The 56536-nt window shown below is 70.3% G+C and carries 48 protein-coding genes and 3 pseudogenes (1 of these 51 cut by a window edge); 28 read left to right on the forward strand and 23 right to left on the reverse strand.

Going from position 1 to position 56536, the window contains the following annotated elements; all coding sequences use genetic code 11:
* Nucleotides 1-1431, reverse strand: a 1431-nt coding sequence (miaB, locus tag GUY59_RS02060; RefSeq protein ID WP_161714344.1) for a tRNA (N6-isopentenyl adenosine(37)-C2)-methylthiotransferase MiaB, incomplete at its 3' end; no start/stop codon positions are given.
* 138 nt (nt 1432-1569) lie between these two features.
* Between miaB and GUY59_RS02065 the strand changes: the two genes are divergently transcribed.
* From GUY59_RS02065 to GUY59_RS02090, 6 genes are all read left to right on the forward strand, one after another.
* Entirely contained in the window at nt 1570-2325 is a 756-nt protein-coding gene (locus GUY59_RS02065) for an amino acid ABC transporter ATP-binding protein (protein WP_138206492.1), read from the forward strand.
* Between the two features lie 17 nt (nt 2326-2342).
* Nucleotides 2343-3203: a glutamate ABC transporter substrate-binding protein gene (locus GUY59_RS02070; protein ID WP_138206490.1), complete on the forward strand. Its 861-nt coding sequence runs from the start codon at nt 2343-2345 to the stop codon at nt 3201-3203.
* Nucleotides 3204-3261: 58 nt separating this feature from the next.
* A complete protein-coding gene (locus GUY59_RS02075; RefSeq protein ID WP_138206488.1) occupies nt 3262-3930 on the forward strand; it encodes an amino acid ABC transporter permease in 669 nt (222 codons plus the stop codon).
* On the forward strand, nt 3927-4796 hold the full coding sequence (locus GUY59_RS02080) for an amino acid ABC transporter permease (protein WP_132332947.1): 870 nt from the start codon (nt 3927-3929) through the stop codon (nt 4794-4796). The genes GUY59_RS02075 and GUY59_RS02080 overlap by 4 nt, the downstream gene beginning before the upstream one ends.
* 144 nt (nt 4797-4940) lie before the next feature.
* On the forward strand, nt 4941-5786 hold the full coding sequence (locus GUY59_RS02085) for a glutamate ABC transporter substrate-binding protein (protein WP_138206502.1): 846 nt from the start codon (nt 4941-4943) through the stop codon (nt 5784-5786).
* A gap of 49 nt (nt 5787-5835) precedes the next feature.
* Nucleotides 5836-7641 carry a S9 family peptidase gene (locus GUY59_RS02090; RefSeq protein ID WP_236666754.1) on the forward strand — a complete coding sequence of 602 codons (1806 nt, stop codon included), beginning with the start codon at nt 5836-5838 and terminating at the stop codon, nt 7639-7641.
* Here GUY59_RS02090 and rny read toward each other — a convergent pair.
* From rny to GUY59_RS02110, 6 genes and pseudogenes are all read right to left on the reverse strand, one after another.
* Nucleotides 7638-9254, reverse strand: coding sequence for a ribonuclease Y (rny, locus tag GUY59_RS02095; protein ID WP_132332946.1), 1617 nt, complete (start codon nt 9252-9254; stop codon nt 7638-7640). The genes GUY59_RS02090 and rny overlap by 4 nt on opposite strands.
* A gap of 536 nt (nt 9255-9790) precedes the next feature.
* Nucleotides 9791-10843, reverse strand: a complete 1053-nt coding sequence (gene recX, locus GUY59_RS02100) for a recombination regulator RecX (protein WP_236666755.1) — start codon at nt 10841-10843, stop codon at nt 9791-9793.
* An 11-nt stretch (nt 10844-10854) separates the two neighbouring features.
* Nucleotides 10855-11433 (reverse strand): annotated as a pseudogene (locus tag GUY59_RS50480) (intein-containing recombinase RecA); the annotation flags it as partial.
* Nucleotides 11434-11625: 192 nt separating this feature from the next.
* Nucleotides 11626-12438 (reverse strand): annotated as a pseudogene (locus tag GUY59_RS51205) (intein-containing recombinase RecA); the annotation flags it as partial.
* A pseudogene (recA, locus tag GUY59_RS50490) lies at nt 12430-13041 on the reverse strand (recombinase RecA); the annotation flags it as partial. The pseudogenes recA and GUY59_RS51205, both read right to left, overlap by 9 nt.
* Nucleotides 13042-13400: 359 nt before the next feature.
* Nucleotides 13401-13610 (reverse strand): hypothetical protein, encoded by a 210-nt coding sequence (locus GUY59_RS02110; RefSeq protein WP_138206484.1) that lies wholly within the window; start codon nt 13608-13610, stop codon nt 13401-13403.
* A 31-nt stretch (nt 13611-13641) separates the two neighbouring features.
* Here GUY59_RS02110 and GUY59_RS02115 point away from each other — a divergent pair, with 31 nt between their 5' ends.
* Together GUY59_RS02115 and GUY59_RS48210 are read left to right on the forward strand one after the other, a co-directional pair.
* Nucleotides 13642-14301 (forward strand): hypothetical protein, encoded by a 660-nt coding sequence (locus GUY59_RS02115; protein ID WP_138206482.1) that lies wholly within the window; start codon nt 13642-13644, stop codon nt 14299-14301.
* Nucleotides 14302-14405: 104 nt separating this feature from the next.
* On the forward strand, nt 14406-14678 hold the full coding sequence (locus GUY59_RS48210) for a hypothetical protein (protein WP_138206480.1): 273 nt from the start codon (nt 14406-14408) through the stop codon (nt 14676-14678).
* Nucleotides 14679-14683: 5 nt separating this feature from the next.
* Here the strand turns inward: GUY59_RS48210 and GUY59_RS02125 are convergent, their stop codons facing one another.
* Complete coding sequence (locus GUY59_RS02125; protein WP_132341319.1) at nt 14684-14878, reverse strand: DUF3046 domain-containing protein; 195 nt, start codon at nt 14876-14878, stop codon at nt 14684-14686.
* A 44-nt stretch (nt 14879-14922) separates the two neighbouring features.
* Here GUY59_RS02125 and GUY59_RS02130 point away from each other — a divergent pair, with 44 nt between their 5' ends.
* Nucleotides 14923-15117 carry a hypothetical protein gene (locus GUY59_RS02130; RefSeq protein ID WP_138206478.1) on the forward strand — a complete coding sequence of 65 codons (195 nt, stop codon included), beginning with the start codon at nt 14923-14925 and terminating at the stop codon, nt 15115-15117.
* 1 nt (nt 15118) lies between these two features.
* Here GUY59_RS02130 and GUY59_RS02135 read toward each other — a convergent pair whose 3' ends face one another.
* Complete coding sequence (locus GUY59_RS02135) at nt 15119-15607, reverse strand: VOC family protein (RefSeq protein ID WP_138206476.1); 489 nt, start codon at nt 15605-15607, stop codon at nt 15119-15121.
* An 83-nt stretch (nt 15608-15690) separates the two neighbouring features.
* Here GUY59_RS02135 and GUY59_RS02140 point away from each other — a divergent pair, with 83 nt between their 5' ends.
* The 8 genes from GUY59_RS02140 (at nt 15691) to GUY59_RS02175 (ending at nt 28480) form a co-directional block, all read left to right on the forward strand.
* Complete coding sequence (locus tag GUY59_RS02140; RefSeq protein WP_442938946.1) at nt 15691-20349, forward strand: ATP-dependent helicase; 4659 nt, start codon at nt 15691-15693, stop codon at nt 20347-20349.
* A 166-nt stretch (nt 20350-20515) separates the two neighbouring features.
* Nucleotides 20516-21193: a GntR family transcriptional regulator gene (locus GUY59_RS02145; protein WP_161714345.1), complete on the forward strand. Its 678-nt coding sequence runs from the start codon at nt 20516-20518 to the stop codon at nt 21191-21193.
* 90 nt (nt 21194-21283) lie between these two features.
* Nucleotides 21284-22900, forward strand: coding sequence for an ABC transporter substrate-binding protein (locus tag GUY59_RS02150; protein ID WP_138198980.1), 1617 nt, complete (start codon nt 21284-21286; stop codon nt 22898-22900).
* Nucleotides 22900-23859, forward strand: coding sequence for an ABC transporter permease (locus GUY59_RS02155; protein ID WP_138198979.1), 960 nt, complete (start codon nt 22900-22902; stop codon nt 23857-23859). The genes GUY59_RS02150 and GUY59_RS02155 overlap by 1 nt, the downstream gene beginning before the upstream one ends.
* Entirely contained in the window at nt 23852-24718 is an 867-nt protein-coding gene (locus GUY59_RS02160) for an ABC transporter permease (protein ID WP_138198978.1), read from the forward strand. The genes GUY59_RS02155 and GUY59_RS02160 overlap by 8 nt, the downstream gene beginning before the upstream one ends.
* Nucleotides 24715-25680: an ABC transporter ATP-binding protein gene (locus GUY59_RS02165; RefSeq protein WP_138198977.1), complete on the forward strand. Its 966-nt coding sequence runs from the start codon at nt 24715-24717 to the stop codon at nt 25678-25680. Before GUY59_RS02160 ends, GUY59_RS02165 begins: the two co-directional genes overlap by 4 nt.
* The gene (locus tag GUY59_RS02170) at nt 25677-26645 is read left to right on the forward strand and encodes an ABC transporter ATP-binding protein (RefSeq protein WP_201760409.1); all 969 of its coding nucleotides are present in this window, start codon (nt 25677-25679) and stop codon (nt 26643-26645) included. Before GUY59_RS02165 ends, GUY59_RS02170 begins: the two co-directional genes overlap by 4 nt.
* A 50-nt stretch (nt 26646-26695) precedes the next feature.
* On the forward strand, nt 26696-28480 hold the full coding sequence (locus GUY59_RS02175) for a gamma-glutamyltransferase family protein (protein ID WP_201760418.1): 1785 nt from the start codon (nt 26696-26698) through the stop codon (nt 28478-28480).
* Between the two features lie 290 nt (nt 28481-28770).
* On the opposite strand, the gene GUY59_RS02180 is transcribed toward GUY59_RS02175, so the two are convergent.
* The 3 genes from GUY59_RS02180 to GUY59_RS02190 all read right to left on the reverse strand — a co-directional run bounded on the left by GUY59_RS02180 (nt 28771) and on the right by GUY59_RS02190 (nt 31756).
* Nucleotides 28771-29856 carry a carboxylate-amine ligase gene (locus tag GUY59_RS02180; protein WP_138198975.1) on the reverse strand — a complete coding sequence of 362 codons (1086 nt, stop codon included), beginning with the start codon at nt 29854-29856 and terminating at the stop codon, nt 28771-28773.
* Nucleotides 29857-29944: 88 nt separating this feature from the next.
* The gene (locus GUY59_RS02185; RefSeq protein ID WP_138198974.1) at nt 29945-30595 is read right to left on the reverse strand and encodes a M15 family metallopeptidase; all 651 of its coding nucleotides are present in this window, start codon (nt 30593-30595) and stop codon (nt 29945-29947) included.
* A 12-nt stretch (nt 30596-30607) separates the two neighbouring features.
* A complete protein-coding gene (locus tag GUY59_RS02190; RefSeq protein WP_138198973.1) occupies nt 30608-31756 on the reverse strand; it encodes an ROK family transcriptional regulator in 1149 nt (382 codons plus the stop codon).
* A gap of 137 nt (nt 31757-31893) precedes the next feature.
* Here GUY59_RS02190 and GUY59_RS02195 point away from each other — a divergent pair, with 137 nt between their 5' ends.
* The 4 genes from GUY59_RS02195 (at nt 31894) to GUY59_RS02210 (ending at nt 36583) form a co-directional block, all read left to right on the forward strand.
* Nucleotides 31894-33216: an extracellular solute-binding protein gene (locus tag GUY59_RS02195; protein ID WP_138198972.1), complete on the forward strand. Its 1323-nt coding sequence runs from the start codon at nt 31894-31896 to the stop codon at nt 33214-33216.
* Between the two features lie 4 nt (nt 33217-33220).
* Entirely contained in the window at nt 33221-34225 is a 1005-nt protein-coding gene (locus GUY59_RS02200; RefSeq protein ID WP_138198971.1) for a carbohydrate ABC transporter permease, read from the forward strand.
* Nucleotides 34225-35076: a carbohydrate ABC transporter permease gene (locus GUY59_RS02205; protein ID WP_138198995.1), complete on the forward strand. Its 852-nt coding sequence runs from the start codon at nt 34225-34227 to the stop codon at nt 35074-35076. Before GUY59_RS02200 ends, GUY59_RS02205 begins: the two co-directional genes overlap by 1 nt.
* Before the next feature lie 64 nt (nt 35077-35140).
* Nucleotides 35141-36583, forward strand: coding sequence for a glycoside hydrolase family 3 protein (locus GUY59_RS02210; RefSeq protein WP_138198970.1), 1443 nt, complete (start codon nt 35141-35143; stop codon nt 36581-36583).
* A 24-nt stretch (nt 36584-36607) separates the two neighbouring features.
* On the opposite strand, the gene GUY59_RS02215 is transcribed toward GUY59_RS02210, so the two are convergent.
* The gene (locus GUY59_RS02215) at nt 36608-37786 is read right to left on the reverse strand and encodes an ROK family transcriptional regulator (RefSeq protein WP_138198969.1); all 1179 of its coding nucleotides are present in this window, start codon (nt 37784-37786) and stop codon (nt 36608-36610) included.
* Between the two features lie 109 nt (nt 37787-37895).
* Here GUY59_RS02215 and GUY59_RS02220 point away from each other — a divergent pair, with 109 nt between their 5' ends.
* A complete protein-coding gene (locus GUY59_RS02220) occupies nt 37896-38345 on the forward strand; it encodes an RrF2 family transcriptional regulator (RefSeq protein ID WP_132333592.1) in 450 nt (149 codons plus the stop codon).
* A 26-nt stretch (nt 38346-38371) separates the two neighbouring features.
* Here the strand turns inward: GUY59_RS02220 and GUY59_RS02225 are convergent, their stop codons facing one another.
* Nucleotides 38372-39553, reverse strand: a complete 1182-nt coding sequence (locus GUY59_RS02225) for an MFS transporter (RefSeq protein WP_138198968.1) — start codon at nt 39551-39553, stop codon at nt 38372-38374.
* Between the two features lie 80 nt (nt 39554-39633).
* Between GUY59_RS02225 and GUY59_RS02230 the strand changes: the two genes are divergently transcribed.
* The gene (locus GUY59_RS02230; RefSeq protein ID WP_138198967.1) at nt 39634-40215 is read left to right on the forward strand and encodes a TetR/AcrR family transcriptional regulator; all 582 of its coding nucleotides are present in this window, start codon (nt 39634-39636) and stop codon (nt 40213-40215) included.
* Nucleotides 40216-40630: 415 nt separating this feature from the next.
* Nucleotides 40631-41419 carry a DNA-formamidopyrimidine glycosylase family protein gene (locus GUY59_RS02235; protein ID WP_138198966.1) on the forward strand — a complete coding sequence of 263 codons (789 nt, stop codon included), beginning with the start codon at nt 40631-40633 and terminating at the stop codon, nt 41417-41419.
* Here GUY59_RS02235 and GUY59_RS02240 read toward each other — a convergent pair.
* The 6 genes from GUY59_RS02240 to GUY59_RS02265 form a co-directional block, all read right to left on the reverse strand.
* Complete coding sequence (locus GUY59_RS02240) at nt 41416-41772, reverse strand: helix-turn-helix domain-containing protein (RefSeq protein ID WP_132333609.1); 357 nt, start codon at nt 41770-41772, stop codon at nt 41416-41418. The genes GUY59_RS02235 and GUY59_RS02240 overlap by 4 nt on opposite strands.
* A gap of 286 nt (nt 41773-42058) precedes the next feature.
* The gene (locus tag GUY59_RS02245) at nt 42059-42550 is read right to left on the reverse strand and encodes a CinA family protein (RefSeq protein ID WP_138198965.1); all 492 of its coding nucleotides are present in this window, start codon (nt 42548-42550) and stop codon (nt 42059-42061) included.
* Between the two features lie 7 nt (nt 42551-42557).
* The gene (pgsA, locus tag GUY59_RS02250; protein ID WP_132333587.1) at nt 42558-43130 is read right to left on the reverse strand and encodes a CDP-diacylglycerol--glycerol-3-phosphate 3-phosphatidyltransferase; all 573 of its coding nucleotides are present in this window, start codon (nt 43128-43130) and stop codon (nt 42558-42560) included.
* Complete coding sequence (gene rimO / locus GUY59_RS02255) at nt 43127-44536, reverse strand: 30S ribosomal protein S12 methylthiotransferase RimO (RefSeq protein ID WP_138198964.1); 1410 nt, start codon at nt 44534-44536, stop codon at nt 43127-43129. The genes pgsA and rimO overlap by 4 nt, the downstream gene beginning before the upstream one ends.
* Nucleotides 44537-44605: 69 nt before the next feature.
* Nucleotides 44606-45358, reverse strand: a complete 753-nt coding sequence (locus GUY59_RS02260) for a helix-turn-helix domain-containing protein (protein WP_132333585.1) — start codon at nt 45356-45358, stop codon at nt 44606-44608.
* A 95-nt stretch (nt 45359-45453) separates the two neighbouring features.
* On the reverse strand, nt 45454-47976 hold the full coding sequence (locus GUY59_RS02265) for a DNA translocase FtsK (RefSeq protein WP_138198963.1): 2523 nt from the start codon (nt 47974-47976) through the stop codon (nt 45454-45456).
* A gap of 192 nt (nt 47977-48168) precedes the next feature.
* On the opposite strand from GUY59_RS02265, the gene GUY59_RS02270 reads away from it, so the two are divergent.
* A complete protein-coding gene (locus tag GUY59_RS02270; RefSeq protein ID WP_161714346.1) occupies nt 48169-50622 on the forward strand; it encodes a SpoIIE family protein phosphatase in 2454 nt (817 codons plus the stop codon).
* Here the strand turns inward: GUY59_RS02270 and GUY59_RS02275 are convergent.
* From GUY59_RS02275 to GUY59_RS02285, 3 genes are all read right to left on the reverse strand, one after another.
* Nucleotides 50615-51547 (reverse strand): aldose epimerase family protein, encoded by a 933-nt coding sequence (locus GUY59_RS02275; protein ID WP_138198961.1) that lies wholly within the window; start codon nt 51545-51547, stop codon nt 50615-50617. The two genes, GUY59_RS02270 and GUY59_RS02275, sit on opposite strands and share 8 nt — an antisense overlap.
* Complete coding sequence (locus GUY59_RS02280; protein ID WP_138198960.1) at nt 51544-52506, reverse strand: LacI family DNA-binding transcriptional regulator; 963 nt, start codon at nt 52504-52506, stop codon at nt 51544-51546. Before GUY59_RS02280 ends, GUY59_RS02275 begins: the two co-directional genes overlap by 4 nt.
* A 98-nt stretch (nt 52507-52604) precedes the next feature.
* Nucleotides 52605-53399 (reverse strand): NAD-dependent epimerase/dehydratase family protein, encoded by a 795-nt coding sequence (locus tag GUY59_RS02285; RefSeq protein WP_236666756.1) that lies wholly within the window; start codon nt 53397-53399, stop codon nt 52605-52607.
* Between the two features lie 234 nt (nt 53400-53633).
* On the opposite strand from GUY59_RS02285, the gene GUY59_RS02290 reads away from it, so the two are divergent.
* The 3 genes in view from GUY59_RS02290 to GUY59_RS02300 are tightly spaced (each overlapping or abutting the next) and all read left to right on the forward strand, a layout consistent with a single transcriptional unit that may run on beyond the window.
* Nucleotides 53634-54848 carry a sugar ABC transporter substrate-binding protein gene (locus GUY59_RS02290; RefSeq protein WP_236666757.1) on the forward strand — a complete coding sequence of 405 codons (1215 nt, stop codon included), beginning with the start codon at nt 53634-53636 and terminating at the stop codon, nt 54846-54848.
* Nucleotides 54845-55774, forward strand: a complete 930-nt coding sequence (locus GUY59_RS02295) for a carbohydrate ABC transporter permease (RefSeq protein WP_132333579.1) — start codon at nt 54845-54847, stop codon at nt 55772-55774. The genes GUY59_RS02290 and GUY59_RS02295 overlap by 4 nt, the downstream gene beginning before the upstream one ends.
* Nucleotides 55771-56536: the 5' portion of a carbohydrate ABC transporter permease gene (locus GUY59_RS02300; RefSeq protein ID WP_138198958.1), read on the forward strand. 95 nt of this gene lie beyond the right edge of the window; 766 of the gene's 861 nt are visible here — the first part of the coding sequence; it begins with the start codon at nt 55771-55773; its stop codon lies off the right edge, out of view. Before GUY59_RS02295 ends, GUY59_RS02300 begins: the two co-directional genes overlap by 4 nt.

Here is a 56536-nt window from a genome sequence, read left to right on the forward strand (position 1 = left end):
GCCGAGCAGCACCCCCGGGCCCGTCGAAGGACCGGCCTGGCGGGACTCCCAGGCGTCGCCCGCCCGGGTGCGCCTGACCTCGCGCACGGGCCCGTCGGCCACCAGGTGGTGCGGCGCGGCGTACGTCACCTCGACCGTCACCATGTCACCCGGCCGCGGAGTCTCCGAACCCGCGGCGAAGTGCACGAGCCGGTTGTCGGGCGCGCGGCCGGACAGCCGGCGGGTGGCGTCGTCCTTGCGGCCCTCACCCTCGGCGACCAGCACTTCGAGTGTCCGCCCCACCTGCTTCTTGTTCTCCTCCCACGAGACCTCCTCCTGGAGGGCCACCAGCCGCTCGTAGCGCTCCTGGACGACCTCCTTGGGGATCTGGTCGTCCATGGTCGCCGCGGGCGTGCCGGGGCGGATGGAGTATTGGAAGGTGAAGGCGTTGGCGAAGCGGCTCTGCCTGACCACGTCGAGCGTGCCCTGGAAGTCCTCCTCGGTCTCGCCGGGGAAGCCGACGATGATGTCGGTCGAGATGGCCGCGTCGGGCATGGCGGCGCGCACGCGTTCGATGATGCCGAGGTAGCGCTCGGCGCGGTAGGAGCGGCGCATCGCGCGCAGCACGCGGTCGGAGCCCGACTGCAGCGGCATGTGCAGCTGGTGCATGACGTTGGGCGTCTCGGCCATGGCGGCGATCACGTCGTCGGTGAACGCGGCGGGGTGGGGCGAGGTGAAGCGGACCCGTTCGAGGCCCTCGATCGAGCCGCACGAGCGCAGCAGCTTGCCGAAGGCCAGCCGGTCGCCGAACTCCACGCCGTAGGTGTTGACGTTCTGGCCCAGCAGGGTGACCTCGAGCACGCCCTGGCCGACGAGGGTCTCGACCTCGGCCAGGACCTCGCCGGGCCGGCGGTCCTTCTCCTTGCCGCGCAGGGAGGGGACGATGCAGAACGTGCACGTGTTGTTGCAGCCGACCGAGACGGCCACCCAGGCGGCGTAGGCGGACTCGCGCCTGGTGGGCAACGTCGAGGGGAAGACCTCGAGCGACTCCTTCAGCTCGACCTGCGCCTCGCCCTCGATGCGGGCGCGCTCCAGCAGCACCGGCAGCGAGCCGATGTTGTGGGTGCCGAAGACCACGTCGACCCATGGCGCCTTGCGGACGATCTCGCCCTGGTCCTTCTGCGCCAGGCAGCCGCCCACGGCGATCTGCATGCGTGGATTGCTCACCTTGGCCGGGCGCAGGTGTCCGAGGTTGCCGTAGAGGCGGTTGTCGGCGTTCTCCCGCACGGCGCACGTGTTGAACACGACCACGTCGGCGGTCTCGCCGTCGGGGGCTGGCACGTAGCCGGCGTCCTCCAGCAGGCCGGAGAGCCGTTCGGAGTCGTGGACGTTCATCTGGCACCCATATGTGCGCACTTCGTAGGTGCGGGCGCTCTCCTGGGTCACAGTCATGGCGCAATCCAGGGTAGTCGTTGTCAGGCTTGAGACGGCCCGTACCGATCTAAAAGACCAGCTTGACGGCACGATGTGATCGGATCGGTACCACCCGGTTAGTGACCAGCGTCTTATTGCCCTCTACCGTTTTGGTCCATGACGGAGAACGGCGACGGCGCTCCACTGGTTCGGTTGGAGAACGTCAACAAGCACTTCGGGGCGCTGCATGTCCTGAAGAACATCAACTTGACCGTCTCTCGTGGCGAGGTTCTGGTCGTCATCGGCCCGTCGGGCGGCGGGAAGTCCACACTCTGCCGTGCGATCAACCGGCTGGAGACGATCAGTGACGGGCAGATCATATTTGACGGCCAGGTGCTCCCCGAGGAGGGCAAGGCGCTGGCGAGGCTGCGTTCCGACGTCGGCATGGTCTTCCAGTCGTTCAATCTGTTCGCTCACAAGACCATCCGGGAGAATGTCACGCTCGGCCCCATCAAGGTGCGCGGACTTTCGCGCGATGCGGCCAACAAGCGTGCGATGGAGCTTCTCGAACGGGTAGGCATCGCGGCTCAGGCGGACAAATATCCGGCCCAGCTCTCCGGTGGCCAGCAGCAGCGGGTCGCCATCGCCAGGGCACTGGCCATGGACCCGAAGATGATCCTGTTCGACGAGCCGACCTCGGCACTGGACCCCGAGATGGTGCAGGAGGTGCTCGACGTCATGGTCGGGCTGGCGCGTGACGGGATGACCATGGTGGTCGTCACACACGAGATGGGTTTCGCCCGCCGCGCCGCCAACCGCGTGGTGTTCATGGCGGACGGGCAGATCGTCGAGGAGAACACCCCCGACGAGTTCTTCACCAACGCGCAGACCGACCGGGCGCGCGACTTCCTTTCGAAGATCCTCACGCACTGAGATTGAGGCAGGTACACATGCACATGCGTCGAACGGGAGCGCTGCTCTCCGTGGCGGCTCTGGCGGCCGGCCTGACGGCCTGCGGTGGCGACGAGCAGTCGTACGCCACCGTGCTGGAGAAGGTCCAGGGTGCCAACACGATCGTGGTCGGCACCAAGTGGGACCAGCCGAGCCTGGGCTTGAAGATGGGCGCCGAGCCCGAGGGATTCGACGTTGACGTGGCGAAGGCCCTGGTGAAGGAGCTGGCCGGCGGCAAGGAGGTCGAGATCGAATGGAAGGAGTCGGCCTCGTCCAACCGTGAGCCGTTCCTCCAGAACGGCACGGTCGACATGATCGTCGCCACCTATTCGATCACCGAGGAGCGCAAGGGCAAGGTCACCTTCGGCGGCCCCTACGTGGTCGCCCACCAGGACGTCATGGTCCGCAAGGACGACACGTCGATCAACAGCCCGCAGGACCTCAAGGGCAAGAAGATCTGCAAGGCGGCCGGCTCCAACTCCTACAAGCGCATCACCGACCCGCCTCCGGACGGCGAGCTCGACATCGACGCCACGACCGTCGACGCGGCCAACTACTCCGAGTGCGTGCAGAAGCTGAGCGGCAGCAACCTCGACGCCGTCACCACCGACGACCTGATCCTGGCGGGCTTCGCCAAGCAGGCCGGCGGCAACTTCAAGGTGCTGGGCCAGGGCTTCACCGACGAGAAGTACGGCGTCGGCCTGAAGAAGGGCGACACGAAGACCTGCGAGGCCGTCAACACCGCGGTGAAGAAGCTGTGGGACAACGGCACCATGAAGCAGCTGCTGGACAAGTGGTTCGGCGGCATCCAGGGCCTGAAGCTGTCGGAGGCCGCACCGCCGGCCGAGGGCTGCAGCTGATCACGTCGGCGACGGCGGCCGGCCCCCCGGCCGCCCGTCGCCCTTGCGGTGGAGCACGATGGACGAACTAATCACATACGCCCCCGACCTCGGGCTGGGGTTTCTGGAAAACGTCAAGCTCGCGCTCGTGGCCCTGGTCGCCTCCCTGGTCATCGGCACGATCCTGGTGGCGATGCGGGTCTCCCCCACGCCGGTGCTGCGCGCGGCGGGCACGATCTACGTCAACGTTGTCCGGAACACGCCCCTGACACTGGTGCTGGCGTTCTCGGCGCTGGGCCTGAGCGACCAGCTCGGCCTGGTCTTCTCCGGCGAGCCGCGGACCAACTCGTTCTGGCTCGTCGCGATGGGCCTGTCCCTCTACACGGCGGCCTTCGTGTGTGAGGCGCTGCGCTCGGGCGTCAACACGGTGCCGCTGGGCCAGGCCGAGGCGGCCAGGGCGATCGGCCTGACGTTCAGCCAGTCCCTGACGATGATCATCCTGCCGCAGGCATTCCGCTCGGTGGTCGCCCCGCTGGGCAGCGTGATCATCGCCATGATCAAGAACACCACGGTCGCCACCGCGGGCGGGTTCCTCGCCGACGCGGCGGCCGTGATGAAGGAGACCTTCGACCAGACCGGCGCGTCGATTCCCATCTTCCTCGGCATCGTCGTCGCCTTCATGGTGCTGACCATGCCGATCGGGTTCTTCACCGGCTGGTTGTCGCGGCGCTTGGCGGTGGCCCGATGAGCACATCTGTCCTGTTCGACGCCCCAGGCCGGCGCGGGCGGCTGCGCAACCACGCCCTCACCGTCGTCAGCCTCATCGCCGTCGCGGCGGTCGTCTACGGCGTCTACAGAGGATTCGACGCCAAGGGCCAGTGGGAAGGCAAGATCTGGGAGCCGTTCCTGCAGTGGGAGACGTGGGAGTTCTACATCATCCCGGGTCTCATCGGCACCCTGCGGGCGGCGGCGGTGGCCGCGGTGCTCGCGCTGGCCTTCGGCGCGATCTTCGGCCTGGCGCGGCTTTCCGACCATGCCTGGATCAGGGTCCCTGCCGGGGCGGTGGTGGAGGTCTTCAGGGCCATCCCGCTGCTGTTGCTGATCTTCTTCATCTTCTACCTGGCGCCGGTGCTGATGGGCGGCGGCGACTACGCGTTCATGGCGGTGGTCGTCGGCCTGATGCTCTACAACGGCTCCGTGCTGGCCGAGGTCGTCAGGGCCGGCGTGCAGGCCGTGCCCAAGGGGCAGTCGGAGGCCGCCTACGCGGTGGGCATGCGGAAGAACCAGGTCATGCGGCTGGTGCTGCTTCCGCAGGCTGTCACGGCGATGATGCCGGCGATCGTCAGCCAGCTCGTGGTGCTGCTGAAGGACACCGCGCTCGGCTACATCATCGCCTACGTCGACCTGCTCAACACCGGCTTCAAGATCCTTCCTGCCCGGTTCTTCGGCTCGTTGATCCCGGCGGCGATCGTCATCGGCATTATCTACGTCGCGCTCAACATGGCCCTGAGCTCCCTGGCCACCTGGCTGGAGGGTCGGAGCAGGCGCAGCCGCAAGACCGCGGCCAAGCCGGTCACGCCGGCCGTCGCGGGCATGGGCGAAGGCGCAGCCTGACGGTGTACGGGCGGCGAGCGCGCCGCCCGTACACCGATAGATGGCCAAGAAAGCCCCACATCTCCGTTGTAGGCGTTGCGAAACGCGCCTGTACGCGCTATTCAGCCGACAAGCTCCTTTTTACAGGAGATGATCGGGGTGACCATGCGTGGGGCGGCGCTCGCGGGGGCGGCCATGGCCGTGTGCCTGGCGGCGTGCGGCGGAAACGGCTCACTCCCCACCGTCGCCGAGAAGATCAGGGAAGGCGGCACGGTCACGGTCGGCACCAAGTGGGACCAGCCGGGCGTGGGCCTGAAGACCGGGCCCGGCGCCCCCGAGGGGTTCGACGTCGACGTCGCCCGCTACATCGTCCGCCACCTCGCCGGCGGCGAGGACGTACGCATCACATGGCGCGAGGCCCCCTCCTCCGTCCGTGAGGCGCTGCTGCAGAACGGCACCGTCGACATGGTCGTCGCCTCCTACTCCATCACCATGTCGCGCAAGCCCCGGGTGACGTTCGCGGGCCCGTACGTCACCGCGTACCAGGACACGATGGTCCGCTCCGGCGACACCTCCATCCAGAAGACGAGCGACCTGGCGGGCAAGCGCATCTGCCTGGCCAAGGGGTCCAACTCGTACCGCCGCATCGTCGACCCGCCGCCCGACGGCAAGCTGGACCTGCCCGCCATCCTCGTGCCCGCGGCCAACTACTCCGAGTGCGTACGCAAACTGCTCGACCTCCAGCTCGACGCGGTGAGCACCGAGAACCTGTCCCTGGCCGGCTACGTCGAGCAGGACCCCAAGAAGCTCAGGCTGCTCAACGACCCGATCAGCAGAGAGGAGTGGGCGGTCGGTCTCAAGGAGGGCGAGATCGCCACGTGCGAGGCCGTCAACGAGGCGATCACCTCGATGTGGCGGGACGGCACGGCCGCCCGGCTGCTGCAGAAGTGGTTCGGCAAGACGGGCCTCGACCTGCCCGCGGCTCCGCCGCCGCCCGCCGGATGTCCCTGATCCAAGATCCGGCCAGCACGCCGAGCGATCTTCCGGCAGGATGCGGGGTATGCCTTTCCGGCCCTCCCCCATCACGACCAGAGACGTGGCGCGATCAGGTGTGCGTCCGAGCTGGCCCACGGTCCTGGGCAGCCGGGTGTGGTGGACCGAGGACCGCCCCGACGAGGGCGGGCGCACCACGATCGTGTGCCGCGCCCCCGACGGCACCCACCGCGAGCTGCTGCTGGCCCCGTGGAGCGCGTGCACCCGGGTGCACGAGTACGGCGGCAGGCCCTACACCGTGACCCCCGGCGGCCAGGTGGTCTTCGCCAACCTGTCCGACCAGCGCCTCTACCTCCTGGGCGATGACGGCGAGCCGAAACCCCTCGCCGGCGACGGCCGCTACGCCGACCTGCTCGTGCACGACGGCCGGCTGTGGGGCGTACGCGAGCGGCACGGCGACGACGGCGAGATCGCCAGGGCCATCGTGTCCGTCCCGCTGGCCGGCGGCGACCCTCGCACCTGGGTCACGGGTTGCGACTTCTACGCCTCTCCCACCGTCTCCCCCGACGGGCGGCATCTGGCGTACGTGTGCTGGAACCACCCGCTCATGCCCTGGGACGGCACCGAACTCCGCGTCGTCGACCTCTCCAGCGGCGAGCAGTGGACCGTGCGGGGCGGCCCCGCCGAATCCGTGCTCGCCCCTGCCTGGAAGGACGACGCCCACCTCTACCTGATCTCCGACTGCTCAGGATGGTGGAACCTCTACGAGATCGGCCTGCGGGGCGGCGACGCCCGGGCGCTCCATCCCGCCGAGGAGGAGTTCGCGGCGCCGCCGTGGCAACTCGGCGGACGGCCGTACACCATGCTCGGCGACGGACGGCTCGCGGTCCTGCACGGGCGAGGCGACCTGCGGCTGGGCGTGCTCGATCCTGCTTCGGGGACGCTCACCGACCTCGACGTCCCCTGTTCCGGATGGGACGCGGCGCTGGCGGCCGAAGGCACGTCGGTGGTCGGCGTCGGCTATTCCGCCACACTCCCCCGGTCGGTCCTCCAGGTGGACGCGGACACGGGCACGTCCACGGCGCTCGGCCGGCACGACGCGCGCCTGCCGGCCCCCTCCTACCTGCCGCTTCCCCGGGCGGTCGAGACACCGGCCCCCGCGTTCCTCTATCCGCCGCACGGCCCCGCCACCACCGGCGCCCCACCGTACGTGATCTTCGTGCACGGCGGGCCGACGGCCCACGCCGACAGCGCGCTCGACCTGGAGAAGGCGTTCCTGACCTCGCGCGGCATCGGCGTGCTGGACGTCAACTACGGCGGCTCCACCGGCTACGGCAGGCGCTACCGCGACCGGCTCAAAGGGCAGTGGGGCCGACTCGACGTCGCCGACACGATCGCCGCCGCACAATGGCTGGCGGGCGAAGGCCTGGCCGACCCCGCAAAGATCGCCGTACGCGGCGGCAGCGCCGGGGGCTGGACCGTGCTGGCCGTCTGCTGCCGGTCCGACGTGTTCGCGGGCGGCGTCTCCTACTACGGCATCAGCGCGCTCGCGCCGCTCGCCCAGCACACCCACGACTTCGAGTCCCACTACGTCGAGTGGCTGGTGGGGCCGGAAGACCCGCACGTCTACGCCGCCCGCGAGCCGCTCGGCCTGGTGGACGGCGTGTCCTGCCCCATGTTGCTCCTGCAGGGCCTCGACGATCCCGTGGTGCCGCCCCAGCAGTCGGCCGCCTTCGCCGACGCGCTCGCCGAACGCGGCGTCCCGTGCACCTATCTCGCCTTCGACGGGGAGTCGCACGGCTTCCGCCGCGCCGAGACGCGGGCCGCGGCGCTCGCCGCCGAACTCGCCTTCTACCAGCAGCTCTTCGCCTAACGGGCGAACTCGGTGGCCCTCGACTCGCGTACGACGGAGATGCGGATCTGCCCCGGGTAGGTCAGCTCCTCCTCCACCTGCTTGGCCACGTCGCGGGCGATCACCTGCGCCTGGATGTCGTCGACCGCGTCGGGCTTGACCATGACCCGAATCTCCCGGCCGGCCTGCATGGCGAAGACCTTCTCCACGCCGTCGTACGACTGCGCGATCTCCTCCAGCCGCTCCAGCCGCTTGACGTACGCCTCCAGAGACTCCCGGCGGGCCCCCGGGCGGCTGCCGCTGATCGCGTCGGCGGCCTGCGTGAGCACCGCCTCGACGGTGCGGACCTCGACCTCGTTGTGGTGCGCCTCGATGGCGTGCACCACGTCCTCCTCCTCGCCGTAGCGGCGGGCGATCTCCGCGCCGATCAGCGCGTGACTGCCCTCGACCTCGTGCGTGAGCGCCTTGCCGATGTCGTGGAGCAGGGCGCAGCGCTTCATCAGCCGCTGGTTCATCTTCAGCTCGGCGGCCATGATGCCGGCGATGTGAGCGGACTCGATCAGGTGCTTCAGGACGTTCTGGCCGTAGGAGGTGCGGTAGCGCAACTGCCCGAGCAGCAGCGTCAGCTCGGGGTGCATGTCGGTGATGCCCAGCTCGACCAGGGCGTCCTCGCCGGCCCGCGCGCACAGGTCCTGGACCTCCTGGCGGCTGCGGTCGTGAGCCTCCTCGATGCGCTGCGGGTGGATGCGACCGTCCAGCACCAGCTTCTCCAGCGTCAGCCTGGCAGTCTCCCTCCGCACCGGGTCGAAGCACGACAGCAGCACCGCCTCGGGCGTGTCGTCGATGATCAGGTTGACCCCGGTGGTGGACTCGAAGGCGCGGATGTTACGCCCCTCGCGCCCGATGATGCGGCCCTTCATCTCGTCGCCCGGCAGGTGCAGCACGCTGACGACCGACTCCGCCGTCTGCTCCGCCGCCACCCGCTGCACGGCCAGCGTCACGATCTTGGTGGCCCGCTTCTCGCCCTCTTTACGGGCGGCACCCTCGATCTCCCTGACGATCAGCGCCGCTTCGCGCTTGGCCTGGTTCTCGATCTCCCTGACCAGCTCCGCCTTGGCCTGCGCGCCGGTCAACCCGGCGACCCGCTCCAGGACGACCCGCCGCTCCTGCTCCAGCTGAAGCAGCTCCTCACGCCGGTCGGCCAGCTCGACCTCGGTCTCGGCCAGCTTCCTGTCACGCTCGGACTGCCGTCTGGCCTCCTCGTCCAGGCGCTGCTCGCGCTCGGCCAGCCTGGCCTCCCTGCGCTCCAGATCAGTCCGTAGCTCCTTGAGCTCGGACTTGAGGATCCGGCTCTCCTCTTCCACCTCGCGCCGCATCTGGGCCGCGCTCTCCGCGGCGCTCTCCGACCTGCGCAGAATCTCCTCGGCGTCGGTCTCCGCCTTGTGGCGGATCTCCCGCGCCTCCTCACGAGCCTGCTCCAGCTCCTCGTGTACCGCCTGCACCTGCTCGGTGCTCGGCTTACCGGCACGCGGCGAAGGGCCGGACGTACGGCGTATGACGACGAGGAGCGCGACGATCATCCCGAACGCGAGCACGAGCACCGCCACCATCAGCACCACGACCAGCGGCCCCATGTGCGCCCCGCCCTCCTCGCGTCGTCAACACCTCATAACGCGGCCACAAAACGGGAGGGGTCACAAGCACGCCACGGACAGCCCGGTCGACACCCAGCCAAGGCGGACCGGGCGTCGGCCCGAAAACCCGACACCTCGCCTGCCTCGATCGCCCAAGCTCGCTCGTCCGTCGTTCACCGGTATGGCAATCCGCACTGCGCGGAGTAACTCCTCACTGCCGTCGAGGTTATGCGTCGAACAGGTCACGAGCAAGCAAACGCGTCTCCAAGCGTGTCTTACGGGGCCGCATCGCCGCACCCACCACAAGATCCGTCATCACCCCCAGATATGCCGGGATACCCGGCCAGACCATGCTTGAAGGGGAATTCCGGGCATGGGTCTCGCTCGGGAGAGGCCTCAGGACGCGGCCTCCCGGAAGGGGCATCCTCGTGGAGGTGCGCAGGCAAAGGTTCCGTTTACGTCGAAGGGCTTGGGCGGGCCGGTACGCCCCGTCCAAGCAAGAGCTCGTCGAACCGTCGCGGCCGGGCGGGGACCTCTCAGGGGAAGTCTTCCTCCATGTCGATGCCCTCCTGCTCCAGGGCTTCCCGAATGACGCGGAAGGCGAGGCCCGAGGAGTAACCCTTGCGGGCGAGCATGCCGGCCAGGCGGCGGGTGCGGGCGCGTGGGTCGAGAGAACGGGTCGCGGCCAGCTTGCGCTCCACGAGTCGCCGGGCGGTCTCCGCCTCCTGGTCGGGGTCGAGGCGGTCGACGGCTTCGTTGACCGTGTCGGTGTCGACGCCGCGATGGCGCAGCTCGGCGGCCAGGGCTCGCTTGGCCAGGCCGCGACCGTGGTGCCTGGAGTCGACCCAGGCCGCGGCGAACGCCTCATCGTCGATCAGCCCCAGCTCCGAGAACCGGCTGAGCACCGCTTCGGCTGCGTCGTCCGGCACTTCCCGCTTGCGCAGGGCCTCGGCGAGCTGGGCTCGTGTCTTGGGAGCCATGGTGAGCAGGCGCAGGCAGATGGCTCGGGCCACCGACTCCGGATCGGCCCCGGCCGGGCTTTCGGCCTCAGGGCCCTCAGGAAGCCATCCTTTCGCCCTCCTGTCACCGCGCCTGCCGGATCTGCCCGCCTTGCTGGACCGGCGCCCTCGGCCCGATCTCCTCTCGCCACCGTCCGCTTGGTCGTCAGCGAACCAACTGCTCCCGGCCAGCACCTCGGAATGCCATCCACCCCCATGGCCGGGAGCCGAAGGATCGGCCGGACCGCCGTCACGCGCACCAGAGCCGCCGGACTGCGGTGGCGGAGAGCCGGTCGTGCCCTGCCCCGGCTTGGCATGGGCGTCCGGAACGCCCTCACCGTCACGCGCCGGACCGTCGTCGGCCGGGCGGAAGCGACCCGGCGCCGGAGGCGGGGAGCCGGGCATGCCGAGGGCTTCCGCGGAGCTGCCGGAGCCCGTCACATCGCCGGACTCGGTGTCGGAGGCGCGCGGGCGGTTGCGCCACTCGCCGAGGGACGGCCAGCCGTCCGCCGACGAAAGAGCACGGTCGCCGCCCCGCGCCGAGGTGGTGGGCCAGGCGCCCCGGTTGTGCGGCTGGTCGGGGTTGCTCATAGGACAGACGCTCAGACGTCACCCGGCTTGGGGGTGGACTTGGAGCCCCGGCCGGAAGGAGCGGCCGCAGGGGCCGGAGCTGCTGCCGCGGCCTCGACGGGGGCGTCGAGGCGCGGGCCGACGCCCAGCTTGTCCTTGATCTTCTTCTCGATCTCGTTGGCCATGTCGGGGTGGTTGCGCAGGAAGTTGCGCGCGTTCTCCTTGCCCTGGCCGAGTTGGTCGCCTTCGTACGTGTACCAGGCGCCGGACTTGCGGACGAAGCCGTGCTCCACACCCATGTCGATGAGGCCGCCCTCGCGGGAGATGCCCACACCGTAGAGGATGTCGAAGTCGGCGACCCGGAAGGGCGGGGCCATCTTGTTCTTGACGACCTTGATCCTGGTGCGGTTGCCGACCGCCTCCGTGCCGTCCTTGAGCGTCTCGATGCGGCGGATGTCCATCCGGACCGAGGCGTAGAACTTCAGCGCCTTGCCACCGGTCGTCGTCTCGGGGCTGTTGTGCACCATGACACCGTCGACGAAGTAGTTGTGCGTCCCCTCGATTTCGAGGTCGAACTTCCTCATCGAGCGGGTCTGGGGCTTGATGCGAATGTCGAGGATCCGTGAAGGCACAAGCCGCGGCTCGGGGTCGGCGAATTCCGGCTCGACCACGAACTGACCGCGGTAGCGCGGCAGGAGCTTATAGGCCATCGAGGGGTGGACGTAGGGCGCCACCAGCTTCTGGAACGTGGCCGACGACGCCGTGTCGAACTGCAGGACGGCCGTGCCCCGGGTCCCGCGGTGCTGAACCTGCACGTTGAGGCCATAGGTGTCACACAGGTAGTCGCGCAGACGCTCCTGGGAGCCCTGGCTCATCGCCTCGACGCAGATCTCGATGCGACCGGAACCGCCTTCGGTGCGCTGCTGCAGCCCTTTCGAACGGATCGCGAACGAGCCGTCGTCCATGTACCACACCGCCAGAGCCAGCGGTGTCAGCGCCTTGAGGTATTCCGACGTAATGTGCTTCTTGTCCCCACCGAGATAGACCACCTGGCGCAGCTCATCGAGCTCGGGCAGAGGAGTGAAGTCGGCGAAGCCCGCGCCCTTGGCATTAGTGCTGCGGCTGTGGGGAATGTTGCCGAGCATCGAGCACTTCCAGGACAGATAGTCCTCCTGCTTGGCGCTGTGCCCCATGCGGAAGCGAGCGCCGGTGCGGCCGCGACGATTGGGCGACAGGCTTCCATCGCCCATCAGCGACCCCAGGATGACCTGCCACTGCTTATCGCTCAGACGATGGGTCTCCGTGAGCATGACGCGATCTCCCGCAATCAGCTCACCGGCGTCTCGCCAGCCGCCCGGAGTGCGGATCTGGTGGTTCTCCGTCGCGGCGAACTGGGCCCTTCCGTTTCCGCCCGACTTGGCCACAGTGAACTGCAGGAAGCGCTCGGCGTTGCCGTTGTCGAACCAGTTGACGATGCGGCGGGGAACGAGCTTGTCGGTCGCCGGGTCGTAGGAGAGAACCTCGACGTCCATCTTCTGATTGACGATCTTGCCGATTTTCTCCTGTGTGCCGTCGGCGAGCGTGACCCGTGTGCCGTACGACATGCAGCCGAACATGACGCCGATCTTCTCGCGGAGCTGGTTGATGAAGATCGCGGTGGTGCCGGTGCTGCTCAGGGCGCCGGCGATCTTGCGCAGCGCCTGGGACATGAGGCGGGCCTGGAGGCCGACGTGGCTGTCGCCCATCTCGCCCTCGATCTCGGCCTTGGGCACGAGCGCGGCCACCGAGTCGATGACGATGATGTCGACGGCGCCGGACCTGATGAGCATGTCGGCGATCTCGAGCGCCTGCTCGCCGGTGTCGGGCTGCGAGACCAGCAGGGCGTCGGTGTCGACCCCGAGCTTCTTGGCGTATTCCGGGTCGAGGGCGTGCTCGGCGTCGACGAACGCCGCGATGCCGCCGGCCCGCTGGGCGTTGGCCACCGCGTGCAGGGCGATGGTCGTCTTGCCCGAGGACTCGGGACCGTAGACCTCGACGATGCGGCCGCGCGGCAGGCCGCCGATGCCGAGAGCCACGTCAAGGGAGATCGACCCGGTGGGGATCACCTCGATGGGAGCTCGGGCGTCGTCACCCAGGCGCATCACTGAGCCCTTGCCGAACTGCCGCTCGATCTGAGCGAGCGCGGTCTCGAGGGCCTTCTCGCGGTCGTTGATAGCCATGGAGCTCCCCCTGGAGGGTCGTGGTCCGGTCAGTCGAGTGAAAGCTACGGCCTGCCACCGACATTTTCGGGACTGCCGGGGAAGACGTGGCTCGGCGCTCTCTCATCGTAGCCGAACGGCTGTTCGATCACAGTAGGAACACGCCACGATCCGCGCCCGCCCGGAAGCCGATCAGCGCAGGTGCCCAAGGTACGCCAGGACGTGCCGGCGACGCCGGGGTTTCCGCACCGCCAGGGCCGTCCACCAGGGCAGGCCGACAGCGGCGGTCCGCACGCCCGCCGGAGAAGCAGCGCACCGGGGACCGCCCACCGGGGAGCACAGCGGGGAACCCACCGGGCAGCAAGCGGCGGGCACAGCGGTCAGGGGTCGTCAGGTTCCGGTGCGGTGAGAAGGCGGAGGGCCGTCGCGAACAGCTCCGGAGGACAGCGCTCGGGGGCCAGCAGGACGAGCGGCCGCATGCCGATGTCGAGGGACTTCAGAATGGCGTCGGCCTGCGCGTAGGGAAGCCCGGCCAGCGCGCTGCCCGGCGGCGACAGCGGGTGCCGCCCTTCGCCGGCGGGCGCGCTCAACCAGGACTACGCCGACCGGCTCGGCATCCCGATGTACGGCCACACGGCCGGCAGGACCCTCTACGGCGAGCACAAGGCGTACCAAGGGCGCGTGGACCGCCTGACGATGGGCGACCTCGGCATCGGCGGCCTGCCGGTCCACACGATCCCCGACACGATCCGGATCACCGCGCCCGACGGGAGGGTCACCCAGGGCGCCATCGGCACGAGCGTCCTGTCACGGTTCCTGTCCACCATCGACTACCCGGACGAGGCGCTGGTGCTGCGGCAGAACACGCGCGCCCACATCCGGGCGCGGCACAGCGCTCCCATGTGGTTCCTCGGCGATCACCACCTGCTGTCCCACGGCACCGTGAACGACCTGGACCGGATGGTGTTCTTCGTCGACACGGGCGGCGACGACATCGGCTTCACCGCGCCCCGCACCACCTTCGACGCCGCCGGCATCACGATTCCGCCGGGCGAGGGCCTCCACCAGGTGACCGTGGAGACGGTGACGCTGGGCTCCGCCACCCGCCGTCAGGTTCCCGGCCTGGCTGGTGCGTTCCCCGGCTGGTTCGAGGACGGCTTCGGGTTCCGCATCGGCGGGCTGCCGGCCCACGCGTTCTTCAAGCCGTACGCGCTAACGTTCGACTTCGCGCGTATGCGCGTCCTCATGGACCCGAGGCGCGCGGACCCGCGCTCCGCGTGACGCCGCGACCTCGCCACGTGATGTTCGGGCACGGTTGGCCCCGGCGTGTTGTCATGCGCGGTGAGCTGGGGAGACTCACTGCAGGGCGACGGCTTGGAGGCGACGTGGCGAGCGGCTTCACCGGGGAACGGCGCGTCCACCTGGAGGCTCTCGCGGAGCTGCTGCCCGCCGTGGGCCTGGTCGGCCGGCTGGTCGGTGAGGACGATCCGGTGTTGTGGGTGTGGCATCCGCACACCGGCCGCCAGACGATCATCTTCGCCACTCCGTCAGGAGAGGGCTGGCTCTTCCTGTGGTCACCCGGCGGGCAGGGCAGCGCGGACGATCTGGCGCGTACGGCCGCCGCGCTGCGCGAGGCGCTGGACGATGCCCGGCCGTAGCGGCTTCAGCGCAGCTTGGGCGGGACGTCCTCCACCTGGCACACGGCACGCCAGACGGTCTTGGCGCTCTCGCCGTCGGCCAGCGCCTGCATCACCGTCCGCCCGCCGAGCGGGGCGAGCACGTAGTCGCGCGCCCATGACTCGGCGTAGGCCTCACCGAAGTGAGCGTTCATCCGTCTCCAGAACTCGGTCAGGCGCATGCACCCAAGTATGGAAGCCCGCCGGAGGTGGGTAGGACATCCCCATGCCAAAGACCCCTAAGTCTTCACCCCCCAAGTCAGCCGCCGCCAGGGCCAACCGGGCCAAGCGCCGCCGGCTCCAGCTCGCGCTGCGGCTCGCCGTACGGAAGGAGAAGGAGGAACGGGCCGAGCGGCACGCCGGCATCAGGCGGTTACCGCGTGCGGGCGGGCCGCGGACGCGCAGAGCGTCGCGGCGCTAGGTCACATCACCCGCGCGCCGTACATCTCACCGAGATGGTCGGCGAGCAGCTCCAGGCGGGCGCCGTCGGGGTCCTTGAAGTAGATGGAGGCGCCGCTCTCGATCTGGTGCGGCACGCCGGCCATCTCCAGCTTCCCGCGCAGCCGTTCCCACGTGGCGGGGTCGACGGAGATCGCGATGTGGTGCAGCCCGCCCAGCACTTCCTGGTACGGCCCGAGGTCGAGGCCGGGGAAGTCGAAGAAGGCGAGCAGGTTGCCGTTGCCGATGTCGAAGAAGAAGTGGCTGGAGCCCTTGTAGTCGCGGTTCTCGATGATCTCGGTGAGCGGGAACTCCAGGAGTTCCTGGTAGAACGTTATGGTCCTTTCCACGTCGGACGACAGCAGGGCGAGATGGTGGAGGCCGCGTGCGCTGCTGGACGGCCGGTGCGGTAAGACGTAACGCCGCCTGAGCTCCGCACGGCGGGCTTCGATGGACGCGTAGTCAATGGTCACGGTCGCTCTATGTCCGCCATGGCACCCGCTCAATCACGCGCCGTCGTGCGAATGACGTTTCTGTCGGTGTGGCGAGGCAGTATGTGGTGGTGAGCTCGCTCAACCACTTCAGCCAGGTGACCAGGCAATGGTTCACCGGGGCGTTCGAGGATCCCACCGCCGCCCAGGAGGGGGCGTGGGAGTCGATCGCGCGCGGCGACAACACCCTGGTCGTCGCTCCCACGGGGTCGGGCAAGACGCTGGCGGCGTTCCTGTGGTCGCTCGACCGGCTCGCCGCGGCGCCGGTCGACGAGCAGGCCGGGCGCAAGGGCTCCCGCGTGCTCTACGTGTCGCCGCTCAAGGCGCTGGCCGTCGACGTCGAGCGCAACCTGCGTGCGCCGCTGGCGGGCATCAAGCAGACGGCGCGGCGGCTCGGGCTGCCGGTGCCGGAGATCTCGGTGGCGATCCGCTCGGGCGACACCCCGGCGCAGGACCGCAGGCGGTTCGCCGCCAGGCCGTCCGACATCCTGATCACGACGCCGGAGTCGCTCTTCCTGCTGCTCACCAGCCAGGCCCGCGAGGCGCTGCGCGAGGTCGAGACGGTGATCGTCGACGAGGTGCACGCGGTCGCGGCCACCAAGCGGGGCGCGCATCTGGCGCTCACCCTGGAGCGGCTCGACGCGCTGCTCGAGCGGCCGGCGCAGCGCATCGGGCTGTCGGCGACCGTGCGCCCGGTGAGCGAGGTGGCGGCGTTCCTGGGCGGGGTCCGTCCGGCCACCGTGGTGCAGCCTCCGTCGGAGAAGCAGATCAAGATCGAGGTCGTCGTCCCGGTCGAGGACATGACGGAGATGGAGGGCGGAAGGCCGCAGGAGGGCGGGGAGTTCGCGCCCGAGCCGGGCGGCAGGTCGATCTGGCCGCACGTCGAGGACCGCCTCTTCGACCTGATCGGGGCGCACAGCTCGACGATCGTCTTCGCCAACTCGCGGCGGCTGGCCGAGCGGCTGTGCACCCGGCTCAACGAGCTGGCCTATGAGCGCGAGCACGGCGCGGAGACCGTCGATCTGTCGATCTGGGAGACGGGTCCGCCCGACCGGCCGTCCGCCGGCGGCGAGCCTCCCCGGCGCCCGCCCGCCGAGATGATGGCGCAGGCCGGATCCGCCAAGGGCGTCGTGACGGAGATCGTACGCGCTCACCACGGCTCGGTTTCCAAGGAGGAGCGGGCGCAGATCGAGGAGGCGCTCAAGTCGGGCCGGCTGCCCGCCGTGGTCGCCACCTCCAGCCTGGAGCTGGGCATCGACATGGGCGCGGTCGACCTGGTCGCGTGCGTGGAGGCGCCGCCGAGCGTGGCCAGCGGGCTGCAGCGCATCGGCCGGGCGGGCCACCAGGTGGGGGCGGTGTCCAAAGGGGTGATCTTCCCGAAATACCGCGGCGACCTGGTGCAGACGGCCGTGGTGGCCGAGCGGATGAAGAGCGGCGAGATCGAGGAGCTGCGCTATCCGCGCAATCCGCTCGACGTGCTGGCCCAGCAGATCGTCGCCATGACGGCGCTCGACGAGTGGACGGTCGACGAGCTGGAGTCCGTGGTGAGGCGGGCCGCCCCCTACGCCACGCTGCCGCGCACCGCGCTGGAGGCGACGCTCGACATGCTGGCCGGGCGCTATCCGAGCGAGGAGTTCGCCGAGCTTCGCCCGCGCATCGTGTGGGACCGCGTGACCGGCGTCCTCCAGGGGCGCCCGGGCGCGCAGCGGCTCGCGGTCACCAACGGCGGCACCATCCCCGACCGCGGCCTGTTCGGGGTGTTCCTCGTGGGCGAGCGGTCCTCCAGGGTGGGCGAGCTCGACGAGGAGATGGTCTACGAGTCGCGCGTGGGCGACGTGTTCGTGCTGGGCGCGACGTCCTGGCGGATCGAGGACATCACGGCCGACCGGGTGCTGGTCTCGCCGGCGCCGGGCCAGCCGGGCAAGCTGCCGTTCTGGCACGGCGACGCGCCGGGCCGCCCGGCCGAGCTGGGCAAGGCGATCGGGCGGTTCCTGCGCGAGCAGGCCCAGCAGGGCTCCACCGACCGCATGCGGGCGGCGGGGCTCGACGCCTACGCCGCGGGCAACCTGCTCTCCTACCTCAACGAGCAGCGCGAGGCCACCGGCTACGTCCCCGACGACCGCACGCTGCTGGTCGAGCGCTTCCACGACGAGCTGGGCGACTGGCGGGTGGTGATCCACTCCCCCTACGGCGCGCGGGTGCACGCCCCGTGGGCGCTCGCGATCAACCGGCGGCTGCGCGAGCGCTACGGCGTCGACGTGCAGGCCGTGCACTCCGACGACGGCATCGTGCTGCGCATCCCCGACACGCTGGCCGAGCCGCCCACCGATGTGGCGGCCTTCGACGCCGAGGAGATCGAGCAGATCGTCACCGAGGAGCTGGGCGGGTCGGCCATGTTCGCCTCCCGGTTCAGGGAGTGCGCGGGGCGGGCGCTGCTGCTGCCGCGCCGCACGCCGGGCCGGCGCAGCCCGCTGTGGCAGCAGCGGCAGCGGGCCGCCCACCTGCTGGGCGTGGCCTCCCAGTACGCCTCGTTCCCGATCGTGCTGGAGACGATGCGCGAGTGCCTGCAGGACGTCTTCGACGTGCCGGGCCTCGTCCGGCTCATGCGCGACATCGCCGCGCGCAGGGTGCGGCTGGTGGAGGTGGAGACCTCGCAGGCCTCGCCGTTCGCGGCGTCGTTGTTGTTCCACTACGTGGGCGCGTTCATGTACGAAGGCGACGCGCCGCTGGCCGAACGCCGGGCGCAGGCCCTGGCGCTGGACACCTCGCTGCTGGCCGAGCTGCTCGGGCAGGCCGACCTGCGCGAGTTGCTCGACCCCGACGTGATCTCCGACAGCGAGCGCGAGCTGGCCCGGCTCGACCGGCCGCTGCGCGACGCGGAGGACCTCGCCGACCTGCTGCGCTCGCACGGCCCGCTGCTCGCGCCCGACGTGAGCGTACGCGGCGGCGACCCCGCCTGGCTGGAGGAGCTCGAACGCGCGCGGCGGGCGATCAGGGTGCGGGTCGCGGGCGAGGAACAGTGGGCGGCCGTGGAGGACGCGGCGCGGCTGCGTGACGCGCTCGGCGTGCCGCTGCCTGTGGGGATTCCGCACGTCTTCCTCGAACCGGTCGCCGACCCCCTGGCCGACCTGGTGGCCCGGCACGCCCGCACGCGCGGGCCCTTCCACGCCGGCACGGCCGCGGCCAGGTTCGGGCTGGGCGTCGCCGTGGTGACGGACGCGCTGCGGCGGCTCGCCGTGACGGGACGGGTCGTCAGCGGCGAGTTCCGGCCCGGCGGGCGGGGCGGGGAGTGGTGCGACGCCGGGGTGCTGCGCATGTTGCGCCGCAGGTCGCTGGCACGGCTCCGCAAGGAGGTCGAGCCGGTCGCGCCGGAGACGCTGGCGGTCTTCCTGCCCGCCTGGCACGGCATCACCGGCTCGGGCACGTCCTCGGCCGAACGGGCCGGGGCGGCCAGGGCGATGGACGCCCTGGTGCGCTCCATCGAGCAGCTCCAGGGGACGGCCGTGCCCGCGTCGGCGCTGGAGACACTGGTGCTGCCCGCGCGGGTGCCCGGCTACCATCCGGCGCTGCTCGACGAGCTGACCTCGTCCGGCGAGGTCATGTGGGCGGGGCAGGGCTCGCTGCCGGGCGGCGACGGCTGGGTGTCCCTCTACTTCACCGACACCGCGCCGCTGCTGCTGCCCGAGCCCGCCGAGATCACCATGACGCCCGTGCACGAGCGTGTGCTGGAGTTGCTGGGCGGCGGCGGCGCGCTGTTCTTCCGCGGGATCTCCGACCAGCTCGGCTCGCTCGACGACACGACCCTCGTCGCCGCGCTGTGGGACCTGGCGTGGGCGGGGCGGGTGTCGGGCGATACGCTCGCGCCGCTGCGGGCGACGCTCGGCACCGGACGGCCCGCCCACCGGCCCGCCACCACGCGGCGGCGCCGGGCGGTGCTGCCGAGCCGGAGCGGGCCGCCGACGGTGGCCGGGCGGTGGTGGTTGCTGCCCGCACCCGCGCCCGACGCGACGCAGCGGGCCAACGCCCAGGCCGAGGTGCTGCTCGAACGGCACGGCGTGGTGACGCGCGGGTCGGTGACCTCCGAGCGCCTGCCCGGCGGGTTCTCGCCGGTCTACCAGGTGTTGCGGGCGTACGAAGAGAGCGGGCGATGCCGGCGGGGCTACTTCGTCGAAGGGCTGGGGGGTGCCCAGTTCGCGCTGCCGGGGGCGGTCGACCGCATGCGGGCCATGGCACCGGGCATCGCCCCCTCCGCGCCCGCCTTCACCCCTGAGACCGGCCTCGGACCGGGAACCGCACACGGGCCAGGACTGGGGGGCTGGGCCGCATCCGCGGGTGCTGGGCGATCCGGGGACTCCGGGCGGCGGGCCGTGGTGCTCGCCGCCGCCGACCCGGCCAACCCGTACGGCGCCGCGCTCCCGTGGCCCCAGCATCCCGGCGACGTCGGGCACAAACCGGGCAGGAAGGCCGGGTCCCTGGTGGTCCTGGTGGACGGCCATCTGGTGCTGTACGTCGAGCGAGGCGGCAAGACGCTGCTGTCGTTCTCCGACGACGAACGCCTGCAGCCGGCCGTCGACGCCCTGGCACTGGCCGTACGCGACGGCGCGCTGGGCAAGCTGACCGTGGAGCGGGCCGACGGGGGCTCCATCGTCGACTCCCCGCTGGCGGCGGCGCTCGAGGCGGCCGGTTTCCATCCGACACCTCGCGGGCTGCGCCTGCGCGCCTGATGCGATCGCGGCTCGGGAGCCGTGCCTGATGGGGTTGCGGGGTGGGGTGGTCCGTACTCCGGGCGTGATGAATGCGGCACGGGCCTGTGGCTCACCTGCGCGCGAAGCGCTGCGCCGCGGCGGTCGCCGGGCCATAAAGACCGGGCTGTATACGATAAGTCGTCATATGACTGAGTTGACGCTGGGCGCGACCCACCGGACCTTACGCGACGAGGTCACCAGTGAACTGCGGCGCCGTATCCTCTCGGGCGAGCTCGCCCAGGGTGAACGGCTGGTCGAGGATCGGCTGGCCGGCGCGCTCGGCGTCTCACGCAACCCGGTGCGGGAGTCCATCCGGGTGCTGGCCGCCGAGGGCTTCATCGAGGTCGTCCCCCGGCTCGGCGCCACGGTCGCGCGCCTGTCCGCGGAGGAGGGTGAGGAGCTCTTCGACGTGCGCATGGCGATCGAGGGGCTCGCGGCCCGGCTGGCGGCGCGCAAGCGCAGCCCGTCCTCCGCCGAGCGGCTGCGGCAGGTGCTCGACCAGGCCAGGGAGGCGGTGGACGGCGGGCGCCTTGAGCAGGTGGCCGACCTCAACACCGCCTTTCATCTGGCCGTGGGCGAGGCGGCGGGCAACTCCTACCTGAGCTTGATGATGAAGCCGATGTTGCTGCGGGCGCAGTGGGTCTTCAGCCAGACCGCCGCCGCCCGGGGCCCGCATTCGTGGTCGGAACACCTGAGCATGTACGAAGCCATCGCCGCCGGCGACGAGGACGAGGCGCAGGCCAGGGCGACCGCGCACGTGGCCGCGGCACGAAGATCGTTCCTGGCGGCCGTGGACCGTACTAGGAAACACCCGAACGATTAGAAAACGGTCAGATAACAACACAGCGTTATGAAACACTTATGAAATGTCAGGTCTTGTATACAGTCTCCTAAACGTTCCTACGGAGGCCCCATGAGACCGTCCCCCAGGCTCGTCGCGGCGCTCGCCGTCCTCCCCGTGGCCCTGGCGGCCTGCGGCGGAGGCGGATCCACCGGCACGCCCGCCGCACCTCCATCCATCGCCGACGCCACCACCGACAACCGGCCGGTCAAGGCTGGCGGCACGCTCAACATCGCGCTCAACGCCGACCCCGACGCACTCGACCCGAGCTCCGCGACCACCCTGGTGGGACGCGAGGTCTTCGCGAACATGTGCGAGAAGCTCTACGACATCGACGCCGCCTCCGCTCTCGTGCCCCAGCTGGCCGCAGCGCTGCCGGAGGTCTCCGACGGCGGCAAGGAGGTGACGATCAAGCTGCGTGAAGGCGTGAAGTTCAACGACGGTACGCCGTTCGACGCCGAGGCGGTCAAGAAGTCGCTCGACCGGCACCGCACCTGGAAGAAGTCCGCTCGCAAGGCCGACCTCGCCCCGGTCGACAAGGTCACCGTGGTCGACCCCGCCACGGTCAAGCTCACGCTGTCGCAGGCGTTCACCCCGCTGACCTCGCAGCTCGCCGACCGCGCCGGCATGATCATGTCGCCCAAGGCGCTGGACGAGGCGGGCGACAGCTTCGGCGCGAGCCCGGTGTGCGTGGGGCCGTTCCAGTTCGCCGGCCGTACGTCCGGCAGCGAGATCGTGCTGGAGAAGGCGCCCGACTACTACGACGCCGCCAAGGTCAAGCTCGACAAGCTCGTCTACAAGATCATCATCGACCCCAACGTACGGGCGGCGAACCTGAAGTCCGGCGACGTGCACGTGGCCGACCAGCTCGCCACCACCACGGTCAAGGGTGTGCAGGCCGACCCCAACCTGAAGGTCGTGGCGGGGGGCGGCCTCGGCTACTACGGCGTCACGATCAACGTCGGCAACGCCAACGGGGCCACGGAGAAGTCCGGCCCGGTGGACACGGCACTGGGCAAGAGCCCGCAACTGCGGGAGGCGTTCGAGCTGTCCCTCGACCGCGAGGTGATCAACAAGACCGTCTACAACGGCCTGTACGAGGCCGACTGCTCCCCCTTGCCGCTGGACAGCCCCTACCGGGCGCAGGATTTGCAGTGCTCGAAGCGCGACGTCGCCAAGGCCAAGCAGCTCGTGCAGGCCTCCGGCGTGCCGACGCCGGTCCCCGTGAGCCTCAACACGCCCAACGACGCCACCAACATCCGCCTGGCGCAGGTCATCCAGCAGATGGCCAAGGAGGCGGGCTTCGAGGTGAGCGTGAAGACGGGCGAGTTCGTCAGCAACCTGGAACAGGGCAAGGCCGGCGACTTCGACGCCATGCTGGTCGGCTGGTCGGGCCGGGTGGACCCGGACGGCAACCTCACCGGCATGGTCACCACCGGCGGCGCCAACAACTACAGCGGCATGTCCGACCCGGGCATCGACGGCCCGGTCAAGGAGGCGGCCGCCGAATCGGACACCGCCAAGCGGACCGAGCTCTACAGCAGCGCGACGAAGAAGATCGCCGAACTGCGCGGAATCGTGTACCTCTACCACAACAAGTACTACCTGGGCACACACAAGGACGTCGCCGGGGTCCAGTACTTCAAGGACGGCCTCCCGCGCTTCGCCACCGCCGGGTTCACCTCCTGATGCTCTGGTTCATCCTCCGGCGCTGCGGGTCCGCGGTGATCGTCATGTTCCTGGGCAGCGTTCTGATCTTCCTGGGGATCAGGGCGCTGCCCGGCGACCCGGCCACCGTCATGGCGGGGCAGGAGGCCTCGCCCGAGGTGGTCGAGGCCATCCGGCAGGAGTTCGGCCTGGACAAGCCGCTGCCCGCACAGTACGTCGACTACATCGGCCAGGCCCTGACCGGCAATTTCGGCCGCTCCACGCAGGACCAGCTCCCGGTGATCGACATCATCGCCGAGCGGCTGCCGGTGACGCTGGAGTTGTCGGCCCTGGCCATGCTGGTCGCGATCGTCATCGGCGTGGGCGCCGGCATCGTGGCGGCGGTGCGCCGAGGCAAGGTCGCCGACTACGTCGCCACCGGGTTCGGCCTGGCCGGGTTGTCGGTGCCGCACTTCTGGCTGGGCCTGCTCGCCATCCTGCTGTTCGCGGTCACCTGGCAGGTGCTGCCCGCCTCGGGCTACGTGCCGTTCACCCAGGACCCGGGCGAGAACCTGCAGCGCATGATCCTGCCCGCCCTCGTGCTCGGCACCGGCTTCGCGGCCATCCTGATGCGGCAGACCCGCTCGGCCATGCTGGGCGCGCTGTCGGCGGACTACGTCAGGACCGCGCGGTCCAAGGGCCTGTCGGAGGCGAAGGTGGTGGGCGCGCACGCGCTGCGCAACAGCCTGACGACCGTCATCACCGTGCTCGGCCTGCAGCTCGGCGCCCTCATCAGCGGCGCCGTGGTGACCGAGCAGATCTTCGTGATCCCCGGGTTCGGCAAGCTGACCGTGGACGCGGTGCTGACCAGGAACTACCCGGTCATCCAGGCCGTCGTCCTGATCACCGTGATCGGCTACGTCGTCGTCAACCTGCTGGTCGACATCGCCTACGCCTTCCTCAACCCGCGCATCAGGCTGTCGGGGGGCTCTCATGACTGAGCATGCCGTCGCCGCGGGCAGGGCCGCCCGCAGGCGCAGGTTGTGGCGGCGGTTCCGGCGGCGGCCGATGCCGATGGCCGGGCTGGTGCTGGTCGTGGGCTTCGTCCTGCTGGCCCTGGCGGGGCCGCTGGTCGCCGGCGACCCGGCCGCGCAGGACTACCTGGCCACGCTGGCCCCTCCGTCGCCCGCGCACCTGATGGGCACCGACGACCTGGGCAGGGACGCGTTCGCCAGGATCGCGCACGGCGCACAGGTGTCGCTCCAGGCCGGGGTGCTGTCCACCCTGCTCGCGATGGCCGTGGGCATCCCGATCGGGCTGGTCGCCGGCTTCTACCGGCGCTGGCTCGACCCGGTCGTGATGCGGCTGGTGGACGTGACGCTGGCCTTCCCCTTCCTGGTCTTCGCGGTGGGCCTGGCGGCGATCATCGGGCCGTCGCTGAAGGGCGTGGTGCTGGCGCTGGGCTTCGCCCAGTTGCCCGCCGTCATCCGCATCACCCGGGGCGAGGTGCTGGCGGTCAGGGAGATGGACTACGTGGCCGCGGCCGTCGCCGACGGCGCCGGCGACGGGCACATCATCTTCAGGTACGTGCTGCCCAACTGCGCCAGCCCGCTGATCGTGCAGGCCACGGTGGCGATCCCGACGGCCATCATCGGCGAGTCCACGCTGTCGTTCCTCGGGCTCGGCGTGCAGCCGCCGACCCCCTCGTGGGGCGTGATGCTGACGACCGCGCAGCAGTACCTCAGCGACGCGCCGTGGCTGGCCATCTGGCCAGGGCTGATGATCGCGCTGGCCACGCTCGGCTTCAACCTGCTCGGCGACGGGCTGCGCGACGTACTGGACCCGAGGAGCGGCCGATGAGCCTGCTGGAGATCACCGACCTGACCGTCGGGTTCGACACCGAGGACGGCCTGGTGCAGGCGGTCAGGAACATCTCTCTCACCCTGGACGAGGGCGAGATCCTGGCGTTGTGCGGCGAGTCCGGCTGCGGCAAGTCGGTCACCGCGATGTCGGTGCCCCGGCTGCTGCCGCCCGACACGACCCGCTTGTCCGGCTCGGTGACGCTGGACGGCCGCGAACTGACCACGCTGCCCGAGCCGGACATGCGACACGTGCGCGGCAAGGACGTCTCGGTCGTCTTCCAGGAGCCGATGACCTCGCTCAATCCGTCGTTCAGCGTCGGCTACCAGATCACCGAGGTGCTGCGCCGGCACGAGGGCCTGTCGCGGCGGGCGGCCGGCGAGCGCGCGCTCGCGCTGCTGGAGCTGGTCGGCATCCCGGCGCCGGCGCGCAGGATGAAGGAATATCCGCACCAGCTGTCAGGAGGCATGCGGCAGCGCGTGATGATCGCGATCGCGGTGGCCTGCTCGCCCCGCGTGCTGATCGCCGACGAGCCGACCACGGCGCTCGACGTGACGATCCAGGCGGGCGTGCTGGACGTGTTCCGCGACCTGCGCGACCGGCTCGGCACGGCGATCATCCTGATCACGCACGACCTGGGCGTGGTGGCCGACATCGCCGACCGGGCCGTCGTCATGTACGCGGGCCGTGCCGTGGAGCAGGCCACGGTGACCGAGCTGTTCGCGAACCCGCGGCACCCGTACACACTGGGGTTGATGAAGGCCCTGCCGACGGCGGCGGTCGGCGGCCGGCTGGCGGAGATCCCCGGCATGGTCCCCTCGCCGCTGTCCGACCCCGACGAGTGCGCCTTCCACGACCGCTGCCCGCGTGTCCAGACCGACTGCCGTCTGTCACGGCCCCAGCTCGTACGCCAGGCGAAAGGCCACCTGGCGGCCTGCTTCCACCCTGGAGGTCAGTCGTGATCCTGCGCATCGACAACCTGGTCAAGCACTACGGCCAGGTGCGCGCCGTGGACGGGCTGTCACTGGAGATCGACCACGGCGAGGTGCTCGGCCTGGTCGGTGAGTCCGGCAGCGGCAAGTCCACGGTCGGCAAGTGCGTGCTGCGCCTGACCGATCCGACCGCGGGCACGATCGAGCTGGCCGGCCGCGACATCACCCGCCTGTCGCGCCGGGCCATGCGCCCGCTGCGCAGGGACATGCACATGGTCTTCCAGGACCCCTTCTCCTCGCTCAACCCGCGCTTCACGATCGAGCAGATCGTCGGCGAGCCGCTGCTGCGGCACAAGGTGGCCGACCGCCGGGGCGTCTCGGAGCAGGTCTCGGCCATGCTGGAGAAGGTGGGGCTGCGGCCGGAGATGCGCTCGCGGTTCCCGCACGAGTTGTCCGGCGGGCAGCGCCAGCGGGTGGGGCTGGCCAGGGCGCTCATCCTGGAGCCGAAGCTGGTGGTGGCCGACGAGCCGGTGTCGGCGCTGGACGTGTCCGTACAGGCCTCCGTGCTCAACCTGATCACCGACCTGCAGCGGGACATGGGCTTCTCGTGCCTCTTCATCACGCATGACCTGTCGGTCGTGGAGTTCCTGGCCGACCGGATCGCCGTCATGTACCTGGGCAAGATCGTGGAGTCGGGTCCGAAGGCCGAGATCTTCGCGGCGCCGCGGCATCCGTACACGCAGGCGCTGTTGTCGGCGGCCCCGGTCGCCGATCCGGTGCGGCAGCGTGAGCGGCGCAGGATCGTGCTCGGCGCCGACGTGCCGAGCCCGGTCGACCCGCCCTCGGGATGCCGCTTCCACACGCGGTGCCCGCTGGCGTACGACGCCTGCCGCACCGACGAGCCCCCCTTGACCGACACGCGGAGCAACGGGCATCCGGCCGCGTGTCACCTCGTCACGGCGGACCGCATCCCCGACGCGGCCGCTCATCGTTGAAGGAGAATGGTTTGTTCACCACCAGGCCTGAGCTGTCCGGCGACTTCGGCATGGTCGCCAGCACCCACTGGCTGGCCTCCGCCGCCGGCATGAGCGTGCTGGAACGCGGCGGCAACGCCTTCGACGCGGCCGTGGCCGCGGGGTTCGTGCTGCAGGTCGCCGAGCCGCATCTGAACGGCCCGGGCGGCGAGGTGCCGATCCTTTTGTGGAGTGAGGCCGACCAGAAGGTGTCGGTGGTGTGCGGCCAGGGCGTGGCGCCGGCCGCGGCCACGATCGAGCACTACACCGGGGCCGGCCTGGACGTGGTGCCCGGCACGGGGCTGCTGGCGGCGACCGTGCCCGGGGCGTTCGGCGGATGGATGCTCATGCTGGAGCGCTGGGGCACCTGGTCGCTGGCCGACGTGCTGGCCCCCGCGATCCACTACGCCGAGCACGGCGTGCCGGTGCTGGACCGGATCTCCGCCACGATCGAGTCGGTCGCGGGGCTGTTCACCGACGACTGGCCGACGTCGGCGGCGACCTGGCTGCCCGGCGGCGCCGCGCCCGCGCCGGGCTCTCAGCTGGCCAACCCGGTGCTGGCCGCGACGTACCGGCGGCTGGTCGCGGAGGCCGAGGCGGCGTCGAGCACCCGCGAGGGGCAGCTCGCCGCTGCGAGGAAGGCCTGGTACGAGGGCTTCGTCGCCGAGGCGATCGCCGAGTTCAGCACCAAGACGGCCTGGCGCGACAGCTCCGGCGAAGTGCACGGCGGGCTGCTGACCGGCGACGACCTGGCGGGCTGGGAGCCCTCGGTCGAGGATCCCGTGAGCTTCGACTACCGCGGGCACACCGTGTGCAAGACGGGGCCGTGGGGGCAGGGCCCGGTGTTCCTGCAGCAGCTCGCCCTGTTGTCCGGGTTCGACCTGGACGCGATGGGCTACCTGAGCGCCGACTACGTGCACACGGTCACCGAGGTCGCCAAGCTGGCCTTCGCCGACCGCGAGGCCTGGTACGGCGACGCCGGCGTACCCATGTCGGACCTGCTGAGCGAGGCGTACAACGCCGAGCGGCGCGCCCTCGTCGGTCCGGGGGCCAGCATGGACCTGCGGCCCGGCTCCCCCGGCGGGCGGACGCCCAGGCTGCCCGACCTCCCCGCACCTGGCATCTCCAGCAGCGCGCCCGGCGTCTCCGGCGCCCGCGCCCCGCAGGGTGTCGGCGAGCCCACGGTCGCCAAGAGCGCGGGCGGCGTGGAGGTGACCTCCGCCGACGGCACGGTCAGGGGCGACACCTGCCACGTCGACGTGGTCGACCGGCACGGCAACATGGTCTCGGCCACGCCCAGCGGCGGCTGGCTGCAGAGCTCGCCCACCATCCCCGCGCTGGGCTTCTGCCTGGGCACGCGGGCGCAGATGTTCTGGCTGCAGGAGGGCCTGCCGGCGTCGCTGCGTCCCGGTACGCGGCCGCGTACCACGCTGTCGCCGTCGTTCGCGCTCAGGGACGGCCGGCCGTGGCTCGCCTTCGGCACGCCGGGCGGCGACCAGCAGGACCAGTGGAGCCCGAACTTCTTCCTGTCCGTCGTCCACGGCGGGCTGAACCTTCAGGAGGCCATCGACGCGCCCATGTTCCACACCGAGCACTTCCCCAGCTCGTTCTTCCCGCGCGGCTCGCGCCCCGGCGTCCTGCACGTGGAGGACCGCCTGGACCCGGGCGTCGTCGCCGAGTTGCGGCGGCGCGGGCACGAGGTGGAGGAGCAGGGCCCGTGGTCGCTCGGCAGGCTCAGCGCGGTCGCCCGTGACGGCGCCTTCCTCAGGGCCGCCGCCAACCCTCGGGGCGCGCAGGGCTACGCCGTCGGCCGGTGAGGTGCCTGACCGACGGGAAGCGCCCTCGTCGGTGACGGCGTGCGGGCCGGCTCGACGGGCATGAGCTGAAGGCCCACAGAGGTGATGTCGCGAGGAGTCACGTCGCACACTCCCGCGGCAGGTGGCGCGAACCGAGCAGGTCGTCGCGCGCCAACCGGCGGTAGGTGTGGGGAAGGCGCTTGTGGAACAGGCGATACAGCGCCCAGTGCCACAGCGGCGGGCGCTCCCGCAGGCGCAGTGCGACACTGCAACGTACGACGTCTATGTGAACTGGGCCACGCGACCATGATCTACGCGACCGTCGCCTCGATCAGGTCGTCCACCACCTCGGCCAGGTCATTGCCCCGGGAATGCACCCGGCGCTGGCGCATGGCTCCCGAGCCCTGGCGCAGCAGCCGGTCCAGGCCCTCCTGCACGAACGTCAGGTCACCCGCCTCGGTCAGCGCCGGGCGTACGTGCTCCAGGAGGCGACCGGCCATCACCGGGGCGGGCACGAGTGTGCCGTGCCGCACGTCCATGCTGTCGCCCAGCAGCCCGTCGCGGGCGGCCCGCCAGTAGGCGGCGCGCAGCACCTCGGTGGACACCGGCAACCCCCTGTCGCCGCGCCGGACGGCCTCCAGAGAGGTCACGACCAGGGCGCGGATGAGCCCGATCAGGGTGAGGCTGTCGGCCACGTCGAGGGGCACGTCGGCCACCCTGATCTCCACGGTCGGCAGCTGGGGCGACGGGCGGGCGTCCCAGTAGACGGTCTTGGCGTCGAGCAGCGCGCCCGACTCCGCCAGCGAGCGCAGCGCCAGCTCGTAGTCGCGGTACGACGGGAAGTAGGGGGGTGCGCCGGAGACCGGCCAGCGGCCCCAGCTGATCACACGCCACGACGCGTAGCCGGTGTCGCGTCCCACGAAGAACGGCGAGTTGGCGGCCAGCGCGATCAGCGTCGGCAACCATGGCCGCAGGTGGTTGCCGACGTAGACGGCGTGCTCCTCGTCGGGCACGTCCACGTGGACGTGCAGGGCGCAGATGCTGATCTCGTCCTGTAGCGCGCGGTAGAGCACCCTGCCCTGGAGGTATCGGTCGTCGTCGGTGAGCGGCGGCTGCATGACGTTGCCCAGGACGGGGATGCCGCTCGCGACGACGGCCAGCCCGCAGCTGCGGGCCGCGTCCGCCACCTCCTTGCGCACGGTGCGCAGTTGCGAGCCCAGCTCGCTCAGGTCGGCGGACGGCGGCGTGCGCGCCTCCACCTGGAATCGGGTGATTTCTTGCACCACGTCCAGCACGTCCGTGGCCGCGGCCAGGACTTCGGCCGCTCGGGGAGCCACGTGGCGGGTGCGGGGATCGACGACGAGGTATTCCTCTTCGATCCCGATCAACGGAACCATGCCCACACCTCGTTGGGGAGTCCAAAAGTCTCCGTACGAAGTTGTGCCCGTACCGTGCCCTGGGGGAAACCCGTCCGGCAGGTGCTTGTCAGATGGGTCCGTAGAGGGCGTCAGGGGCGCGTGTGGCCATGGCCCAGTAGCGGTCACCGTAGGACCAGTGCCACCACTCCGTGGGGTAGTTGACCAGGCCGACCGGCTCCAGTGCGGCGGCCAGGAGCTTGCGGTGGGCGCGGGCGTCGTCGGAGATGTTGGGGGCGGCGGTGTAGCAGGCGCCTTCGCTCTGCTCGGGGTTGTCGTTGACCTGCGTGCCCATGTCATATTCGGTGCCCTTGGGAGAGCACAGGGTCAGGTCGACGGCGGCGCCGGCGGTGTGGGGGGCGACCTCGACGGGTGAGACATAACGACTCGCCGCGACGTAGGACTCGTCGGGCGACATGTCGGGGAATGCCGCCTCCAGCTCCGCCCGGTACCCGTCGAAGATCCGCCGCTGCGTCGCGATCGGACGGTAACCCTCGACGATCAGCAGGTGGTAGCCGTCGGGCAGCAGGGTCTCCGCCTTCTCCAGGCGGTCGAGCAGGCCGGAGCGCAGGTGGGCGTACGCACCGTCGTCGTCGGCCATGCGCGTGTCCACGCGCAGCCGCCCGCGTACGTCAGCCAGCGGTTCGCCGCATTCCCGCACCGGGACGGAGGCGACACGGGGGTCCGAGATGAGCACGACATCGTTCGGGGACTGCCACATGGGCAGAAATTCTCACACAGTGTCGGAGAAAACCTGTTCCCGGGCCTGATCCAGAGCCGCCACCAGGGCCCCGCGCAACACGGGGTTGCCGGCGACCCCGGTGGTGACCACGGTGGGCCGGCTCGGGCACACGCGCGCCACCGCCTCCTGCACCTTGGCGGCCAGCCGCGCGCCGCCGGCCCTGCCGACGTCACCGCTCAGGACGATCAGCCCGGGGTCGAGCACGACGGTCACGGCGGCCGCGCCCACGGCCAGCCGGAGCGCCACCTCGTCCAGATAGCCCTCGTCGCCACTGCGCACCAGGTCGGCCACGGTGTTGCCGGTCAGCCCGCGCCGCTCGGCCAGCCCGCGCAGGGCGTCGTGGCCCACCAGGCGCTGGTACGAGCCCGACTGCGGCTGGGAGACGTCGGTGGGCAGCGGCTCGCCCGGCACCGGCAGCCAGCCGATCTCGCCCGCTCCCCCGGCGATGCCGCGGTGCAGCCTGCCGCCCAGCATGACGCCGAGTCCCTGTCCGACGCCCGCCCAGATCACCACGAAGTCGTCGTGCCCGGCGGCCTCTCCGTACTTGTGCTCGGCAAGGGCGACAAGGTTGACGTCGTTCTCGATCGTCACCGAGGTGCCGAGGGTCTCGCGCAGGCTGGCCAGCACGCCGACGTGCCAGTCCGGCAGGTCGTACGACCAGCGCACGTCCCCGCTGACCGGGTCGACCACACCTCTGGTGCCGATGACGAAGGAACGCAGCCGGGACAGGCTGATGCCGGCCGCCTCGCAGGCCCGCCGCACGGCCGCGTGCACCGCCTCGACGGGATCGCGGCCGTCGGAGGGGTTGAGCGTGATCTCGACCACGGTCCGGCCTGTGATGTCCGCCACACCGACCCTGAGGCTGTCGGGCAGGACCTCGAGCCCGGCGACGTACGCGCAGGAGGGCACCACGGCGTACAGAGCGGCGTGGGGCCCCCTGCCGCCGGCCCGCTCCCCCGTGACCTCGACGAGCCCCCGCTCTTCGAGCCTGACGAGGAGCTGACCTGCGGTGACCTTGGACAGGCCGGTCCGCTCGCCGAGCTCGGCGCGGGTGAGGGGGCCGTCTCCGATGAGCAGTTCGAGCGCCGCCCGGTCGTTCAGCCGACGCAACAGCCGAGGGGTTCCCGGGTCTCGGCGCATCGGCGTTTCCCCTCTCGTCACGATCGGCTAACGGGCGTTTTATTAAGGAAAGTTTCTTGTTAGTTTATCAGCATCATTCGGCATTGACGATCAGCCTGGTGCGGACCGTAGGCCGGCACCCGGGAAGGGAGAACCCTGTGAGGATCGCGAAGATCACAGCCACCACGGTCACCACGGCCGCCCTGGCCCTGGGCCTGGCGGCCTGCGGCGGTTCAAGCGAGTCGCCTGAATCCTCACCGAGCGCGGCCGCCGCGAGCGGGCCGAAGTACGCCGGCAAGACCCTGACCTTCTGGCGCCTGGGCGACACCAACCCCGACGCCCAGAAGTACACCGATGAGCTGGTCGCCGAGTTCGAGAAGCAGACCGGCGCCAAGGTGAAGGTCGAGTGGATTCCGTGGGCCCAGGTCAACGACAAGTTCACGGCCGCGGCGGCGGGCGGCACCGGCCCCGACGTCACCGAGATCGGCAACGACCAGGTCCCGCTCTGGCAGAGCCAGGAGGCGCTGGAGCCCATCACGGACATCGTGGCCTCGGGCGACCAGGCCCAGATCCCCAAGAACCTGATGGGCCTTGAGACCATCGACGGTGAGACGTACGCCGTGCCATGGGGCGGCGGCAGCCGGGCGGTGCTCTACCGCGCCGACTGGTTCAAGGAGCTCAAGATCGAGGTGCCCAAGACCTGGGACGAGCTCGTCGCCGCGGCCAAGAAGATCCAGGCCGAGAAGGGCTCCGACGTCGACGGCTTCGCCTTCAACGGCGGCTCCGACGCCAACCATCTGCTCGGCGCCCTCGCCTGGACCGCCGGCGGCGAGTACGCCGTCAAGGAGGGCGACAAGTGGGTCGGCAAGCTGACCGAGCCCGGGTTCAAAACCGGCTTCGCCCAGTACACCGGCCTGGTCACCGACGGTCTGTCCAGCAAGTCGCGGCTCAACCAGAACACCACCGAGATCCGCACCCGCTTCTCCAACGGCAAGGTCGGCATGTACCTCACCGCCGCATGGGACCTCGCCGGAATCGAGGAGGACAGCAAGGGCAAGCTCAAGGGCGACAAGCTCGCGTTCTTCTCGCTCCCGTCGCAGTCGGGCGGCGAGGCGCAGTCGTTCCTCGGCGGCAACGACATCGCCGTCTGGGGCACCTCGGAGGAGAAGGAGGCGGCCAAGGAGTTCGTCAAGCTGGCCTCCGGCAAGGAATGGGGCGTCAAGTACGCCACCGACGGCGGCCTGCTCCCCGTCTATCCCGAGGCCCTCGCCAAGCTGGCCGAGGACCCGGTGCAGGCGCCGTTCGCCGCCGCTTTCGCCAAGGCCAAGGCCTTCCCCGCCGACCCGCACTGGACCGAGGCCAACGAGACCAAGGCGGTGCTGCAGAACGCCGCCCGCAAGGTCATCGAAGGCAAGGCGTCCGCCGACGAGGCGCTGGCCGCGGCCAACAAGGAACTCGAAGACATCCTCAACGCCTCCTGAGCCTATGACGAACACGTCAACGCTTCCCCGGGGCGGGGACCGCTCCCCAGCCCGGGGATCGCGCCGCCCGAACCCGCCGCGCAAGGCCAGCGGGCTGCCCGCGTGGTCCATCCCCTACGTCCTGCTCGTCCCCGGCCTGCTGGTCATCGGCGCGCTGCTGCTCTACCCGCTGATCCAGATGGCGATCATCGCCTTCCAGAAGGTGGGCCTGGTCCAGATCTCCGGCAAGAAGCCGGCCACCTGGGTCGGGCTGGACAACTTCACCGCCTTCGTCGACAACGACATCTTCTGGTCCTCGCTCCGCAACACGGTGATGTTCGCCGTGATCGCGGTGCCGCTCACGCTCGTCCTCGGCACCGCCGTCGGCGTGCTGCTGCACCGGCTCGGCAAGAAGATGTCGTTGTTCGTCATCATCGGCATCATGTTCGCCTGGGCGGTGCCGCCCGTGGCGCAGGGCGTGATCTGGCGCTGGTTGTTCGACGCCGAGGCGGGCATCGTCAACTGGGCGCTCAATCTGCTGCCCGGCTGGTTCTCCACCGCCCTGTTCGGCCGGGCCGACTGGACCGGCGAACCCTGGCTCAACGACCCCTGGTCCATCTACATGGTGCTGGTCATCTGCGTGGTCTGGGCGGGCTTCCCGTTCATCGCCGTCTCGGTGCTGGCCGGCCTCAAGGGCGTGCCCGCCGAGCTGTACGAGGCCGCCAAGGTCGACGGCGCCGCCCCCTGGCGGACGTTCTGGCGGATCACGTTCCCGCTGCTGAAGCCCGTGTTCGCGGTGCTGACCGTGCTCTCCATCATCTGGGACTTCAAGGTCTTCTCCCAGCTGTACGTGCTGGCCGGCACCAACAACAGGGAGGCCTACAACCTGTCGATGTACGCGGTGACCGAGGCGTTCAAGGCCCCACCGAAGATGGGCTCGGGCGCGGCCATCGCCCTGGTGCTGACCGTGATCCTGCTCATCGTCACGGCTGCCTACATCCGGCAGATGTTCAAGCAGGAGGACACGTGATGACCCCGCTGGCCCGCAGACGCCTGGGCAAGGTCACGCTCAACGCCCTCGGCGTGCTGGTCTTCGCGATGGCCACCTTTCCCGTCTACTGGATGGTCTCCACCGCGTTCAAGACGAACGACCAGATCTTCACCACCGACTTCATCCCGTTCCCGACGCAGTTCACCCTCGAGCACGTGCAGCGCGTGCTGAGCGAGGGCGTGGCCGGGCACTCCATCTGGCTCTACCTGCGCAACAGCGCCATCGTCGCGCTCGGCACCATCGTCATCGGCGCCGTCTTCGCCCTGCTCTCGGCCACGGCGGTGGCCAGGTTCAGGTTCAAGGGGCGCACGCCGTTCCTCGCCCTGCTGCTCATCGTGCAGATGATCCCCGCCGAGGCGTTGGTCATCCCGCTGTTCCTGAGCGTCAAGCGGCTGGGCCTCTACGACCAGTTGCTCGGCCTGATCGTCACCCAGGTGGCGCTGACCCTGCCGTTCGGCATCTGGATGTTGCGCACGTTCGTCGCCGCGGTGCCCAAGTCGCTGGAGGAGGCCGCCTGGATCGACGGGGCCGGCCGGTTCACCACCTTCTGGAAGGTGCTCTTCCCGCTGGTGGCCCCCGGGCTCGTCGCGACCAGCATCTTCTCGTTCATCACCGCGTGGAACGAGCTCATCATGTCGCTGTACCTGATCAGCGACCCGACGAAGTACACCATGCCCGTCGCCCTGCAGTACTTCTTCGGGCAGAAGGGCACCGACTGGGGCGCCATCATGGCCACCTCCACGATGATGACCATCCCCGTCGTCGTCTTCTTCGTTGTCGTGCAACGCCGCATGGTCACCGGCCTGGTCGCCGGGGCCGTAAAGGGCTGACATCCGCGATCCGTACGGCACGACCGTGCCGTACTCCACCCTGCCTGAGAACTGATGAGGAGCCATGAGTCAGAGTGATCGGGGGCTGCGCCGTCTCGCGGCCGGCACACTGCTCGCCGCCTTCCAGGGCACCACGGCGCCCGCGTGGGTGCTGCGCGAGCTGGAGCACGGTCTGGGCGGTGTCACACTCTTCGGCTTCAACGTCGCCGAGCCCGCCCAGGTGCGCGAGCTGACCACCGCGCTGCGCGCCGCCGGTGAGCCCGTCATCTCGCTCGACGAGGAGGGCGGCGACGTGACGCGGCTGGCGTACCACGTCGGCAGCCCGTACCCGGGGAACGCGGCGCTCGGCGCGGTGGACGACGTCGAGCTGACCCGCCGCGTGCACATGGCGATCGCCGCCGAGCTGGCCGCCTGCGGCGTCAACCTCAACATGGCGCCGAGCGCCGACGTCAACACCGAGGCCGACAACCCGGTGATCGGCACCAGATCGTTCGGCACGGACGCGGAGCTGGTCGCCAGGCACACGGTGGCGGCCGTACGCGGCCTGCAGGCGGGCGGCGTGGCCGCCTGCGTCAAGCACTTCCCCGGCCACGGCGCCACCCGGGTGGACTCGCACCTCGCGGTGCCCGTCGTGGACGTCGGCCTGGACGTGCTGCGGGCGCGGGAACTCGCCCCCTTCCGCGCGGCGATCGGCGCGGGGGCGAAGTCGGTGATGACCGCGCACGTGGCGGTGCCCGCGGTGACGGGCGACGCCCCCGCCACGCTGTCCGGGGCCGCGCTGACCGGGCTCCTGAGGGGCGAGCTCGGGTACGACGGCGTGGTCGTCACCGACGCGCTCGACATGCACGCCATCACCAAGAGCGTGGGCCTGGCCGGGGGCGCCGTGCTGACGCTGGCGGCCGGCGCCGACCTGCTGTGCCTCGGCCCGCTGCCCACGTACGACGACATCCAGGCGATCGTCGAGGGGATCGTCACCGCCGTACGCGAGGGCCGCCTGCCGCTGGAGCGCCTGGAGGAGGCCGCGGAGCGGGTGGCGGCGCTGCGTGCCTGGTTCGGCGCGCCGCACGAGCCGACGGCCGAGCAGAACGGCGTCGGCCTGCACGCCGCCCGCCGAGCCGTACGCCTGACCGGCGCCCCGGAACCCCTGGTCGAGCCCCTGGTGATCGAGGTCGACACTCCGCCGACGATCGCCGTGGGCGACGTGCCGTGGGGCGTGGGCCCGTGGCTGCCCGACGCGGAGATCGTCAGGGTCGGCCCCGAGGCGGCGGACGTCCCCGTGCTGCTGGCCAAGGCCGCGAACCGGTCGCTGGTCGTCGTCGTCAAGGACGCGCACCGCCACCAGGCCAGCCAGGACCTGGTCTCCGCGCTGGTGGCGGCCCGCCGCGACACGACGGTCATCGAGATGGGGCTGCCCGTGTGGCGGCCCGGCAGCGGCGCCTACATCGCGACGTACGGGGCCGGCAGGCCCAACGCCCAGGCCGCCGTCGAGCTGCTCGGCGCACGCTGACGGCCCGCGCCGCAAGGCCGGCTCTCAGGACGCCAGCAGCGCCTCGCGGGCCTCGTCGAGTGCGGCCAGCACGGCGCCGCGCAGCACCGGGTTCTGGCCGGTCACCGCCGTGGTGACGACCTGGGGGCGCACGGGGCAGATGCGGGCCACCGCCTCCTCCACCCGGGACGTGAGCGCGGCGCCGCCCGCGCCGACCTCCCCGGCCAGCACCACCAGGCCGGGGTCGAGGATCACGCACACGGCGGCCACGCCCAGGGCGAGCCGGTCGGCGATCTCGGAGAGCAGCGGCTCGCCCTCGGCGCCCGCCGCCACGGCGACCCGGACGCACTCGCCGGCGCTGCCGGCCGCGAAACCGTGGCCGCGGGCCAGCTCGGTCACCGTCTCGGCGCTGACCAGCGACTGCAGGCCGCCCGCCAGCGACGGCAGGCGCCCCGGCATGGTGCGGATGTCCTCGGGCAGCGGCACGCCGGGCACCGGCAGGTAGCCGATCTCGCCCGCGCTGCCCGAACGCCCCCTGTGCAGCTTGCCGCCGAGCATGACGGCCAGGCCCAGGCCGCGGCTCGCCCACAGCAGCACGAAGTCGTCGACCCCCTTGGCCGCGCCGTCGGCGCGCTCGGCGATGGCGGCGAGGTTGACGTCGTTCTCGATGGTCACCTCGCGCCGCAGGTCGCGGACGAGCGCGTCGTGGATGCCCTCGTGCCAGCCCGGCAGGTCGAACGCGAAGCGCACGTCGCCGCTGCGCGGGTCGACCACGCCGGGGGTGCCGATCACGACGCCGCGCAGCCTGGCCAGGCTGACCTTGGCGCTGCGGCAGGCCTTGGCGATCGCGTCGTGCACCACGGAGACCGGGTCGTCGTGACCTCGGGGATCGACGGTGACCTCGGCGACGGTGTGGCCGTGGATGTCGGCGACCACGGCCGAGATCAGCTCGGGCCCGACCTCCAGGCCGGCGACGTACGCGCTGGAGGGGATCACGGAGTAGAGGGCGGCGTTGGGGCCGCGCCCGCCGGCCTGGGTGCCGACCACCTCGACCAGGCCGCGCTCCTCCAACCTGGCCAGCGTCTGCGAGGCCGTGACCTTGGACAGGCCGGTCAGGTCGCCGATCTGCCCACGCGTCATGGGACCGGTGGCCAGCAGCAACTCCAGCGCGGCCCGGTCGTTGATCTCCCTCAGCAGCCTGGGCACACCAGGGCGTCGCTCCACGCGGAAATCCCACCCGTCAATCGAAAAGGTTGTTAGAAGTTTAGCGCCGGGCACCCGTTCTGACGGCCTTGCGACCTACCAGTGTTGACCAGGAGGGATAATCAGGAACATGCGCCTTTCCGCTCGTGTCGACTACGCCCTCCGTGCCGCCGCCGAACTCGCCGCAGCCGGTGCCGGCCCGACTACTGTGGGCGAGCTCGCCAAAGAGCAGGACATGCCCCCCAAATATCTGGAGAACATCCTGCTGCAGATGCGCCGCGCCGGGCTGGTGCGCGGGCAGCGAGGGCCGGAGGGCGGCTATGTGCTGGCCCGCTCCGCCGCCGAGATCTCCCTGGCCGATGTGATCAGGGCGGTGGACGGGCCGCTCGCCAACGTCCGCGGTGAGCGGCCCGAGCACGTCGGCTACCGCGGGCCCGCGGAGTCGCTGCAGCAGGTGTGGATCGCGCTGCGGGCCACCGAGCGCTCCATCCTGGAGGAGGTCACGCTGGAGCAGGTCGCCTCCGGCGCGCTGCCCGAGCGCATCCGCCTGCTCGCCTCCGACCCCGCCGCCTGGGGCTGACCGCCTTCTCGCCCGCCCGCCACCCGTCAGGCGCGCAGCCTGGCCGCCGTCCAGAAGAGGGCGAGCGCGACGAGTTCGGCCACGGCCGCGGCGGCGGGCAGCCAGCCGCTGCCGTGCGCGTCGAGCACGAGCCCGCCGAGCGCCCCGCCACCCGACACCCCGACATAGACGGCGCTGCTGTTGAGCGCGAGCGCCTGCGGCGCCGCCGGGCCCGCCATGGCGAGCAGCCGGGTCTGCGCGGGCGGCGGGATCCACCACGACACGGCCGCCCAGACCATGAGCAGCGGCAGGAGCGCGAGCAGCGCCATCGGCCGCAGGAGCCAGCAGGCGGTGAAGGCCGCCATCACCGCCGTGAACCCGGAGATCCCGATCATCAGCGCCCGGTCGGCACCCCACCGGTCGGCGGCGCGCCCGCCGAGCTGGCCGCCCACGAGCCCGGCCAGCCCGGCCAGGAAGAAGATCCAGCCGAGCTCGGTGGGCCCGGCCCCGGCCAGGTCCCGCAGGAACGGCGCGAGATACGTCATCAGCATCATGCTGCCCAGCACGATTGCCACGATCCCGAGCAGGCCGGCCAGCACCCGGGGCTGAGCGAGCGGGGCCAGCCGGCGCCCGATGGGCATGGCCTCGGCAGGCGGCGGCTCCGGCAGCGTGAGCCTGGTCGCCACCAGCGCGCCGAGCCCCAGCAACCCGCCGACCCCGAACGTGGCCGGCCAGCCGAACGCGCCTCCCACCCATGTGCCGATGGGCACGCCCAGCATGAGGGATCCGGTCAGACCGCCCATCACGAGTGCCAGGTAGCGTCCCTGCCGCCCTTCGGGCGCCATGGAGGTCGCGATGGCGTACGCCGCGGGCACGACGGCCGCCGCGGCGAGCGCCGCCAGCACCCGCAGGCCCATGAGCACGGCGTACGAGCCGGCGAACGCGGAGGCCCAGTTGGCGGCCACGAACAGCGTCAGGGCGCCGGTGATCAGCCCCCGCCTGGGCCAGGTGGCGCTCACCACGGACGCGACGGGCGCTCCCAGCGCGAACGCCAGCGAGAACACGGTGACCAGTTGCCCGCCCGCCGCCTCGCTGACGCCGAGGTCGGCGGAGATCGCCGGCAGCACGCCCGCGATCACGTAGTCGTCGGTGGCGAAGGCGAACGTGGTGAACGCCAGCGCGAGCAGCCACGCGGGCATGCCGGCACGCTGCCGCACGTCAACGGACATGGGTATCCCCTTGATTAAGGTAACACTTGTTTCCCAGATAGGGTAACAGTCGTCACCTCGATGACGTCAAAGGGATTCCCATGGCCAGGACCGCCGACCCGAACCGCCGCGCCGAACTGCTCGACCAGATCGTCGACTATCTGGCGGGTCACGGCCTCTCGACCCTGTCGATGCGACCGCTGGCCGAGCATCTGGGCAAGTCCACGCGCGTGCTGACGCACCACTTCGCCGACAAGGAGGAGCTCCTGTCGGCCACCATGGAGCGCCTGGACGAGCGGCACCGCGCCTGGCTGCGCTCGCTGCCCGGATGGACGGGCTCCGACAGCGTGGGCACGATCATCCGGCACACCTGGGACTGGCAGTCCTCGGAGGACAACCTGCCCATCGCCCGGCTCGTGCACGAGATCGAGGGCCTGGCGGCCGGTGGGCGCCTGCGCGGCCACGTACCCCGGCTGCTGGCGGACCGGTCGGAGTTCGTGGCGGGGCTGCTGCGCGAGCGGGGCGTGCCCCGGGCCGACGCGCTGCGCATCTCCACGCTGGCCAACTCGGCCTACACCGGGCTGCAGCTCGACCTGCTCACCACCGGTGATCGCGAGCGCGTCGAGGAGGCACTGGACCAGCTCTGCGCCCTGGTGGACGAGTGGGTCGCTACATACCGGTGAACCGGAGCACGACCTCCTCCAGTTCGGCGGGCCGCCGCCGCTCTCCCGCAACGTCGGGCCGTCGACGAACTCGCTGACGACGTACGCCCGGTCGTCCAGCAATCCCGTGGACAGGACCTGAGCGGTGCTGACCGCAGAGAGCCCGAGCAGGGGGCTCCATCCCGTGCAGGAAGGGTGCGGGCATCCAGCTCCGGCGGCAGCAAGCCGGATGACCACGGCCTAGCCGCCGGGCGCGCGCCCTGTGTAGACGCCGGAGCCCAGCCGCCCGGTCCCCCGGTGACCGGCCACCTCGACAGGGTCGTCGTCGCGTGAACCTGAGATTTGTGACATGCCGCAGTTGCCTCCCGCCACGTCCGGCCCCCGATCTCATTATGGGGGCGGAGGGGATGGAACGGGCGCTTCCTAGACTGGAAGCATGCCCGAAGGAGACGCCGTCCACCGTACGGCCGGCCGCCTGCGCGGCGCCCTGGACGGGCGCGTGCTCACCAGGTCGGACTTCCGTGTGCCCAGGCACGCCACCGCCGACCTGACCGGGCGCGCTGTCGTCACCACAGTGTCACGGGGCAAGCACCTCCTGACCCGTGTGGAGGGCGACCTGACCGTGCACACCCACCTGCGGATGGACGGGAGCTGGCTGGTGACGCCCGCCGGACGGCGTACACCGCCCGGCGACCTGGTCAGGCTGATCCTCGCCAACGAGCGCTGGCAGGCGGTGGGGCGCAGGCTCGGCATGGTGGATCTCGTCAGGACGGATGAGGAGGCACGGCTGGTCGGGCACCTCGGCCCGGACCTGCTGGGGCCGGACTGGGATCCGGATGAGGCCGCGCGGAGACTGAGATCGGCGCCCGGCCGGCCCATCGGGGAGGCGCTGCTCGATCAGCGCAACCTGGCCGGGATCGGCACGATCTATCGAGCCGAAACCCTGTTTCTGCGCGGGATCTGGCCGTGGCGGACAGTCGGAGAGGTCGAGGATCTGGAAGGGCTCGTGTCACTGGCGCAGCGCATCATGGCCGCCAACGCACATCATCAAGCGCCTGCGGGCACGGTGACCACAGGTGATCGCCGCCCGGCGAACCGGACGTGGGTCTACGGCAGGGCGGGGATGCCCTGTCGCCGATGCGGCACCCGCATCAGCCGCGGGGAAATAGGGGCTGGCCCACAGGAACGGCTGATCCTGTGGTGTGCCGGCTGCCAGCCGCGTTAGGCGGCCACCATGTCCTTGACTTCGGGGAACACGGATTCGGGGATCGACCCGGGGACCGACTCCGACAGGGGCAGACGCTCGTGCTCGGGCACGTCGGCAAGCACGGGGGCAGCCTGGAGCTCCGCCAGCGCGAACTGATCGGAAACTTCACGCAAAACCTGCGAAAGGGGCACGCCGAGTGCGCCGCAGATGGATGCGAGCAGCTCGGACGAGGCTTCCTTCTGCCCGCGCTCCACCTCGGACAAGTAGCCGAGCGAAACACGTGCGAGGGTGGACACCTCGCGCAGCGTGCGTCCCTGCCGCACCCGCAACCGCCTCAGCACGTCGCCGAGCAGCTGACGCAGCAGAATCATCTGTCGCTCCCTCCCCGGCGCGGATGTCTTCACCACGCCCCGCGCGATCGGTTCGTGCCGCACATTGGACTTCTTCGCTTCGTACATACTCCTCGCCGTCATCACTGGGCGCGGCCGGCCAGGGACCGCCGCTCGTGGCGCGTCGCTAGACTCATCAGGCCCGCCTGCCGGGCGCTCGGTGCTTGCAGTTGGCTCACGGACCTCACTCACAGCTCCACCGTACCCGTATCCACCGACACAGCGTCAGACCGTGCGTCGGATGTTCGCTCGGGACGTAACACAGTAATCACCCGGAATGTTCCCCTATGTTCGCCTTCAGCACACCTGCCAGGAGATCAACCGCCTCGTCCACCGTCTCTACCCTGATACGTTCGCGTGACCCTCGCAGGCTCAACGTCCGGGCCGAAATCTGCCCGGACGGCCCGCAGACGGCCGCGTGGACGGTGCCGACGGGCCGTCCGTCCTGGGGCTCCGGCCCCGCCACCCCTGTCACCGCGAGCCCGTACGTGGCCCCGCACACCCGGGCGACCCCCGCCGCCATGGCCGCGGCCACATCGGGATGCACCGCGCCCTCGCGGCGCAGCAGCTCGCCGGGCACGCCCAGCAAATCCCGCTTGAGGTCGGTCGCGTAGGAGATCACCCCGCCTACGAACGCCTGGGAGGCCCCGGAGACGGACGTGATGCTCGCCCCGATGAGCCCGCCCGTCAGCGACTCGGCCACCGCGACCGTCGCGTCCTGGGCCACCAGCAACCGCAACACTCCGGCGACGTCCGCCATCGATCGATCACTCCCCGCGCGCTCGCTTGGCGACCATGCGCAGCCGGATCGCCCTGGCGACATAGTCGACCCCCGTGCCGACCGTGACGGCCACCGCCGCGCCCATCACCACCCACCGGACGGGACCGGGCACGAACGGCAGCAGATAGAGCACGATGGCGGCGATCTGGAGCACGGTCTTGACCTTGCCACCGTAGCTGGCCGGGATGACGGCGTGCCGCAGCAGCACGAACCTGAGCGCCGTGATGCCCAGCTCTCTGCCGAGGATCACGACCGTGACCCACCACGGCAGCTCGCCCAGGATCGACAGGCACACCAGGGCCGCGCCGGTGAGCGCCTTGTCGGCGATCGGATCGGCGATCTTGCCGAAGTCGGTGACGAGGCCGTAGCGCCGGGCCAGCTCGCCGTCGAGGTGATCGGTGATCGAGGCCACCGCGAAGACCGCCAGCGCGGCGATCCGCCAGCCCGTGCCCGGCACGAACAGGCAGACGACAAAGAAGGGGACGAGCACCAACCGGAGGACCGTGAGGACGTTGGCGATGTTCCACGGGCTTACCACACGGCGCTCGTCCCTTTTCATGGACCGGCCTTGATGCGCGCGATCAGATCGACCCCCTCGGCGTCGACCACGACCGCGCGCACGATCTCTCCCTGGACCAGGCCGATGCCCTGCACCGTGACCGAGCCGTCGACCTCGGGGCCCTGGTGGGCGGCCCGGCCCTCGTAGCCGCCGTCACCCAGGTCGTCGTCGATCAGCACGTCGACCTCTGTGCCGATGCGCTCCTCCGCGCGTTGCGCGGTCAGCTCCTCGGCCAGCTCGGTGAGCGCCCGCACCCGCTCGTCGACGACCTCCTGAGGGAGCTTGCCCGGCAGCTCGGCCGCCTCGGTGCCGTCTTCGTCGGAATAGCCGAACACGCCGATCACGTCGAGCCTCGCGGCCTCGAGGAAGGCGACCAGCTCGCCGAACTCCTCCTCGGTCTCGCCGGGGAAGCCCACGATGAAGTTGGAGCGCACGCCCGCCTCAGGGGCGCGCTCGCGGATGCTCTCCAGCAGCCCGAGGAAACGCTGAGGGTCGCCGAAGCGGCGCATCCGGCGCAGGACGGAGCCGCTGGCGTGCTGGAAGGACAGATCGAAGTAGGCGGCGACGCCCTCGGTGCCGGTGATCACGTCGATCAGGCCGGGACGGAGCTCGGCCGGCTGCAGATAGCTGACCCGCACCCGCTCGACGCCCTCGACGGCCGCGAGCTCGGGCAGCAGCTTCTCCAGCGCCCGCAGGTCGCCCAGATCCTTGCCGTAGGACGTGGAGTTCTCGCTGACCAGGACGAGCTCGCGCACGCCCCGGTGGGCCAGCCAGTCGGCCTCGGCCAGCAGGTCCTCCGGCCTGCGCGAGACGTAGGAGCCGCGGAAGGCGGGGATGGCGCAGAACGTGCAGCGCCGGTCGCAGCCCGAGGCCAGCTTGAGCGAGGCGACCGGGCTCTCGTCGAGCCGCCTGCGCAGCACGCGCGGGCCGCTCGCGGGCGCCAGCCCTTCGGGCAGGTCGCCGTGGCCGGGGATGTTGGGCCTGGGCGCGCTGGCACGGTCCACCGGCGAGATGGGCAGCAGGGTGCGGCGGTCACGCGGTGTGTGCGGCTTGAGCGGCCGGCCGGCGACCACGTCGTCGAGGCGGCCGCCGATCTCGGCGTAGTCGTCGAAAGAGATCACCGCACTGGCCTCGGGCAGCGCGTCGGCCAGCTCGTTGCCGTAGCGCTCGGCCATGCAGCCCGCCGCCACCACCTTCGCGCCGGAGTCGGCGGCGGCCAGCAGCGTGTCGATGGAGTCTTTCTTGGCCGACTCGATGAAGCCACAAGTGTTGACGACGACGACATCGGGGTCGTCGTCGCCCAGCTGCCAACCGGCAGCCTCGAGTCGCGCGGCCAGCTCCTCGGAGTCGACCTCGTTGCGCGCGCAGCCCAGAGTGATCAGCGATGCGGTTCGGCGGGATGACATGGTGAACACTACGGTATCGGGAGTTGGCCACCACCCGATGCACTGGCTCCCTCAGTGACCGCCGCGCGACTACCGCGCCTGCGTCTTCGGCGGGCCGAACGAACGCCGCACCGACTCCCCCGCCTCGCCGAGCGACGTCACCTTCTTGCCGTTGACCTGCACCGACACGGCTCCCGCGTCGGCGATCAGCACATTGACCTTGCCCTCGGCCCGCCAGGTCGACGTCTTTCCCGCTTTGAGCGTCCCCGCGAAGAGCTTGCGGCCCTCGGCGTCGCGCACGTTCACGTACGACGACCGATTCGCCTTGATCCGGAGCGTCACCATGCCCTTCTTGGCGGCCCTGGGGCGCGGCGTCTCGGTGATGGGCGTGTTGGGCGGCACGCTGGGCTTGGCCGACGCCGCGCGTACGTCCGCCGTGCGGACCTGGTCGCTGGCGCCCCCCAGCACCCGCATCATGCCGAACACCATCACGATCGCCAGCGCCACCCCCAGCGCCGCCGTCCAGTTGGGACCCCGCCGCTCGGGTACGTTGATCTTGCGGTCGGCCTGGAACACGGCCGAGGCGGCCACCGGCTCCGGTGCGCCGCCGTGCTGCTGGTCGAAAAGGTGCACGGTGGACTCGGGATCGAGCCCCACGGCGCGGGCCACGGCCCTGATGTGCCCTCTGGCGTAGAAGTCACCGCCGCACTGGCCGTAGTCATCCTGCTCCATGCGATGGATGATCGTCTCGCGAATATTGGTGGCCGCGCTGACCTGCGCGACCGTCAAACCGGCCGACTGCCTGGCCGCAGTCAGCACGGCCCCGATGCTCTGATCCTGCACAGCGAACGCCTCCCCATGGCGCCTGGACTAACCACCACGACGTTGCGTAGTGGTTCATATTCAACCAGTTATCGCTGGGCATGCACGCATTGGGGTCATTCGCCACGCAGGTCAGCTAGCAATCCCGGCAGATCATCCGGTTTCACCAGCACTTCGCGAGCCTTGGATCCTTCGCTGGGGCCGACCACGTTGCGGCTTTCGAGCAGGTCCATCAGCCGGCCGGCCTTGGCGAACCCGACGCGCAGTTTGCGCTGCAACATCGATGTCGAGCCGAACTGGGTGGTCACGATCAGCTCGGCCGCCTGGATCAGCAGGTCGAGGTCGTCGCCGATGTCCTCGTCGATCTCCCGCTTGACCGGCGCGGCGGCGACGTCGTCGCGGTATTCGGCCTGCATCTGCGCCTTGCAGTACGCGACGATCTCGGCGATCTCCTTCTCCGAGACGAACGCGTTCTGGATGCGGATCGGCTTGCTCGCGCCCATCGGCAGGAACAGCGCGTCACCCTGGCCGACCAGCTTGTCGGCGCCCGGCTGGTCGAGGATGACCCGCGAGTCGGTGAGGCTCGACACCGCGAAGGCCAGCCTGGACGGCACGTTGGCCTTGATGAGGCCGGTGACCACGTCGACCGACGGCCGCTGGGTGGCGATCACCAGGTGGATGCCCGCCGCGCGGGCGAGCTGGGTGATGCGCACGATCGAGTCCTCGACGTCGCGCGGGGCCACCATCATGAGGTCGGCCAGCTCGTCCACGATCACCAGCAGGTACGGGTACGGCTGGTAGACCCGCTCACTGCCGGGCGGCGGCTGCAGTTTGCCCGCCCGCACGGCCTTGTTGAACTCGTCGACGTGCCGGAACCCCGACGCGGCCAGGTCGTCGTAGCGGCGGTCCATCTCGCCGACCACCCATTCGAGGGCTTCTGCGGCCTTCTTCGGGTTGGTGATGATCGGTGTGATCAGGTGGGGGATGCCCTCGTAGACGCTGAGCTCGACCCGTTTGGGGTCGACCAGCACCATGCGCACCTCGTCGGGCGTGGCCCGCATCAGGACGCTCGTGATCAGCCCGTTGACGCAGACCGACTTACCGGCGCCGGTCGCGCCCGCGATGAGCAGGTGGGGCATCTTGGCGAGGTTGGCGACGATGGTGCGGCCCTCGACGTCCTTGCCCAGGCCGACGATCATCGGATGGTGGTCGGCCTGCGCGACCTGGGAGCGCAGCACGTCGCCCAGCGCCACCAGGTCCTTGTCGGCGTTCGGGATCTCAACCCCGATCGCCGACTTGCCGGGGATGGGAGACAAAATCCGGACGTCTGCCGACTTGACGGCGTACGCGATGTTCTTGGTGAGCGCCGTGACCTTCTCCACCTTGACCGCGGGCCCCAGCTCGATCTCGTAGCGGGTCACGGTCGGTCCCCGGGTGAACCCGATGACCTGCGCGTCGATGCCGAACTGCTCCAGCACGCTGGTCAGCGCGTTGACCACGGTCGTGTTGGCCTTGGTCTGCGGCTTCGGCGGCGTGCCCGGCTTGAGGTGCTGCAGGTCGGGCAGGCTGTACGGCCCCGCCTGCGGTGACAGCACGAGCTGCTCCACCTTGCGCGGCGCCGGCGTCGGCTCGGGAGGCTCGGGCTTGCGCTCCAGGTCGGGAGCGGGCGCCGCCTCCTCGTCCGTCAGACCCGGCACGATCTCCGGGGAGTGGTCGGTGCGCTTGTCCTTCTCGGCCAGCACGGGCGTGTCGTACGGCTTGACGAGGTCGCCGCCCTCGCCGTCCTCCGCCTTCTTCGACCTGGCCCGCTTCTTGGACGGCGCCTTCGGCGTGGAGCCGTTGGGCTCGGCCTCGGCGTGCCGATCGAACAACAGATGCTTGAGCTCGGCCAGCCGCTCGGGAACCCGGTGGACGGGGGTGGCGGTGATCACCAGCACGCCGAACCCCGACAGGATCAGCAGCAGCGGGATCGTGATCCACGGCGGCAGGATGCTCATCGGCGGCGCCGACACGATGAACCCGATCATCCCCCCGGCCTGCGACACCTTGTCCATGCCCTGGCCCTCGCCCGCCGGATAGGGGGTGCCGTTGGCCACGTGGATGACGCCGAGCACGCCGATCGACAGGGCGGTCCATCCGATCACCATGCGCCCGGTGTCGGCGTTCTGGTCAGGGTGGCGCAGGTAGCGCCAGGCCAGCAGGCCGAGCAGCAGCGGCAGCGCCCAGGCCAGCGACCCGAACACGCCGCGCGCGGTCGTGTTCACCACGCTGGAGACGGCGCCGTCGCTGTTGCGCCACGTCATGCTCGCGACCACGATGGCGGCCGCCAGCACCGCCAGCCCCACCCCGTCGCGCCGGTGCGCGGGGTCGAGCTCGCGGGCGTTCTTGCCCAGCGCGCGGGCCGTGCTGCCGACGCCGTTGGCGACCAGCATCCACAATCCGACGATCAGTTTGCCGATCATCGTGAAGACCCAGCTGATCGGGTCCTGGTGGGTCACGGAAGGCTTGCGGCCGGTGGCGGCTCCCTTGGCTCTGGACCGTCCCGGCGACGTGCCTCCGCGCTTCGCGGAGGTCGAGCGAGACGAGGTCGACCGCTTCGCCGGCCCCTTCGATGCGCTTTTCGGCGTACGGGTGGCCATGATGCCAAAGGTACGTCGGAGACACCGCGGAACGCGCGGAGGCTCGCCGGTGTCGTCGTATTCCGGCACCTTGAAGCCGGCGGAATCCCTCACTCCCATGGGGATCATCGACAACCGGAGGTGGCGAGGCCGCCGGTCTGCCACTCTGAGAGTGACCAAGGTGCCACATCGAGTGATGTTCTAGGACGCATAGTGGACACGACCCGGGTGTCGAGCACGGCCTTCGAGGGCACACCGCATGCTCCGGCCCACGCGCGCAAGTTCGTCCGCCAGGTCCTCGGCGAGTGGCGCCTGAGCCACCTCGCCGAGGACGCCGTGCTGCTGACCAGCGAGCTCGTCACCAACGCCGTCGTGCACGCGGGCACCGGGATCGAGCTGACCTGCCGCCTCGACGTGGACGACGGCCCGGCGAAGCTGGAGATCGAGGTCGACGACCATCTGCCCGCGCGGACGATCGACGAGTGCGGCGTCATGCCCGCCGTCACCTCCGGGTCCGAGGTACGGCCGTCGGGGCGTGGCCTCGCGCTCGCGGGCATGCTCGCCGACGCCTGGGGGGTCACCTACACGCGGACGGCCAAGCGGGTCTGGGTGCGGCTGGAGCTCGCGGACGGCGGCGACGGGCATGAGGCCGTGGCGGGCCCGCCGGCCACGGCCTCCGTCGACACCCTGCACGTGGGCGTGGTGGTCTCCGACGACGACGGGCTCGTGCGGTCGTGGAACTCCGAGGCGCAGCAGCTGCTCGGCTGGCCTCCTGAACAGGCGATCGGCCGCCCGCTGGCCGACCTGGTGGCCTGGCGGGCCCACGGCCCCTACGCGCTGTCGCTGACCGACACGCTCGGCCTGGGCCGCTGGCGCGGCGAGGCGCGCATGCGGCACGCCGACGGCAGACTGGTGCCCGTCTACGTCTCCCACCTGCGCACCAAGGGGCGCGCCCGGGAGCGCAGGTCGATCTGGATGGTGGTGGCCGGCGACCACCGCTACGTGCTGACGCCGCCGCCCGCGCCGCGCAGGGAGGCGGGCCGGCGCATCAAGGACCTGCTCGACCAGGACATGCCGTTGCCGGAGCTGCTCGACACGATCGCCAGGATCGTGCAGATGTCCAGCGGCGGCGACGCCGCGTACGTGCTGCTCCCCGCGGAAGGCGGCAACCGGTTCGGCGTGGCCGCGGGCGCGGGCGCGACGGCGGGGCTGGTGGGGATGCTGGCCACCGGCGTGTTCGGCGCGGAGCGCAAGACGCCCACGGTGATCGAGGACCTGCTGGCCGGTGACGTCGAGCTGGCCGAGCAGCTGCGCGCCCGTTCGCTGGCGTGCGCGCCGCTGCTCCTCGCGGGCGAGGTGACGGGCTACCTCGCGGTGACGGCGGAGCAGCCCGGCCGCTTCGACCAGGAGCTCACGGTGAGCCTGCAGCACATTGCCGACCAGGTGGCGGTGCAGGTGCAGCGCGAGCGGCTGGCCGAGCAGGACCGGGCGCACCGGGGCCGGCTGTCGTTTCTGGCCGAGGCGGGCGAGCTGCTGGCCGGCGTGCACGACGAGGAGCTGATCGCGGCGCTGACCGCGCAGCTCGTCGTGCCCAAGATCGCGACCTGGGCGGCCGTCTACCTGACCGACCTCGCGGGCATGACCAGGCTCGCCCACGTCTGGCACAGTGAGGAACACCACAACGCCGACCTGCGCAAGTCGCTGCCCGCGGTCTCCCGCGCCGCGCTCGACGAAGTGAGCTGGCCGTCCGGCCCCGAGGCGGTGCTGTCGTTCCCCCTGCTCACCCAGGGAAGGTCGCACGGCGCGCTGGTGATCGGCCGCACGGAGCCGACGCTGCCGCTGGAGGTGGCCGACCTGCTGGCCGACCTGTGCCGCCTGGTGGCGCTCAACCTCCACACCGCGATGCTCTACGCCCGGCAGGCGACCACGTCACGGGTGCTGCAGCGCAGCCTGCTGCCGATGCGCGTGGCGCCCATGCCCGGCCTGGAGTCCGCCGTCGTCTACGAGCCCGCCGAGGAGGGCGCGGACGTCGGCGGCGACTTCTACGACCTGTTCACGGTGGGCGACCACTGGTGTTTCGCGCTGGGCGACGTGTGCGGCAGCGGGCCTGAGGCGGCCGCGGTGACCGGGCTGGCCCGCCACGCCGTACGCCTGCTGGCCAAGGAGCACTACACGGTGGCCGACATCTTCGACCGGCTCAACCAGGCGCTGCTGGAGGAGGACGACGACGAGGGCAGGTTCCTCAGCCTGCTGTGCGGCGAGCTGACCCCGCTCCCGCAGGGCGGCGCCCTGTGCACGATCGCCTCGGCCGGGCATCCCCCGCCGCTGCTGCTGCGGGCGGACGGCCTGGTCGAGGCGGTGGCGACGCCGCAGCTGCTGCTGGGCATCGAGGCCGGCGCCAGGTTCTACGTCGAGACGTTCGAGCTCGCCCCCGAGGACGTGCTCCTGTGCGTGACCGACGGCGTGACCGAGCGGCGGGACGGCACCCGGCTGCTGGACGACGGCAACGGGCTGGCGGCGCTGCTGGCGCAGTGCCGAGGGCTGAGCGCCCACGCGGTCGCCGAACGGGTGCGGCACACGGTCGAGACGTTCGCCCCCGAGCCGTCGCAGGACGACGTGGCCCTGCTGGTGATCAAGGCCGCCGCCGCCCTGCGCCCGGTCAGATGAACCGGTAGGTGGTGGACGAGGTGCGGATCTCGCCCGGCCTGAGCACGGTGGAGGGGAACTGCGGCTGGTTGGGCGAGTCGGGGAAGTGCTGGGTCTCCAGGCACAACCCGGCGAACGGCCCGTACGGCGTCTCGACGCCGTCCAGCATGCTGCCGCTGTAGAACTGCACGCCGGGCTCGGTGGTGGTGACCTCCATGGTGAGCCCGCCCGCGCTCACCGTGATGTCCCCGTCGAGCACGAAGCAGTGGTCGTAGGCGCCGTCGTAACGCTTCCCCACGGCGTGCGGCTCGGTGAAGTCGAACGGCGTGCCCTTGACCGGCGCGAGCTCGCCCGTCGGGATCTTGCCCTCGTCGACCGGCAGGTAGTGTTCCGCCTCCATCCGGATGACGTGGTCGAGCACGTCGCCGCCGCCCTTGAGGTTGAAGTAGGAGTGGTTGGTCAGGTTGACCACGGTCGGCGCGTCGGTCTTGGCGGAGTAGTCGATCCGGAGGGCGTCCTCGGCCAGCGTGTACGTGACCGTGGTGGTCAGCGTGCCCGGATAGCCCTGGTCGCCGTCGGGGCTGGTCAGCGCGAGCATCACCGACGCGTCCGTGAGGCCGGCGATGGTCCACACCCTGTGGTCGAAGCCCTCGGTGCCGCCGTGCAGGCTGTGGGCGCCGTTGTTGATCGGCAGGTGGTATTCGACGCCGTCGAGGGTGAAGCGCCCGTTCGCGATGCGGTTGCCGTAGCGGCCGACGACGGCGCCGAAATAGCGGCTGCGGGTGAGGTAGTCCTCCAGCGTGTCCAGGCCGAGCACGACGTTCACCCCGGACACCTCCAGGGTGCGCACGATGGCGCCGTAGGTGAGCACCTCGGCGCGCAGGCGCCCCGATGACAACTCCACGCGTTCGACCTGCTCGCCTGACGGCAGCGTTCCGAAGTTCATGTTTGGGCCCTTCCCGTGGACTCGCGGACTATGAGGGCGGTGTCGAGGGTCACGGTCGCGCCCTCGCCCCCCGACTGGAGCAGCAGGTCGACGGCCATCCTCCCGGCGGCCGCCGCCGGCATGGCCACCGTGGTCAGCTTGGGCCTGTTGAGCCGTCCGGGCAGGATGTCGTCGAACCCGATCACACTTATCTGGTCTGGTACCCCTATCTCCATCGCCGACAGTCCCTCGATGAGGCCAAGCGCGACGAGATCGTTGTAGGCGAGCACCGCGCTCGCGCCGCAGGCGGCCACGTCGGCCGCCACGGCCAGGCCGCCGGCCTCCTTCGGCTGGTTGGGGCCGAAGAAGACCAGGTCGAGGCCGGGCGTCTCGGCGGCCACGCCCTGCATCTCGTTGCTGGTCCACGAGCCGATGGGGCCCGACACGAGCGCGATCCTGCGGTGGCCGAGCCCTGTCAGGTGCTCAAGCGCGTGCCTGGCGCCCTGGGCGACGTTCATGAGCACGGCGGGCATGCCCTTGATGCGCCGGTTCACCACCACGAACGGCACGTCCTCCGCCAGGCGTTCGATCATCCGGTTCGACAGCCGGGGGCTGCACAGCAGGACACCGTCCACCTGCTTGGTGAACGTCCTGATCAGCTCCTCCTCGACCCGCGGGTCCTCGTCGGTGTCGGCCACGAAAACGTGGTAGTCGCGCCCTCTGGCCTGCGCCTGTGCGGCCTTGATGAGCGGCGGGAAGAACGGGTTGGCGATGTCGGCGACAATGAGGCCCATGTTGAACGTACGGCCGGTCGTCAGTGCCCTGGCCGCCCGGTTGGGCCGGTAGCCGAGGTCGTCGGCGGCGGCCAGCACGCGGGCCCGGGTGGCGGGGTTGACCAGGTGCGGCGCGGAGAAGGTGCGCGACACGGTGGACACGTGGACGCCGCAGGCGCGGGCCACGTCCTTGATCGTCGCCGCCATCGCCGTCCTCCCTTGCAAACGGTTGCCAGACTAAACCTTGACCTTCACGCCCTTGACCGTCAAGGTTCTTGCAACCGGTTGCTAGAGCGGTGCGGGGTTCACCAGGTGCCGCCGAGTTCGTTGAGCGTGAACACGCCGCCGGCCCGGTGGTGCAGCGGCTCCGACAGGTCGGGCTCGCCCTGCTCGGCGATGAGCGCGGCGGCCTGGGCCTCGGAGTCGTCGCGGGAGACGTACCCGATGGCTTTGGCCTCCTCCAGCGACCACCAGCGGCGGGTGTTGTCCGAGACGCCCCAGACCACGTGGTAGCCGGGCGCGGTCAGCCCGGCCTCGACGAGGCGGGTGAGGTCGTCGGGCGAGATCCAGGTGGCCAGCCCCCGCGTGTCGGCCGACGCCTCGTTGCAGGTGCCGAGCCTGATCACGGTGACGTTCATGCCGAACCGGTCGTGGTAGAGGCTTCCCAGCGCCTCCATGACGACCTTGCTCACGCCGTAGTAGCTGTCGGGCCGGGGAAAGGCGTAGTCGGGCAGGTCGGCGCCGCCGGGCGGCCTGGTGTGGAATCCCGCCGCGTGGTGGCTGCCCATGAGCACGAGGTGCTCGACACCCTCATGGCGTGCCGCCTCCATCAGCACGTGCATGCCCTCGATGTTGGCCCGTACGATGTCGGCCCAGGGCCGCTCCCTGCTCTGGCCGCCCAGGTGGAGCACCGCGTCCACGTCCTTCATGGCCTCGGCCACGGCGGCCGGGTCGGCGAGGTCGGCCTCCACCCATTCCTCACCGGGGCCCGGCTCGACGGCATGCAAGTCAGAGAGGCGCAGGATGCGTCCCTCGCGGGCGAGTCGCGAGCGGAGCAACGTGCCGACTTTTCCCGCGGCCCCTGTCATCAGAATGCGCATGTTCCTTGGTGTACACGATTCTGGCCGAAATTCACATCCTTGAATATTGACCGTGAACGGGATCAGTGATTACGGTCACAGGCACATATCCATGTGCACGACTCATGTCCACGTATGTGAACGGGAGGCGGTCTGATGTCACGACGTCTGCTCGGGACCGCGATCATCGCGTCCCTGGCCGTTACGCTGACAGGCTGCGGTTCCGGGGGATCAAGTTCAGAAGACAACAACAGCTTGGAGATCTGGATCAGGCAGCCGGCTGATTCCGATGCTGCCAAGACCGCACAGAAGCTCGCCGACGCATTTACCAAGGCCAGCGGCACTCCGTCGAAAGTCGTCGCGATATTCGACGACTTCGAGACCAAGCTCAACCAGCAGGCGGCGCAGAAGCAGCTTCCCGACATCGTCATCAACGACACCGCCCAGATCGGCGCCATGCAGTCGCAGGGCTGGCTCCAGGAAGTCGACAAAGCCTCCCTGGCCGGCAGCGACCAGGTGTCGGAGCTGGCGTGGAAAGCCGCCACGGCCAGTGACGGCAAGACCTACGCGGCTCCGTTCTCCGCCCAGGCGTTCGCCCTGTTCATCCGTAAGGACTGGCGGGAGAAGGTCGACATGGAACCGCCCGAGACATGGGAGGATCTGGCGAAACTCGCCACCGCCTTCACCGAGAAGGACCCCGACGGCAACGGCAAGAAGGACACCAGCGGCTTCGTCATCCCCGCCGGCACCAAGCGCGGCTACGCCTCGTGGTACGCCTCCTCGCTGATCTACGCCAACGGCGGCGACTTCGTCAAGGCCAACGGCCCCGGCACGTTCACCGCCACGATGAACGACCCCAAGACCGTCGAAGCCGTCCAGTACCTTCAGGACCAGTTCTGCACGACCAAGACCGTCAACCCCGGCGCGGTCAGCAACGACACGACCGTCACGCACGAGGTCTTCGAGAAGGGGCAGGGCGGCATCTACCTGACCGGCCCGTACGTGCTGTCCAGGTTCGTCAACGGCATCGGCACCGACAAGCTCGAGGTCATCCCGGTGCCCAAGGGCCCCTCCGGCGGCCCCGGCACCCTCGGCGAGGGCGAGAACGTCTACCTCATGGCCGGCTCCGAGAACCAGGAGGCGCAGAAGAAGTTCGCCGAGTTCGCCATCTCCGCCGAAGGCCAGCGGATCGGCATGGACAAGGACAACAGCGGCCCCATCGTCCGGCTCCCCGTCAACACCCAGGTCGACATGGCCAGCGAGCGCCAGGACCCGCGGTGGAAGGTGTTCCAGGAGTCGTACGAGCACGCCGTCTACGCCCCGCCGGTGACCAACTGGGCGCCGATCCGCCAGGACTCCGCCGACTCGATCAACGCCGTCTGGGCCGACTGCTCCGCCGACGTCAAGGCCAAGATGGAGGAGCTGAACACCAAGCTCACTCAGGAACTGCAGAGCCAGCAAGCGTCATGACGTCCACACTCACGCCGGCGCGGAGCTCGGCGGCGCCCCCTCACCGCCGCACCAGATCGGTGCGGTGGCGGGGGCCCGTCGTCGCGTGGTTGTTTCTGGCGCCCGCTCTGGTGCTCTTCCTGTACTTCAAGTTCATCCCGATGTTCGTGGGCCTGTGGAAGAGCCTGTTCAAGGTCCAGACGTTCCTCGGTGACGAATGGGTCGGCCTGCAGAACTACCAGACGATCATCTCGGACGACGAGTTCGCCTCGGCCATCTGGCACAGCGTCGTGCTGGCGCTCGGCACCACGGTCGGCTCCATCGTGCTGGGTCTCGGTCTCGCGCTGCTCATCGAGGGGCCGGCGCGATACCTGTGGTTCGTCAGGACGGCCGCCTTCCTGCCGGTCGTCACCACGATGGCGGCCGTGGCCGAGGTCTGGCGGATCATGTTCCACCCGGCCGACAGCGGCATGCTCAACATCATCATCGGCTGGGCGGGCATCGGCCCGCAGCCGTGGCTGGCCAGCGAGGACTCCTCGTTGTGGTCGATCATGATCATGAGCATCTGGCGCGGCACGCCGTACGACATGATGATCTTCCTGGCCGGGCTCGTCGGCGTTAACCGCACCCTCTACGAGGCGGCGGCCGTGGACGGGGCCACCACCTGGAGGCGGCTGCGGCACATCACGCTGCCGGCGCTGCGGCCTGTGTTCTGGATCCTGTTCACGCTGGCGGCCATCCGCGGGCTGCGGGTCTTCGTCGAGGTGTACGTGCTCACCAACGGCGGCCCGAACGGCTCCTCCGAGGTGCTCATGACCCTGATCTACAAGCTCGGCTTCCAGAAGAACGAGCTGGGCGTCGCCTCGGCGGGCGGGATCGTGTTGTTCGCCGCCACGCTGGCGCTCACGGTGGTCGTGCAGATGTTGCGCAGGAGGCAGACGACATGAGGTTCGACAGCGCTCTGGGCCTGGAGTCGCGCAAGGGTCCGCTGGCCATCGCCGGAAAGACCCTGATTTATGGCCTTATGGTGGTGGTTTTCACCGGGCCGCTGGTCGCGCTGCTCATGAGCTCGTTCAGCAAGACCCTCGACCCGACGTCCTTCTCCCTGTGGCCCGACGAGTTCACCCTGGACAACTTCGTCCAGGCCGGGGAGAAGAACGTCTATCTCTACCTGCTCAACTCGTTCGTGGTCGTGGGCTTCGGGCTGCTGCTGCAGATGCTGGTCAGCGTCTTCGCCGCCTACGCCCTGGCGCGCAAGAAGTTTCGCGGCATGACGTTCGTGATGCTGCTCATGCTCGCCACGATGATGCTCCCCGAGGAGATCATCGCGATTCCCCTCTCGCTCGTCCTGGCCGACATGCCGCTGCTGAACCTCAACCTCATCGGCACCTACGCGGGCATGATCCTGCCCGTCGGCGCCTGGGGCTTCTCCATTCTCGTGATGACGGAGTTCATGAAGGAGGTGCCGGTCGAGCTGGAGGAGGCCGCGCGCATCGACGGTGCGGGCGAGCTGCGCATCTTCGCCACGATCATCGTGCCGCTGTGCCGCCCCGCGCTCGGCGTGATCGGCGTCTTCGGCTTCACCATGATCTGGGACCAGTATCTGCTGCCGCTGATCGTCGCACCGGCGTCCGACATGTGGACACTGCCCATCGCGCTGCGCTCGCTCCGCTCCGACGAGGAAGTGGGGATCGGCGTGCTGCTCGCCG

The sequence above is a fragment of the Nonomuraea sp. K271 genome (assembly GCF_009908215.1).
GTDB lineage: Bacteria > Actinomycetota > Actinomycetes > Streptosporangiales > Streptosporangiaceae > Nonomuraea > Nonomuraea longispora.

What these genes read in the sequence shown, in the direction of transcription:
- GUY59_RS02080 (WP_132332947.1), top strand. Translation starts at nt 3,927, where the DNA reads ATGAGCACATCTGTCCTGTTCGACGCCCCAGGCCGGCGCGGGCGGCTG.
- GUY59_RS02295 (WP_132333579.1), top strand. Translation starts at nt 54,845, where the DNA reads ATGACGTCCACACTCACGCCGGCGCGGAGCTCGGCGGCGCCCCCTCAC.
- GUY59_RS02205 (WP_138198995.1), top strand. Translation starts at nt 34,225, where the DNA reads ATGACCCCGCTGGCCCGCAGACGCCTGGGCAAGGTCACGCTCAACGCC.
- GUY59_RS02130 (WP_138206478.1), top strand. Translation starts at nt 14,923, where the DNA reads ATGCCAAAGACCCCTAAGTCTTCACCCCCCAAGTCAGCCGCCGCCAGG.
- GUY59_RS02085 (WP_138206502.1), top strand. Translation starts at nt 4,941, where the DNA reads ATGCGTGGGGCGGCGCTCGCGGGGGCGGCCATGGCCGTGTGCCTGGCG.
- GUY59_RS02065 (WP_138206492.1), top strand. Translation starts at nt 1,570, where the DNA reads ATGACGGAGAACGGCGACGGCGCTCCACTGGTTCGGTTGGAGAACGTC.
- GUY59_RS02075 (WP_138206488.1), top strand. Translation starts at nt 3,262, where the DNA reads ATGGACGAACTAATCACATACGCCCCCGACCTCGGGCTGGGGTTTCTG.
- GUY59_RS02200 (WP_138198971.1), top strand. Translation starts at nt 33,221, where the DNA reads ATGACGAACACGTCAACGCTTCCCCGGGGCGGGGACCGCTCCCCAGCC.
- GUY59_RS02070 (WP_138206490.1), top strand. Translation starts at nt 2,343, where the DNA reads ATGCACATGCGTCGAACGGGAGCGCTGCTCTCCGTGGCGGCTCTGGCG.
- GUY59_RS02240 (WP_132333609.1), bottom strand. Translation starts at nt 41,772, where the DNA reads ATGATTCTGCTGCGTCAGCTGCTCGGCGACGTGCTGAGGCGGTTGCGG.
- GUY59_RS02090 (WP_236666754.1), top strand. Translation starts at nt 5,836, where the DNA reads ATGCCTTTCCGGCCCTCCCCCATCACGACCAGAGACGTGGCGCGATCA.
- GUY59_RS02265 (WP_138198963.1), bottom strand. Translation starts at nt 47,976, where the DNA reads ATGGCCACCCGTACGCCGAAAAGCGCATCGAAGGGGCCGGCGAAGCGG.
- GUY59_RS02165 (WP_138198977.1), top strand. Translation starts at nt 24,715, where the DNA reads ATGAGCCTGCTGGAGATCACCGACCTGACCGTCGGGTTCGACACCGAG.
- GUY59_RS02235 (WP_138198966.1), top strand. Translation starts at nt 40,631, where the DNA reads ATGCCCGAAGGAGACGCCGTCCACCGTACGGCCGGCCGCCTGCGCGGC.
- GUY59_RS02275 (WP_138198961.1), bottom strand. Translation starts at nt 51,547, where the DNA reads ATGAACTTCGGAACGCTGCCGTCAGGCGAGCAGGTCGAACGCGTGGAG.
- GUY59_RS02160 (WP_138198978.1), top strand. Translation starts at nt 23,852, where the DNA reads ATGACTGAGCATGCCGTCGCCGCGGGCAGGGCCGCCCGCAGGCGCAGG.
- GUY59_RS02190 (WP_138198973.1), bottom strand. Translation starts at nt 31,756, where the DNA reads ATGCGCCGAGACCCGGGAACCCCTCGGCTGTTGCGTCGGCTGAACGAC.
- GUY59_RS02230 (WP_138198967.1), top strand. Translation starts at nt 39,634, where the DNA reads ATGGCCAGGACCGCCGACCCGAACCGCCGCGCCGAACTGCTCGACCAG.
- GUY59_RS02150 (WP_138198980.1), top strand. Translation starts at nt 21,284, where the DNA reads ATGAGACCGTCCCCCAGGCTCGTCGCGGCGCTCGCCGTCCTCCCCGTG.
- GUY59_RS02145 (WP_161714345.1), top strand. Translation starts at nt 20,516, where the DNA reads ATGACTGAGTTGACGCTGGGCGCGACCCACCGGACCTTACGCGACGAG.
- GUY59_RS02180 (WP_138198975.1), bottom strand. Translation starts at nt 29,856, where the DNA reads ATGGTTCCGTTGATCGGGATCGAAGAGGAATACCTCGTCGTCGATCCC.
- GUY59_RS02220 (WP_132333592.1), top strand. Translation starts at nt 37,896, where the DNA reads ATGCGCCTTTCCGCTCGTGTCGACTACGCCCTCCGTGCCGCCGCCGAA.
- GUY59_RS02125 (WP_132341319.1), bottom strand. Translation starts at nt 14,878, where the DNA reads ATGCGCCTGACCGAGTTCTGGAGACGGATGAACGCTCACTTCGGTGAG.
- recX (WP_236666755.1), bottom strand. Translation starts at nt 10,843, where the DNA reads ATGAGCAACCCCGACCAGCCGCACAACCGGGGCGCCTGGCCCACCACC.
- GUY59_RS02115 (WP_138206482.1), top strand. Translation starts at nt 13,642, where the DNA reads ATGTACGGCCACACGGCCGGCAGGACCCTCTACGGCGAGCACAAGGCG.
- GUY59_RS02225 (WP_138198968.1), bottom strand. Translation starts at nt 39,553, where the DNA reads ATGTCCGTTGACGTGCGGCAGCGTGCCGGCATGCCCGCGTGGCTGCTC.
- GUY59_RS02210 (WP_138198970.1), top strand. Translation starts at nt 35,141, where the DNA reads ATGAGTCAGAGTGATCGGGGGCTGCGCCGTCTCGCGGCCGGCACACTG.
- GUY59_RS02155 (WP_138198979.1), top strand. Translation starts at nt 22,900, where the DNA reads ATGCTCTGGTTCATCCTCCGGCGCTGCGGGTCCGCGGTGATCGTCATG.
- pgsA (WP_132333587.1), bottom strand. Translation starts at nt 43,130, where the DNA reads ATGAAAAGGGACGAGCGCCGTGTGGTAAGCCCGTGGAACATCGCCAAC.
- GUY59_RS02185 (WP_138198974.1), bottom strand. Translation starts at nt 30,595, where the DNA reads ATGTGGCAGTCCCCGAACGATGTCGTGCTCATCTCGGACCCCCGTGTC.
- rimO (WP_138198964.1), bottom strand. Translation starts at nt 44,536, where the DNA reads ATGTCATCCCGCCGAACCGCATCGCTGATCACTCTGGGCTGCGCGCGC.
- GUY59_RS02280 (WP_138198960.1), bottom strand. Translation starts at nt 52,506, where the DNA reads ATGGCGGCGACGATCAAGGACGTGGCCCGCGCCTGCGGCGTCCACGTG.
- GUY59_RS02285 (WP_236666756.1), bottom strand. Translation starts at nt 53,399, where the DNA reads ATGCGCATTCTGATGACAGGGGCCGCGGGAAAAGTCGGCACGTTGCTC.
- rny (WP_132332946.1), bottom strand. Translation starts at nt 9,254, where the DNA reads ATGGGGCCGCTGGTCGTGGTGCTGATGGTGGCGGTGCTCGTGCTCGCG.
- GUY59_RS02175 (WP_201760418.1), top strand. Translation starts at nt 26,696, where the DNA reads ATGGTCGCCAGCACCCACTGGCTGGCCTCCGCCGCCGGCATGAGCGTG.
- GUY59_RS02245 (WP_138198965.1), bottom strand. Translation starts at nt 42,550, where the DNA reads ATGGCGGACGTCGCCGGAGTGTTGCGGTTGCTGGTGGCCCAGGACGCG.